The sequence below is a fragment of the Sphingosinicella ginsenosidimutans genome, from assembly GCF_007995055.1.
GTDB classification, from domain to species: Bacteria; Pseudomonadota; Alphaproteobacteria; order Sphingomonadales; family Sphingomonadaceae; genus Allosphingosinicella; species Allosphingosinicella ginsenosidimutans.
Genome location: NZ_VOQQ01000001.1, coordinates 1,216,963 through 1,270,071, shown reverse-complemented (window position 1 = coordinate 1,270,071; position 53,109 = coordinate 1,216,963). Strand labels below are relative to the sequence as shown.

The following is a 53,109-nucleotide window of genomic DNA, read 5'->3' as shown; positions in this document are numbered from 1 at the left end:
CGAGATCGGTCGAGCAGCTCTGGATGTTCTGGACGATGAACACCGTGCCGTTGAACGTGTTGAGCTGGAAGTCCCGGAAATTCTCGCGGAAGAGCGCGAGGTTGAACGTCAGGTTGCGGCGGGACAGCTTGAGGCCCACCTCGAACGCGTTCACGATCTCCGGCGCGAAGCGCAGATTGGCGGCGTCGGCATTGCTGCGCGGCAGATAGGCCGGCCCGAGATCGGACCGGTCGAGATTGTAGCCGCCCGCCTTGTAGCCGCGCGAATAGCTCGCATAGATCAGGCTGCGCGGATCGAGCTGCCAGGACAGCACGCCCGTCCCGGTCCATTCGCCCTCGCTGAAGCTGTCGCGCAGGTCGAGCCCGTTCAGCAGCGCGCTGGAATTGCCGACGCAGCTCAGGGTCAGGATGCCCGCGACGGTGGCGGCGAGCGCCGGATTGGCGAGCAGCGGCCCGATCGCCGCCTGCTGCGCCGGGCAGATCGTGTTGTTGTTGTTGAAATCGCCGACGAAGCTCTTGCGCTCATGCGTGTAGCGAAGGCCGACGGTGAGGCTGACCGTATCGGTGATGTGGAAGATGTCGTGCGTGAACAGCGCCCAGTTGGTGCTGCGCTGGTCGTAGAGGCTGCTGACATCGCCGACATTGTTGACCGTGCTGAGCCGGTCGAGGCTCGCCAGCAGCAGCGGCGCGGCGGCGCCGAACTGGCCGCCAAGCACGGCGCGCAGCGTCGGCGTCATGCAGCCCGGCGCGGTCGGATCGAGCAAGGCCGCTGGCGTCGGAGCGAGGCCCGAACCCTGGATGGCGCGGCAGGCGGCGAATTCGCCATATTGCGCGCCGAACTTGAGGTTGTCGCTGACCTCCAGGCTTTCGCGCGCGAAATAGCCGCCGACCAGCCAGTCGAGGAAACCGGCCCGGCCCTGCAGCCGCACCTCCTGCGTGAAGGTGCGAAAGCGGCGATAGGAATTGCCGTCATCGTCGCGCCGCAGCAGATCGACATTGGTATAGTCGACATCGCCGGCGCCGCCCGACTTGTACCCGCGATAGGCGGTGATCGAGGTCAGGTTGGCGTTGCCGAAATCATAGTCGATCTGGGCGGAGACGCCCCAATCGGTCGTGACGTTGCGGTAGGTGGTGCCGGGGGTGACCGCGATGTCGCGATTGTAGGGATCGCCGAGCGACGGGAAGATGCCGCCGAACCGCTGCAGCAGATCGACGATGCGGTTGCTTGCCGCATATTGCGCGTCGCCGGGGACGCCGGGCGTCGGATCGAAGGCTTCGCGCGCCTCGATCACGACCGCGCCGCAGCAGCTCTCGTTGCGCCGGGTATAATCGCCGATCAGGCGGATCGAGAGCCGGTCGTCGGGCTGATAGAGCAGCTGGCCGCGGGTGAAGAAGCGGTTTCGATCATTCACGTCGCCTTCGGTGCCGCCGGCGGCGTTGACGACATCGTAAAAGCCGTCGCGCCGGACGTAGACTCCATCGAGCCGGAAGGCGAGCGCCTCGCTGATCGGGCCGGTGACGCCCGCGGCGGCACGGACATAATTGTAATTGCCGTAGGTGAGCTCCGCCGAGCCGCCGAAATCGAAGTCCGGCCGGCGGGTGATGATGTTGATGAGGCCGGCGGATGCGTTGCGGCCGAACAGCGTGCCCTGCGGCCCGCGAAGCACCTCGACATGGTCGATCTCGCCAAGCTCGTTGAGGCCGATGCCCGAGCGCGAGCGATAGACGCCGTCGATGAACACGGCGACCGAGCTTTCAAGGCCCGGATTGTCGCCGACCGTGCCGATGCCGCGGATGCGGGCCGATCCGTTCGCCTCCGAGCCGGTCGAGGAAACGAGCAGCGACGGCGCGAGCTGGTTGAGCTGCCGGATGTCGTTGGCGCCCGAATTCTGGAGCTGTTCGGCGCCGACGGCGGAAACCGCGATCGGCACGTCCTGGAGGATCTGCCGCCGGCCCTGGGCGGTGACGATGATCGTCTGGCCATCATTCTCGCTCGCCTGTGCCGCTTCGGCATTGGTGCGCGATTGGGCCTGATCGCTGCCCTGGTCCTGGGCGTGGGCCGGGCTTGCGAGCGCCACAATGCCGGCAGAAAGCAGCCAAAAGCTCTTCATGATTCCCCTCTCCCAACTCTCTGTTTTGCCGTTAACGTAACCGCAATGCGGCTTTTCGGCCAAAGAGAAAACCGCAGTTTCCTGTGGGTTTCGGGCTGCTCATTGCAAATCCGCAACAGAATAGTTTTTCCTTGCAACTAATCCCCGGACCCTTCCCTTACGGAAAGCTTGGCTTCTTGAAGAACGGGCGAGAAAGGCTTTGCGAAAGACTTTTCGATCGCGTGCGTCGTCTGCGTCGACAACCGCCCGCGCAAGGCCCGCGGCTGGTCGTTTTGGGGCGGAAAACGGCGCGGTCCGGCCTCGCCTTCATCCGCGCCGGCCACGAAAAAGGGCGCCGGAGTCGGCCTCCGGCGCCCTTTGCATTCGCTTGCGATCGGCGGTCAGCCCTGGGGCAGCGCGCCCTTCGCCTGGGCGACGATCGCCTTGAAGGCATCGCCCTCGTGCATCGCGATATCCGCGAGGACCTTGCGGTCGAGTTCGATGCCGGCGAGCTTCAGCCCGTGCATGAACTGGCTGTAGGTCAGCCCCTCGGCGCGGACGCCGGCGTTGATGCGCTGGATCCACAGGCCGCGGAAGCTGCGCTTCTTCACCTTGCGGTCGCGATAGGCGTACTGGCCGGCCTTCTCGACCGCCTGGCGGGCGATGCGGATCGTGTTCTTGCGACGGCCGTAATAGCCCTTCGCCTGATCCAGGATGCGCTTGTGCTTGGCGCGCGTGGTCGTGCCGCGCTTGATGCGTGCCATGTCGAGTACTCCTTACTTCAGGCCGTAGGGCGCCCAGAGCTTCACCCGCGCCGTATCGGCGTCGGCGAGCACTTCGGTGCCGCGGTTCTGGCGGATGTACTTGGCATTGTGGCTGATCAGGCGGTGCCGCTTGCCGGCCACGCCGTGCTTGATCTTGCCGGTCGCGGTGAGCTTGAAGCGCTTCTTCACACCGCTCTTGGTCTTGAGCTTGGGCATTTCGTCTCCTTTTCGGCGCTTCGCCGACGTTCGTGAACAGCCACGGCAGCCCTTGATGGCCGGGCGGTTCGTTTTCCAACAATCTGGAAAGCGCGCGCCTTTAGCGGGGACGGCGCCGGAAGGCAAGTCAGTCGAACAGGCTCGACACCGAGGATTCGTCGGCGATCCGCTTGATCGCCTCGGCGACGAGCGGGGCGATGGTGAGCAGGCGGATGCGCTTGCTCGCCGCCGCCGCCTCATAGGCCGCGATCGAATCGGTGATGACGAGCTCGCGAAGCGCCGATCCCTCGACGCGCGACACCGCCGCGCCCGAAAGGACGCCATGGGTGCAATAGGCGACGACGTCGGTCGCCCCGCCTTCCTTCAGCGCCGCGGCGGCGTTGCACAGCGTGCCCGCCGAATCGACGATATCGTCGATGAGCACGCAGAAGCGGCCAGAAACGTCGCCGATGATGTTCATCACTTCCGATTCGCCCGGGCGCTCGCGCCGCTTGTCGACGATGGCGAGCGGTGCATTGTCGAGCCGCTTGGCGAGCGCGCGGGCGCGCACCACCCCGCCGACGTCGGGCGACACGACGGTGATCTGCGCCCCCTTGAAACGGGCGAGGATATCGGCCGACATGACCGGCGCGGCGAAGAGGTTGTCGGTCGGGATATCGAAGAAGCCCTGGATCTGCCCGGCATGGAGATCGACCGAAAGCACCCGGTTCGCGCCTGCCGTCGTCAGGAGGTTGGCGACCAGCTTGGCCGAGATCGGCGTTCGCGGGCCCGGCTTCCTGTCCTGCCGGGCATAGCCGAAATAGGGCATGACCGCCGTGATCCGCTTCGCCGACGCGCGCCGCAGCGCATCGATGCAGATCAGAAGCTCCATCAGATTGTCGTTGGCGGGATAGGAGGTCGATTGAACGACAAACACGTCCTCGCCGCGGACATTTTCGAGGATTTCGACGAAAATCTCCTCGTCCGCGAAGCGCCGCACATTGGCCCGCGTGATCGGGATTTCGAGATAGGCGGCGATCGCCTCGACAAGCGGCGTGTTGGAGTTTCCCGAGAGCAGCTTCATGGGCGAAGCTGTGGCGGGCGGAAGCCGGGAAGGCAAGAGCGTTGCCGGACCGCCGCGCGCGGAATAGAGCGCGGCCATGTCCGTCGTCACCCGTTTCGCCCCCGCGCCAAGCGGCCGGCTCCATGTCGGCAATATCCGCACCGCGCTCCACAACTGGCTGTGGGCACGGAAGAATGGCGGGCGATTCCTGCTCAGGATCGACGATACCGACGCCGAGCGAAGCCGTGAGGAATTCGTCGATGCGATTCGCGACGATCTCGCTTGGCTCGGCCTCGACGCGGACGGCGAGGAACGCCAGTCGGCGCGCTTCGATCGTTACGAGGCGGCGATCGAACGGCTGATCGCGGCGGGGCGGGTCTATCCCGCCTACGAGACCGCGCAGGAGCTCGACCTCAAGCGCAAGATCCAGCTCGGGCGGGGCAAGCCGCCGGTCTATGATCGCGCCGCGCTGGCGCTTGGCGAGGCCGATCGCGCCGCGCTCGAGGCCGAGGGGCGGCGCCCGCACTGGCGCTTCAAGCTGGACCACGACCGGCCGATCGAATGGACCGACCTCATCCGCGGGCCGCAGCATCTCGATCCGGCCCTGCTCAGCGATCCGGTCGTGCGGCGCGAGGATGGGAGCTGGCTCTACATGCTGCCCAGCGTCGTCGACGATATCGAGATGGGGGTGACGCACGTCGTTCGCGGCGAGGATCATGTCACCAATACCGGGCTCCAGCTGCAGATTTTCGAGGCGCTCGGCGCTCCGCCGCCGGCCTTCGCGCACGAGGCGCTGCTGGTCGGCGCGGAGGGCAAGCTCTCCAAACGGCTCGGCTCGCTTGGCCGCCCGGCGATGGAGGAGGCGGGGATCGAGCCCGAGGCGCTGGTCGCCAAGCTCGCGCGGATCGGCACCAGCCTTCCGGTCGAGCCGCTCGCCGATCCGGCGCCGCTGATCGCCGGCTTCGATTTCGCGACCTTCGGCCGCGCCCCCGCGCGCTTCGACCTCGACGAACTGGCGGCGCTCAACGCGCGCGTCGTCCACCAGCTCGGCTTCGATCGGGTGCGCGGCCGCCTCCCCGAGGGCATGGGAGAGGCCGACTGGATCGCGATCCGGCCGAACCTGCGAACGATCGCCGACGCGGCCGACTGGTGGGCGATCCTCCACGGCCATGTCGAGGCGTCCGCGTCCGAAGAGGATCGCGGCTTTCTCGCCGAGGCGGCGGGGACGGCGGCCGGGCTCGACTGGGCCGAGTCGCCCTGGCAGAGGCTCACCGCCGCGCTCAAGGCCTCAACCGGGCGCAGCGGCAAGGCGCTGTTCCATCCGCTGCGCCGCGCGCTGACCGGGCGCGACAGCGGCCCCGAAATGGCCGCCCTCCTGCCGCTGATCGGCAAGGACGAGGCGCTCGCCCGCCTGAAGGCCGCCGCCGGAGCCTAGCGCCGGGCTCGATCGGAGGCGCGCCGACGCTGGGGAAGATGCGTCAGGCGGACCTGGTCCGGCGGCCCATGATCCGGGGCAAGACAAAGAAGCCCGTCCATCCTCATCTGCTCGCCTCCTTATTGGTATAGTATAACGTCGCGATATGATGTATCATCTATCGAACCGGCGAAGACCGGTATCGAGGAGGAGACGAGCCATGACAGGAGCAGGATTTCTCGAACAGAAACGGTCAAGCCCGGCCACGCTCGGTGTGGTGGTGGCGCTTCATGCCGCGGTGATCGCGGCGATCCTGATGGTGAAAGGGCCGGTCTGGGTGCGGCCCGCTTACCGGCCGCTGGTGACAACCTTCGTGCCCGCGCCGCGCACGCCGCCGCCCGATCCTCGCCCGGCGACCCGCCACGAAACCCCGCGCAGCACGCCGATCTACACCCCGCCGCAACACAATCCGCCGATCGCGCCCAACGACAATCACGCGACGACGACTGCGACTGCCGATCCCGGCCCCATCCGGGTCGCCGAAGGCAGCGGCCATGACGCCGGCGATAGTCCGACGATACCGGTCCACCAGCCGGTCTTCGTCCAACCGCAGGTCGATCCGCGCTATCGCGATTCGCTGCAGCCGCCTTATCCGCCATCCGAGCAGCGGATGGAGCACGAAGGAACCGTGCGGGTTCGCATCACCATCGCGCCGGACGGTCGCGTCAGCGCCATCGAGCGATTGTCGGCGACCAGCGATGCCTTCTGGCGCGTCACCGAGCGCCAGGCGCTCAGCCGCTGGCGCTTCCGGCCGGCGACCGAGGATGGCCGCCCCGTCGCGGGCACGATGACGTTGACGCTGACCTTCCGTCTGACCGACGCCTGATCGCGCGGGACTGGCGGGCCGGGGGGCGGGCGACTATCTTGCCGCCATGCCTCTTCCCCGGCCCGCCTCGCCACGCGTCCTCTGGACCGATCTGCGCGCCTTCCTGAGCGAGCGTCCGCGCCACCAATGGGCGATCGCGGCGATTTCCGCGCTCATCCCGGCCCTCATCATCCTCGCCTTCTTCATCGACAGCGGCCAGAACATCCGCCCGCGCGAGGAGATCGTCTATTTCAAGAGCTGGCCGGCGACGCGCACCGATGCGGAGATCCGCGCCCAGCAGAAGGCCGATCTGGACCGGCTCAACGCCGCGCGCGAGCGGCGGCGGCAGGAATTCCAGCGGCTCGACGAGAGCATGAACCGGATCGGCCTTTGAGCGACGCGCGGTGGATGGCGGCGGCGGTCGCGCTCGGCTGGCGTGGCCGGGGGCGCACGGCCCCCAATCCCAATGTCGGCTGCCTGATCGTGAAGGAGGGACGCGTCGTCGGTCGCGGCTGGACGCAGCCCGGCGGCCGGCCCCACGCCGAAGCCATGGCGCTCGCCGAAGCGGGCGACGAGGCGCAGGGCGCCACCGTCTATGCATCGCTGGAGCCCTGCGCGCATGAAAGCGCGCGCGGGCCCGCCTGCGCCGACCTGCTCGTCGCCGCGCGGCCGGCGCGGGTGGTGATCGCGTGCGGCGATCCCGATCCGCGCATCGACGGCAGGGGCGTAGCGCGGATCGAGGCGGCCGGAATCGCGGTGACGCAGGGGATCTGCACCGAAGCCGCCGAAGCCTCGATGGCCGGCTTCCTCACCCGCATCCGGCTCGGCCGGCCGTTCGTCACCTTGAAACTGGCTTTGTCGATCGACGGGCGGATCGCGCTCGCCTCGGGTGAAAGCCGGTGGCTGACGGGGGCGGAGGCGCGCGCGGACGCCCATGCCGAGCGTGCGCGCGCCGACATGATCCTGGTCGGCCGCGGCACCTATGAAGCGGACTCGCCTTCGCTCGACGTTCGCCTTCCCGGCCTTGCCGATCGATCGCCCATGCGCGCGCTGCTGACCGGAGGCGATGCGCCCGAAGGCTGGGCGCGGATCGCCGAGCCGGGCGCGATCCATGCCCTCGATGGCATCAACGACCTCATGGTCGAGGGTGGCGCCAGGACCGCGGCTGCGTTCGTTGCGGCCGACCTCGTCGATCGGCTCCTCATCTATCGCGCGCCGATCCTGGTCGGCGGGGGCAAGGCCGGTCTCGCCGATATCGGCCTCGATTCGCTCGCCGCCGCGCACGGCCGCTGGCGCCGGATCGCGACGCGACCGCTTGGCAGCGACCTTCGCGAAGACTACGTGCGGTCCCGCTGATGTTTACCGGGATCGTCACCGATATCGGCCGGATCGAGGCCGTCGAGCAGCGCGGGGACCTGCGCGCGCGCATCGCCAGCGGCTATGACATGGCCGGCGTCGATCTCGGCGCATCGATCGCCTGTTCGGGCGTCTGCCTTACCGTGGTCGACAAGGGCGCCGGCTGGTTCGCGGTCGACGTCTCGGCCGAAACCCAGGCGCGCACCCGCCCCGGCCTGTGGACCGCCGGCGCGCGGCTCAATCTCGAGCGGGCGCTCAAGGTCGGCGACGAGCTTGGCGGCCATATCGTCACCGGCCATGTCGACGGCATCGGCACGATCGAGGCGGTCGAGCCGGTCGGCGATTCGACCCGGATCGCGGTCGCGGTGGGGCCGGAGCTCGCCCCCTATCTCGCCGCCAAGGGCTCGATCGCGCTCGACGGCGTGTCGCTCACCGTCAACGATGTCGCCGACCGGCCGGGCGGCGGGGCGCTCTTCTCGATCAATCTCATCCCGCACACCCGCGCGCAGACGACCTTCGACGATCTCGCCGTCGGCCGGGCGCTCAATGTCGAGATCGACATCCTCGCCCGCTATCTCGGCCGTATGCTTGCCGCACGCAACAGCGTGGTGTGATTTCCGCAATGGACGATCACATTTCGGTGTGATAATCCGGCCGGCATGAGCACCTTGCTGATCGATCGCGTCTGCGAACTCGTCGCCACCGGGGAAATGAGCCGGGCCGGCCTCGCCCGCGCCGCCGGTCTCCATCCCAACAGCCTGCGCAATGTCGGCGAGCCCGACTGGAATCCCACCGCCGATACCCTGCTGAAGCTCGAAAAGTTCCTGTCCGCCGGCAATCGCGACGTCATGGCGACGGCCGAGCAGATCATCGACGAGGCGCGCAACGGCCGCATGTTCATCCTGGTCGACGACGAGGATCGCGAGAATGAGGGCGATCTCATCATCCCGGCGCAGATGGCGACGCCCGACGCGATCAACTTCATGGCCAAGCATGGCCGGGGCCTCATCTGCCTCGCCCTCACCCGCGAACGCGTCGACCAGCTCGGTCTGCAACCGATGAGCCGCACCAACGGCACCAAGATGGAGACCGCCTTCACGACCTCGATCGAAGCGCGCGAGGGCGTCACCACCGGCATTTCGGCCGCCGACCGCGCCCGCACCATTTCGGTCGCGATCGACGCCGCCAACGGCCCCGAGCAGATCGTCTCGCCCGGCCATGTCTTCCCGCTCGCCGCGCGCGACGGCGGCGTGCTCGTCCGCGCCGGCCATACCGAGGCGGCGGTGGATGTCGCGCGGCTCGCGGGGCTCAATCCCTCCGGCGTGATCTGCGAGATCATGAGCGACGACGGGACGATGGCGCGGATGGACGAATTGATCGATTTCGCCCGCGCCCATGGCCTCAGGATCGGCACGATCCGCGATCTCATCGCCTATCGGCTGCGGATGGACCGCGTGATCGAGCAGACGGCCGAGGCGCGGTTCGAGAGCCGCTGGGGCGGCGCCTGGATCGCCAAGACCTTCCTCAACAAGGCCTCGGGGCTCGAACAGATCGCCCTGGTCAAGGGAACGATCGACGGCGAGAGGCCGACGCTGGTGCGGATGCACGCGCTCAACCTCCTGTCCGATGCCTTTGCCGAGGCCGGGCCGCGCGGCGGCCTGCTCGAAGGCGCGATGAAGGCGATCGAGGCGCATGGCTCGGGCGCGATCGTCGTCATCAACCGCCCCGCGCCGGGGACGCTGGCCAACGCGCTCCGGGTCCGCAGCGGCCAGGCGGCCGCCAGCGACAAGGAGCAATTGCGCGATTATGGCGTCGGCGCCCAGATCCTCGCGGCGCTCGGCGTGCACGACATGATCCTGCTGACCAACAGCCACCACACGCCGGTCGCGCTCGCCGGCTACGGCCTCGCCATCGTGGGCGAGCAGCCGATCCCCGGCGCGGAGGACTGACCATGGCCCACATCCTGATCGTCGAGGCGCGGTTCTACGCGCATCTCAATGACCTGCTGCTCGCCGGCGCGCGCGCCGCGATCGAGGCGGCCGGCCACACGCACGAGACGGTGACCGTTCCCGGCGCGCTCGAAGTGCCGGGCGCGGTCGCGGCGGCGTCCGAAAGCGCGCGATACGACGCCTATGTCGGGCTCGGCGTCGTGATCCGCGGCGAGACCTACCATTTCGAGATCGTCGCCGGCGAAAGCGCCCGCGGGCTGATGGCGCTCAGCCTCGACGGCCTCGCCATCGGCAACGGCATCCTGACGGTGGAAAACGAGGCGCAGGCCCTGGTCCGCGCCGATCCGGCGCAGAAGGACAAGGGCGGCGAGGCGGCCAGGGCCGCGCTCGCCATGCTCGCCCTGAAGCGGGGATTCGCCGTCTAGGCGACGGCATTCTCCAGCGTCGGATAGTCCGTATAGCCCTCCGGTCCCTGGCCGTACCAGGTCGCCATCATCTCCGGGTTGAGCCGCGCGCCCGTGCGGAAGCGCTCGACGAGGTCCGGATTGGCGAGAAAGGTCCGGCCGAAGCTGATGGCGTCCGCCTCGCCGGCATCGAGAGCGGCCTGGCCGCTCGCGAAGACATAGTCGGAATTGAGCACCAGCGGGCCGCTGAACGCCTTGCGGATATGCGGATGGACCGGGGGCACCTCGGCCTTGCCGAACGTGCCCTCGAAGCCGGGCTCGCGAAGCTCGAGAAAGGCGATGCCGATCTCGTCCAGAACCCGGGCGGCGGCGGTGAAGGTCGTCACCGGATCGCTGTCATTGACCCCTTGGGTGTCGCCATTGGGCGAAAGGCGGACCGCCGTCCGGTCCGCACCGACCGCGTCCGCGATCGCCTGCGTCACCTGGCGCAGCAGGCGCACCCGGTTTTCGATCGGGCCGCCATAATCGTCGTCGCGCAAATTGGTGCCGTCGCGCAGGAACTGGTCGATCAGATAGCCGTTGGCGGCGTGGAGCTGGACGCCGTCGAAGCCGGCGGCGATCGCATTGCGGGCGGCGCGGATATAATCGTCGACCAGCTCGGGAATCTCGTCGAGCCGGAGCGGACGCGCCTCCACATAGGGCTGCCGCCCGTCATAAGTGTGGGCCTTGCCGGGCGCCGTGGTCGCCGAGGCCGAGACCGGCTGCGCGCCGCTAAGGCTCGGGTGAACGACCCGTCCCATATGCCAGAGCTGGGCGAAAATCCGGCCGCCGGCGTCGTGGACCGCGTCGGTCACCGGCTTCCAGCCTTCGACCTGCGCCTCGGTCCACAGTCCCGGCGCATAGGGCCAGCCGAGGCCGGCGCGACTGATCCCCGTCGCCTCGCTGATGATGAGGCCCGCGCCGGCGCGCTGCGCATAATAGGTCTGCATGAGCGCGGTCGGCACATGATCGCGGGTCGCGCGACCGCGGGTGAGCGGCGCCATGAGGATTCGATTGGGCGCCACGATGGCGCCGAGCTTGATCGGGTCGAACAGAGACGGCATGGCCATCCTTTCAATGCTGCGTCGCGGCGGATATAAGGGTTGCAAATCGAAATGCACCAGCCCCGATCGCACCGTTTTGCATTTCCTGCCCTCATCCTTGCCAATCTCGTCCTCGCCGTCGGGCCGTGGATGGTCCGGCTGGCGCGGACGGAGGCGCATATCGGCCCGGTCGCGGCGGGATTCTGGCGAATGGGGCTGGCGGCGCCCTTCCTGATCCTGCTCGCATGGCGGCAGGACGCCGGCCGGCCGCTGCCGCGCTGGCCGTTGATCGCCGCGATCGCCGTCGGCGGACTCTTCTTCGCCGCCGATCTCGCTGCCTGGCATGCCGGCATCCTGCGCACCCGGCTCGCCAACGCCACGCTGTTCGGCAATTTCGCGAGCTTCCTCTTCGCGATCTACGGCCTCGTCCTGATCCGCAGCCTGCCGAGCCGCGTCCAGGCGGCGGCGCTGGCGCTCGCCGCCTTCGGAACGGCGCTGCTGCTCGGCCGATCGTTCGAGCTTTCGCGCGAGCATTTCGCCGGCGATCTGCTCGCGATGCTCGCCGGCGTCTTCTACACCTTCTACCTGATCGCGGTGGATCGTGCCCGCCAGTCGATGGCGCCGCTGCCGGTGCTTGCGATCGCGACCGCCGCCGGCGCGATCCCGCTTCTGATCCTCGCGCTGCAGATCGGCGAACAGGTGATGCCCGACGATTGGACGCCGGTGATCCTGCTTGCGCTGAGCAGCCAGCTGATCGGCCAGGGGCTTCTCGTCTACGCCATGGGCCATCAGCCGCCGCTGGTCGTCGGCCTGTGCTTCCTCACCCAGCCGGTGGCCGCCGCAGCGGTCGGGTGGGCCGCGTTCGGCGAACGGCTGACCGCGGTCGACATTGGCGGCGCGTTGCTCATCTGCGCGGCGCTCGTGCTCATCCGCCTTCCCGGCCGCGGGGTTGCCAGCAACCCGCTCGAAGCCCAATGAGGGGCGCGTGACCGACGCCCTCGACATGACCCTCGACGAGCTTGCCGCAGCGCTCGCGCCGCTGCTGCCGGCCCACGCCGCGTTCGACGGATGGTCGGGCAAGGCGCTGGCAGCGGCGGCGGAGCAGCTCGGGGTTCCGGCGGACCGCGCGGCGCTCGCCTTCCCCGGCGGCGCGCCGCAGATGATCGACGCCTGGTTCGACTCGATCGACCGGGCGATGGCCGCCGCCTTCCCGCCGGACCGGATCGCGGCGATGAAGATCCGCGCGCGAATCCGCGACCTCATCCTCTTCCGGCTCGAGTCGATGCGCCCGCACCGCGAGGCGTTGCGCCGTGCTCTCGCGACGCTCGCCATGCCGCGCCACGCGGCGACTGGCGCCCGGCTCGCCTGGCGCAGCGCCGATCGCATCTGGCGGGTCGCCGGCGACAACGCCGCCGATTTCAACCATTATACGAAGCGCGCCACGCTCATCGGCGTCTACGCCTCGACCAGCCTCGTCTTCCTCGACGACGAGAGCGAGGGTCTCGCCGCCACGACCGCCTTTCTCGACCGGCGGATCGACGACGTCATGCGGTTCGAAAAGGCCAAGGCGCGCTGGCGCCAGACCGCGAAGGCCCTGCCGTCGCCAACTCGTTTCCTGGCCCGCCTGCGCTACCCGGCCGTCTGAAGCCGCATCTCCCGCTATTGATAATCAATCGCAAGGGGGCTAGGCGGATCGCGCATCCGCATGAGGGACCCATGCCCGTCCGCCCCGCCCGTCTTCCCGCGTTCCTCCTCGCCTTCCTGTTCACCGTCTTCGCCCTGGCCGGCCCGGCGCGCGCGGACGAGGGCCCGGTGGAGACCGCCTGGCGGCTGCTCGACTATATGGCGGTGGATTATCCCGGGGCCGTGCAGAACGGGCGCGTCGTCAATCAGACGGAATATGACGAACAGGTCGAATTTTCCGCCTCGGTCGTCGCGCGGATCGCTGCCCTGCCCCCGCGCCCGCAGCGCGCCGCGCTGGTCGCCGAAGCGCGCCAGTTCCAGGCCGCCGTCGCGCGCAAGGCGGGCGCCGATGAGGTGCTGTCTCGGGCGCACGCGCTGGGCGATCACCTGCTCGCCGCCTATCCGGTCCCGCTGGCGCCGGCGACACCGCCAGACCTCAACCGTGGCGCCGCGCTCTACGCCCAGAATTGCGCCTCCTGCCACGGCGCCGACGGCCATGCCGACACGCCGGCGGCCCACGCGCTCGATCCCGCGCCGATCGCCTTCGCCGACCGGGACCGCGCCCGCGAGCGCAGCCTCTTCGCTTATTACCAGGTGATCAGCCAGGGCATCGAGGGCACGGCGATGCAGAGCTGGTCGAACCTGCCGTCGCAGGACCGCTGGGCGCTCGCCTTTTACGTCGCCCGCTTCTCCTATCCCGATTCGCTCGGCAAGCAGGGCGAGGCGCAATGGGCCGGCGATCCCCGGCTGCGTCGCCGAATCCCCGATCTCAAGACGCTGGTCGGCCTCACGCCCGCGCAGCTGGCGAGCGAGATCGGCGCGCAGCGGGGCGATGCCGTCTTTGCCTTCCTTCGCTCCGATCCCGACGTGTTCGATCAGAATCGCGGCGTCTCCTCCCTCGCCGTCTCGCGCGCATTGCTGCGCCAGGCGATCGAGGCCTACCGCGCCGGAGACCGGGGCCATGCCGGCGATCTCGCGCTCCGCGCCTATCTCGACGGGTTCGAGCCGGTCGAAGCCATCCTCAACGCCCGCGACGGCAGCCTCGTCGCCGCGGTCGAGCGCGAAATGGGCGGCCTTCGCGCCGCGATCGCCCGCGGCGCACCGATCGACGATGTCGAAACCCGCGCCGAACGGGTCCAGAGCCTCTTCACCCAGGCGGAAGCCGCAACGGCCCCGTCCACCGCCGACCGCGCCTCCACCTTCGTCGGCGCCTTCGCCATCCTCGTGCGCGAAGGCCTTGAAGCGCTGCTCATCGTCGTCGCGATGATCGGCTTCCTCATCAAGGCCGAGCGGCGCGAGCTGCTGCGCTGGGTCAATGCCGGATGGGTCATCGCGCTCGTCGCCGGCGCCGCGACCTGGTGGGTCGCCCAGCGCTTCATCACGATCAGCGGGGCGAGCCGCGAGATGACGGAGGGGTTCGGATCGGTCCTTGCCGCGCTCATCCTCCTGTTCGTCGGCGTATGGATGCACGGCAAGGCCCAGGCCGGCGCATGGCAGCGTTATGTGAAGGAAAAGCTCGATCATGCCCTGTCGAAGGGATCGGGCTGGTTCCTCTTCGCGCTGGCCTTCATCGCCGTCTATCGTGAAGTGTTCGAGACGATCATCTTCTATGCCGCGCTCGGCGGCGAGGGCCAGAACACGGCGCTTCTCGGCGGCTTCCTGTCGGCGGTGGCGCTGCTCGCGCTCATCGCCTGGGCGATGCTGAAGTTCAGCCGCAAGCTGCCGATCGCCAAGTTCTTCGCCTACAGCGCCATGCTCATCGCCATCCTCGCGGTCGTGCTGGCCGGCAAGGGCGTCGCCGCGCTCCAAGAGGCGGGGTTCGTCGGCGTCCACCCGCTCGACAGCGTCCCGCGCATCACCATGCTCGGCCTGTTCCCGACGGTGGAGACGCTCGGCGCGCAGATCGCGATGATCGTGCTCCTGATCGCCGGCTATCTCTTCGCCGATCGGCGCAATGCGCGGATCGAGGCGGCCCGTGCGAGCGCCTCGACCTGACTTGGCGGACGCGCCGGCTTCGCTTATGCCGATCCGTCACAGGAGAATGAAATGGCCGGCGTGAACAAGGTGATTCTGGTAGGCAATCTGGGCGACGACCCGGAGGTGCGCAGCCTCAACAATGGCGGCGAGGTGGTGAACCTGCGCGTCGCCACGTCGGAGACCTGGAAGGACCGCGACGGCAATCGCCAGGAGCGGACCGAATGGCACCGCGTCGTGATCTTCAACGAGAATCTCGGTCGCGTCGCCAAATCCTATCTGAAGAAAGGATCGAAGGTCTATCTCGAGGGGCAGATCCAGACCCGCAAGTGGCAGGATCAATCCGGCCAGGACCGTTATTCGACGGAGATCGTGCTCCAGCGCTTCCGCGGCGAACTCGTCCTGCTCGACAGCCGCGGCGGTGGCGGCGGCGGCGGATATGGCGATGACGCCGGCGGCTATGAGGGCTCCAGCGGCTTCGGCGGCGGCCAGCGCCAACCGTCGCGCCCGCAGCCCGCCTTCGACAGCGACCTCGACGACGACGTGCCCTTCTGAGCTTGACAGGTGCGTTAGCACAATAATACACGATCCCCGGATCGTCACGGGGGAGGGTATATGCGCGTGCTTTCGGTCGCCCTGAGCGCCGCGATCACTGCCAGCGCCCCCGCCCAAAGCGCGCCATCGTCCCGCGCCGTCGCCGAAAGCGCGGCAGACGTGATCGAGCAGAATTATTTCGATCGCTCGCGCGCCGGCCCGATCGCCGCGGCCCTGCGCGCCGAGGCGCGCGCCGGTCGTTATGACGGGCTTGCGCCCGACGCGCTCGCAACCGCCTTGACGTCGCGCCTCGCCCCGCTCGACCGCCATTTCCGGGTCGCCTGGTCTCCGCCCGGGCCGTCGCGGGCCGCCGAGCCGACCGAGCCCGCCTACGACCATGAAGCGCAGGACCGGCGCGACGGCTATGGCTTTCGCGAGGTGGCCCTGCTGCCCGGCAATATCGGCTATCTCAGGCTCACCCGCTTCGCGCCGATCGACTTCGAACAGCGCGACTGGCCGGCCTGGCGCGCGGCCGACGGCGCGCTAGCCCTCCTCTCACGCGCAGACGCGATCATTATCGATCTGCGCGACAATGGCGGCGGCGATCCATCAATGGTGGGGTATCTGGTCAGCGCGTTCGTCGCGCCCGACGCCAATGTCTACAATGACTTCCATTTCGGTGAGCGCCAGATGAGCGAGCGGCCGCAGACCGCCTCCGCCGCCCGGCTCGAAGCGCCCGTCTATATCCTGGTGAGCGCGCGCACCGGATCGGCGGCCGAATCCTTCGCCTATACGATGCAGGCGGCCCGGCGGGCGACGATCGTCGGCGAGGCCACCGCCGGCGCGGCCAATCCGGGCCGCGATTTCCCGCTTGCGCCCGGATTTTCGATCTTCGTGTCGGCGGCGACGCCGATCAACCCGGTCACCGGCGGCAATTGGGAGGGGACCGGGGTGCGGCCCGACCTCGCGACCCCGGCTGCCGACGCGCTCATGCAGGCGCGGACGGCGGCGCTCGAGACGGCGATCGCGCGCATAGCGGAGGCCGAGCGGATCGACGCACAATGGGCCCTGGACGCGCTTCGCGCCGACGCCGATCCGCAGGGCGGGCCGGCGATCGCGGGCTATGCCGGCGATTTCAGCGGCGCGACCGTCTCGATCGCAGGCGACAGGCTGAGCTACCGGGTGGGCCGTCGGCCCGCGATCCGGCTGGTCCGACTGACCGGCGACATCTTCATCGCGCCGGACGATCCGCGCGTCCGTTACACCTTCCGGCGCAATTCCGCCGGCCGGGTCGACGGGATCGAAATCGACACCGAAAGCGGCGAGCGCTCGTTCAGGTCCCGCGATCCGGCCCGCCGAGCCGGTCCTTGAGGCCGGCCAGCACCCCGAACGGACCGGCCTCCTCCTCGCTTTTCACGCCCGCTGTCCTGAGCGCGTCGTCGGCGCCGGGTGCGCGCGGATAGGGATCGAGGCTGAGCGCGAGCGTCTCGGCCGCCGCCTCGCCGATGTCGATCGCCCCGCCATCGAAGAAGACCACGTCCATTTCCGATTCGCCGAGCTCGATCTCCTCGTCGGGACGGCCAGGGTCCGCGCGGCGAAAGACCAGGTCGAACGGCGCATCGATGGCTGCGGGCACCGGCTCGCCCGTGGCGACGCAACGCTGAGTCGCCTCGGCCTCGATCCGCCCCTCGGCGCGCACATCGTCGCCGTCGCGCCACAGCCGTAGCGACGCGACAAGGCGGCCCAGCGCGATCAGGTCGAATCGCTTGGCCAGCGCCGCGCGCTCGCCCGCATCCGCCTCGATCGCCAGGTCGCGCGCACTCGGCCCGATCGTGTCCAGCGCGACTGGCCGGCTGAATTCCGGATCGCTCATGGCAGCCGGGCCGCCTTGAGATCATCGAGCGTCCGTTCGGCGAGCGCCGCGCGGAACGACGCGAGCCGGCCGGCGACGGCCGCGAGCGCGGCAGGCGCGGGCGGCGCTTCGTGAAAGATGTTCCGGGCCACCGCCGGCGCCAGATCGCCGTCCGGCGCGGCGGCGCGAAAGGCGGCGAGCCTGCCGCCGAGCGCGCTCATCATCCGACCGATATGCTTGCCCACGACATAATCGCCGATGCCGATCTCGCGCAGCGAGGAATCCATGTCGGCGACGAACAATTCGCCCAGGAACACGGCCGGCGCGCGTCCGGCCTCCCCTTCATCCTCGAGCCTCAGCAGCACCAGGGCGGTGAGCGCCGCGATCATGTCGAACCGGCCGTCGATGCTGTCGGGTACCCCGCCGTCGCGATACCAGAACGGATCGCGCCCGCGCGCCACGATCGCATCGTAAAGCGCGCGCCAGGCATCGCGTGGGTCGGCCGTGCCGAATATGCGGCGAAGGACGGAGGTCATTTTCCCTTGGTCTCGGCGGCTTGCGCCAGTCAGGCGATGTCCATATTGGTGAGGCTACGTCAAGTCCGTCCGGCGCTGTCCGGCCCGGGCGTTCAGGAGACTTTGAATGAGCTTGCCGCACGGCGCCCGCGCCTTTCTCGCCATCGCGATGATCGGGGGCGCGTTCCTGGCATCGGGCTGCGCCGAAATCCGCGCGCATAACGGCTATTTCCTCGATCCAGCGCTGTCGCAGGCGATCCAGCCGGGGGTCGACAATCGCCAGTCGGTCACCGGAACGCTGGGCCGGCCGACGTTTGTCGGTCAATTCGACCAGCGCGACTGGTATTACGTCTCTCGCGACACGCGGCAGCTGGCCTTCCGCACGCCGCGCCCGACCGATACGACCGTCCTCCATGTCCGCTTTGACGAAGCCGGCAACGTCCAGAGCGTCGACCGCAGCGGCATGGAGCTGGTGCAGAACATCACCCCCGATCGCGACAAGACGCCGACGCCCGGCACGCACCGCAACCTGCTCCAGGAGCTGTTCGGGAATATCGGCGCGGTCGGCCAGGGCGGCCAGGGCGGCCAGACGGCGGACAACCCGCAATAAGCCACGGAGCAGCGGGTCCGCCCTCAATCGGCGGGCGGCCCCAGGAGTCTCGCCGGCTCAGTGCACGATCTGGCCGGCGGCGAGCACGGCAAGGGTCACCAGATCCGATGCCGACGCGGTCATCGCGGCGATCTGGACGCGATGTTCCATGCCGACGAGCAACGGCCCGATCATCGCCTCGCCGCCAAGTTCCTTGAGCAGCTTGGCCGAGATGTTGGCGGTCTGGAGTCCGGGCATGACGAGCACATTGGCGGGACCGGTCAGGCGGCTGAACGGATAGACCCTGTGCATCGCCGGATTGAGCGCGACGTCCGGCGGCATCTCGCCTTCATATTCGAAATCGATGTCGTCGCGCGCATCGAGCGCCTTCACGCCGTCGCGAATCCGGTCGAGGAAGCTGCCTTCGGGATTCCCGAACGTCGAATAAGACAGGAAGGCGACGCGCGGCTCGTGGCCCATGCGGCGGGCGACGGCAGCGGTCTGGATTGCGATCTCGGCGAGCTGCGCGCCCGTGGGGCGCTCGGTCACGGTGGTATCGGCAATGAACACGGTGTGCGATTGGCCGACGAGGATGTGGATGCCGAAGGGCGTGACGCCCGGCTGCGGATCGAGCGCCCGCCGGATCTGCCGCAGGCTCTGCGAATAGGTGCGGGTCGTGCCGGTGATCATCACATCCGCCTCGCCGGCGGCGAGCAGGAGCGCGGCGAACATGTTGCGGTCCTGGTTCACCATCCGCTCGATCTCGCGGCGGAGATAGCCGCGCCGCTCGAGCCGCTGGTAGAGAAAGTCGACCAGCTCCGGCACCTTGGGATAGTGGCGGCTGTTGAAGACGGTGAAGCTTTCCGGATCCTCGACCCCGAGCGCGCGCAGCCGATCATGGACATCGTCCCGGCCGACCAGCATCGGAATGCCGTAGCCGCCGTCGCGGAACGCCACCGCCGCGCGAAGCACGACATCTTCCTCGCCCTCCGCGAACAGGACGCGGCTCGGATTGTTGCGCGCCGCCTCATAGGCGAGGCTCAGCACCGACGTGGTCGGGTTCAGCCGTGACCTGAGACGGGTGCGATAGTCCTCCATGTCCGCGATCGGCCGCTGGGCGACGCCCGAATCCATCGCCGCCTGCGCGACCGCCGCCGGCACGACCTCCATCAGCCGGGGATCGAAGGGTGCCGGTATGATATAGTCGGCGCCGAAACTGTGGGTCCGCCCGTAAGCAGCGGCGACCTCTTCCGGCACCGCCTCGCGCGCAAGCTCGGCAAGCGCGCGCGCGGCGGCGATCTTCATCTCCTCGTTGATCGCGGTCGCCCGCACGTCGAGCGCGCCGCGGAAGATGAATGGGAAGCCGAGGACATTGTTGACCTGGTTCGGATAATCAGACCGACCGGTGGCGACGATCGCATCGGGCCGCACCGCCTTGGCGTCCGGCGGAGTGATCTCCGGATCGGGATTGGCCATCGCGAAGATGATCGGCTTCTTCGCCATGTCCTTCACCATCTCAGGCTTCAGCGCGCCGGCGGCGGACAGGCCCAGGAAAACGTCCGCGCCTTTCAGCGCCTCGGCGAGCGTGCGTGCATCGGTCTTCACCGCATGGGCCGATTTCCACTGGTCCATGCCCTCTGTCCGGCCTTCGTAGATCACGCCGGTACGGTCGCACATGATGACATTGTCATGCGGCACGCCCATCGCCTTGATGAGCGCCGTGCAGGCGATGGCCGCCGCGCCCGCGCCGTTCACCACCACCTTCACGTCCTTGAACTCGCGCCCGGTGAGATAGCACGCGTTGATCAGCCCGGCCGCACTGATGATCGCGGTGCCGTGCTGGTCGTCGTGCATCACCGGAATCTTCATCCGCTCGCGCAGCGTCTGCTCGATGATGAAGCATTCAGGGGCCTTGATGTCCTCGAGATTGATGCCGCCGAAGCTCGGCTCAAGCAGCTCGACCGCGGCGATGAAGCGGTCGACGTCCTCGGTCGCCAGCTCGAGGTCGATCGAATCGACATCCGCAAACCGCTTGAAGAGGACCGCCTTGCCCTCCATCACCGGCTTGGAGGCGAGCGCGCCGAGATTGCCGAGGCCGAGAATGGCGGTGCCGTTCGAGATCACCGCGACCAGATTGCCCTTGGCCGTATAATCATAGGCCTTGGCCGGATCGTCGGCGATCGCGCGGACCGGCACCGCGACGCCAGGCGAATAAGCGAGGCTGAGGTCGCGCTGGGTCGCCATCGGCTTGGAGGCGACGATCTCGATCTTGCCCGGCCGTCCGCAGGCATGGAAATCGAGCGCTTCCTGCTCCGAAAATTTGACGCTGCTGCCCTCGCTCATCCCTCGCTCCCTCTTGCGCGACCGCTGTAGGCCCCGATCACGCCCAATCGCAAGCGCCGCCTTGCCGGTGGAGCGCGGCAAGGCTGCGTTCAGCCGCACCGCGCTTGTGCTTGAAGCGATGACTCGCGCCCTTTATCCCTGATCCGTGATGGCCAGCGCCGCCCCCCGTTCCCGCGTCCGGCGCTTCGTCGTCGGCGCGATCAAGACATTCGTCTATCTCGCCCTGCTCGGCGGGCTCGCGCTCGGCGTCGCGGTCGCGGTCGCGGTGAACCAGCTTCCGAGCTTCGCCGAGCTTCAGCGCCGCGCCAATCTTGGCCAGATGATCCGGGTTCGCGCGGACGACGGCACCGTCATCCAGACGATGGGCCCGGTTTTCGGCGAATGGCTCCGCTACGATCAAATCCCCCCGGTGATGCGCGATGCAATGGTCGCAACCGAGGATCGCCGCTTCCGTTATCATCCAGGCGTCGATCCGATCGGGATCGTCCGCGCGCTCGAGGTCCGCGCCACGCGGGGCCATTGGGCGCAGGGCGGATCCACGATCACCCAGCAGCTCGCACGCAACATCTTCCTCAACAACGACTTCAGCTTCGGCCGCAAGGTGCGCGAGGCGATCCTGGCGATGGCGCTCGAATGGCGTTTTTCGAAAGACCAGATCCTCGAACTCTATCTCAACCGCGTCTATTTCGGCGGCGGCGCCTATGGAATCGACGCGGCCTCGCGGCGCTTCTTCGGCCACAGCGCGACCGATCTGTCGATCCCGGAGGCGGCGATCGTCGCCGGGCTCGTGAAGGCGCCGTCCAATTATTCGCCGACCGCCGATGCGGAAGCCGCGCGCAGCCGCGCCGGCGTCGTCATGGACCTGATGGTCCAGAACGGCGCGATCACCGCCGCGCAGGCGGCCGCCGCAAATCCCGCCGACGTGCAGCTCGCCCGCCCGACAAGCCGGCAGGACAGCGCACGCTATTTCATCGACTGGGTTCTGCCCCAGCTCGACACGATGATCGACGAGACCAGCCAGCCGATCGACGTGTGGACCACGATCAACCTCAACATGCAGCGCGCCGCCGATCGTGCGATCAACGCCGATACGCCGGCGGGCGCCCAGGGCGCGCTGGTTTCGCTCGATCGCGACGGCGCGGTCCGCGCGATGGTTGGCGGGCGCAACTATGTGACGTCGATCTACAATCGCGCGACCCAGGCGACGCGCCAGTCCGGCTCCGCCTTCAAGCTGTTCGTCTATCTTGCCGCGCTCGAATCCGGCTTCCGGCCCGATACGATGCTGGAGGACGCGCCGGTCACGATCGACGGCTGGAGCCCCCGCAACGACAATGGCCGCTATGTGGGGCCGGTCTCGATGCAGGTCGCCTTCGCTTATTCGATCAACACCGTTGCGGCGCGCCTCGCGCAGCAGGTCGGCACGCGCACCGTCGCCGACATGGCGCAGCGGCTCGGCATCACGACGAGGATCAGCACCTATCCGTCGATGGCGCTCGGGACGGCCGACGTGCGCCTGATCGACATGACACGGGCCTATGCGACCGTCGGCAGCGGCGGTGTCGCGGTCGTCCCCTATGGCGTCCGGCGGGTCACCACCGCCGACGGCACCTTGCTCTACACGCATCAGGCCGATGCCAATCGCGTCCTCCTGCCGCCCTGGGTCGCCGCGGCGATGACGCAGCTGCTTGCGGCCGTCGTCGAGCATGGCACCGGGACCGCTGCCCAGCTCGGCCGGCCGACCGCCGGCAAGACCGGCACGACGACCTCGAATCGCGACGGCTGGTTCGTCGGATTTTCGAGCGGGATCACCACCGGCGTCTGGATGGGGCGCGATGATTCGCGGGTCGTGGGCGGTCTCTACGGCGGACGCGCGCCGGCGCGTGCCTTCCACGATTTCATGGTCACCGCGGTCGCCAATCGCGCGCCCGAACCCTTCGCGACCGAGGCAGCCGCGCCCGATTGGCAGGTCAATCCGGACCAGGAGATGTGGCTCGCCCCACCGGCCGACAATGCGACCCTGCCCCAAGTGGACGAGGACGGCTATCCGATCGCTCCGCAGGACGATGATGATCAGGGGCTCGGCGCCGGGCCGGGTCCGGGAGCCGGTGATGACGGGCCGCCGCCGCTCCGGGACAACGGCAAGCCCCAGGCCGATCAGCGGCTCGACGATGCCTGGCTCGATCGCACCCTGCGCACCCGGCCGCGCCGCCCGCCGGATGCCGCCGGCGACTTCTAGCCGGGGCGCCTTCGGCCGATGCGGTGGAGCGCCGCGCCTTCGCGCTTCAGCCAGGCGCGGGCCGGGGCCGGATCGGCGCCGAGCAGCGTCGCCACCAGGGCGTGGAAATCCGGCCCATGGTTCATGTGAACGAGATGCGCGACCTCATGGGCGACCGTCGCGCGGCGGACGAAATCCGGCGCCATCACCAGCCGCCACGAATAGCGCAGCGCGCCCGAGCTCGCGCAACTGCCCCAGCGGGACACCGGATCGCCGACACTGACGCGCGACGCCATGACGCCGGCCTTGGCCGCAAATTCTCCGGTTTCACTGGAGAGCAGCGTCAACGCCTCTGCCTTCATCCAGCGCAGGACGCGGCCCTCCAGGCTCTCTGCCGCGCCGCCGACGATCAGGCGATCGCCGTCGATCCTGGCCTGCCGCGGATTCGTCTTCGCCCAATCCACCACCAGGGTCCCTCCGCGCCAGGGGATGGTGCAGCCGGGAATGATCGCCGCCGGCTCGGGCATCGCCGCCAGCGTCGCCTCGAGCCAGGCGCGATGCTCGCCGGCCCAGGCGAGCGCCGCCTTTCGCGACGCGCGACGCGGCATGGTCAGCAGCACGGCCCTTGTGCGCGGATCGACCCGCAGCCGCAGCCGCCTGGCCCGCGCGGACACGCGCAGCGTCACCGGTATGTCGCCGATCAGCTCCTCAGAGGAGGCGGTCGACGATGTGATGTTCAAGATCGCCCACTTCATCTTCGCTGACCGTCCAGCCGCGCACCGACACGCCCGCTTCATGCACCGCATCGCGATCGCCGCAAATGAGATAGTGCCATTCGGGCAGCGGCCGGCCCTCGCCACGCAGCCGATAGGCGCAGGTTGAGGGGAGCCAGTCGATCGTCTTCAGGCTGCGCGCGTCGAGCCGGACGCAATCCGGCACATAGGCCTTGCGGTCGCGATAATTGGTGCAGCGGCAGCTGTGCCGATCGAGCAGGCGGCAGGCGACGTTGGTCGGGAACAGCTCGCCCGTCACCTCGTCCTCAAGCTTGTGGATGCAGCATTTCCCGCAGCCGTCGCACAGCGCCTCCCATTCCTTGCGATCGAGCGTGTCGATCGGCAATTCCCAGAAACGCTCCCTCATCGCACCCAGCGATCGAGCTCGTTCGCGATCCCCGCCGGGCCCTGGTCTTCCGGCAGGATCGCCATCGGGCGCCCCTGAGGATCATAAAGCGTGATCATCCGCGAATGATCGACGAGATAGGCATTGGGCGGCGCGCCGTCCGCCGGCGGCTGGGCCTGGTAATAGACAGCATATTCGCGCGCGACGCGGGCGATCTCCGCCGGCGTTCCGGTGAGGCCGATCAGCCGCGGATGGAAGGCGGCCACATAGCGCTTCAGCACCGGCGGCGTGTCGCGCGCCGGATCGACGCTGATGAAGATCGGCTGGACCTTGGCCGCGCGCGTCGGATCGCGCGCCTCGAACTGACGGAGCCCGGCGCCGATCAGCGCGAGATCGGTCGGGCAGACATCGGGGCAAAAGCTGTAGCCGAAATAGACCAGCCGATATTTGCCGGCGAAGGCGGTGTCGCTGACCCGTCGGCCGTCCTGATCGGTGAGGGTGAAGGGCCCGCCCATCGTCGCGCCGGCCAGCGGCGGCTGTTCGACATTTCGCTGGCAGGCGGCGAGAAAGGGGATCGCGGCGAGAAGGCCGAGGCCCGCGAGAGCGCGAAGCGCGCGTCTTTGGATCATGACAGGATCAGCCTTGCTTTGCTAAGGTCCATCAATCAAGTCGTTTAGGCGAAGGGAAAATCAAGCGCATGTCCCGCCGGAATCTCGGAACGCTCGCCGCCGTCCTCCTCGTGGTCGCTGCGGTGCCGGCCCTGGCCCAGATGGGCTTTTCCGAGGCCTATTCCTTCCTGAAGGCGGTGCGCGAGCGCGATTCCAGCACGGTGAACGGCATTCTCGCCAATCCGAGCACGACCGCGATCAACGCGCGCGGCGACGATGGCCAGGGGGCGCTCCACATCCTGGTGCGCGGACGCGACAGCACCTGGCTGAGCTTTCTCCTGTCGCGGGGGGCGCGGCCCGACATTCAGGACAATGAGGGGACGACGCCGCTGATGGTGGCGGCGCAGATCGGCTGGATCGAGGGCGCGGATCTGCTTTTGCGGAACGGGGCCAATCCCAACCTCTCCAATTCGCGCGGGGAAACGCCGCTGATGTTCGCGGTCCACAATGTCAGCCTGCCCATGGTCCGGCTGCTGATGAACCACCATGCCAATCCCAACCAGACCGACAATGTCCAGGGCTATTCGGCCCTCGATTACGCGCGGCAGGACCGGCGGGCCGGCGCGATCGTCCAGGCGCTGAGCGGCCGGGGGATCGGCACGCCGGCGCCCGCCACCGCCGGGCCGCAGCCCCGCTAATCCAGTCCGTCGAGCCCGGGGTCGAGGCTGCCGGCGAGCCGGCGGGCCGCACGGCGGGCGAAGCGCAACGTCTCGGCCTTGCGCCGCGCGGGCGCGAGCGGGCGACAGGCGGCGGCCCGGACGATCGCGGCATCATATCGATCCGCGACGATCAGCCCGGCATGATCCGGCCCGCGCGCCGCATCCTCGAACGGGTCGAGCGCGAATCCGGTCGGCACGGCCCAATAGAAATAATCGCAATAATCGAGATAGTCGGTCCACTTGCCGTCGCCGAGCAGGTCCGCGCGCGACACCTTGATCTCGACGATGGTGAGCACGCCCTTGGCATCGATGGAGACCAGGTCGGCGCGCCGTCCGTTGGGCAACGGCACTTCGCACAGCGCGCATGCATCCTGGCGATGGAACAGCCGCGTGACGCCGCGCGCCACGTCGACCGCCACCATCGGCGCATCGGCGAAGCAGTCGCGAAGCGAATCGGCAGGGGCGGAGGCCATGAGGCGAACCTGGAATGAAACGGGAACGAACGCAAGCCGGTCGCGTCCCTGCAAAAGAGGCCCGCCCCCGGGCACTGGGGGACGGGCCTGGTTCTAGCCGCTTTCGCGAGGCTCAGCGGTAGAAGACGTGGTTGCCGATCGCCGCGACCCGGGTCAGCCGCCAGCCCGGGCGGACCGAGCGGGCATGGAAGAAAAGCGCCCTCGGCGCGCCGCCGTCGGCGAGATCCTGCATCGCGATCTGCGCGATCGCCACGGCGATCCGCCAATCGCGCGAGCCGGCCGGCGGCGTCGGGATGACGCCGCGGCGGACGAACGAGAACTGGCCCGCCTGGCGGACCACGCCGCAGACGCTGGACGGAAAGCGGCCGCCGGAATGGGCGCGGTTGAGGATGACGTCGGCGACCGTCAGCTGGCCGGCGAGCGGCTCGCCCTTGGATTCGTAATAGACGGCGCGGGCGAGGCAATCGGTCTCCTCGTCCGGCGTGTCGGTGGCGCTGTAATCGCTCACAAGGTCGGCGAGCGAGCGCTCCGGCTGCGCCGCCTCGGCATCGTCATCGCCGTTGTCGGCGGGAATCTGCGCGACGGCATGGATCGCGACCGGCGCCGGCGCGTTGGTGCCAACGGAAGGAGTCGATCCGGGAAGGTCGTTGAGTCCAAGCGCCGGGGCGCTGAGCGAGGTCGCGCCGTGCTCGGTATAGGGAATGCTGGGCGTCGCATCGGATTCCGAAGCGATCGAAGGGCCGGCAAGCCCGGCCGCAGCGCAAATGGAAAGCGCCACCGCGGTCGCAGCCGCGGCGCGATAGGAAAATCGCATTGAAACTCTAGTCTGTGCGGTGCGGCGGTCTTACGCTGGATGGAAAGGCCATCCTGATCGCCCCCCGTCTCGCGTGAGCTGGATCCCTGAACTCTGGGATATGCCCGGCCCGCGCTACCTGCCCGAAGTGCTCGGTGGGGCTAGCCGGGCCGGTGTGCGGGCGTCAACAAAGCGCGTTCATTTCAGCGGCGAACCGTTCGCTCGACGCGATATCCAGTTCAATCAGCCACAGATCAGGATCGGCGCGCCGCCGCCGATCCACCCTCGCATTGAAATCCTGTTCATTATCAATGTGTTGGATAGATTCGGTCCAGACGTAGCGACCGTCCGGCGCGAGCTCGCGTTCGAAAAAGCGCGCATTTGCGCCCTTTTCGAGCAGAACGACCCCGATCGCCCCGGCCGTTGCGTCGCCCTTTTCGAGCACCGTGCCGAAGCCGCCCTGCTCCTCGGCCAGCCGGATCAGCGCCGATACCAGGACATGGCTCGCCAGGCGCGCGCTCATCCGCCGGGCCGATAGCCGTCCAGGCTGGTGAGCGGGATGTGGGACCGCATGAACGTGCCCGTCCCGCGCCCGGCCTCCTCGCCATCGTCCATGAGCAGGCGCGCTTCGCCCACAAAGACGCGGCGCTTGCCACTGACCCATCGCCCTTCCGCGGTGATCCTTCCCTCGCGGATCGGGCGGGTGAAGACCAGGTTGAAGGCGGTGGTGAGCAGGAAGCGATCGGAGACGAGGCTGTTGCACGCATAGAAAGCGGCATCGTCCATCATCTTGAAATAGAGCGTGCCATGCGCGGCTCTCGCGGCATGGAAGGTGTCCGGCGTCACCTCGAACGTGATCCGCGACCGGCCCGGCTCGAGGATCTCGAGGCTGGATGGGAACAAGGCGTTGATCGGCGCCGCCCGGTAGAGCGATTCAAGCGCTCGGAAATGAGCCGTCTCGCCGGCCGCCTCAGGCGGCATTCAGCGCCTCCTCGCCGGCCAGCAGGGCATAGATCGCGTCCTTCGAACGCGCGCCCCGAAGCTTTGCGAGCACCTGCTTGTCTCGGAACGTCCGGCTGACGCTGGCCAGCGCCTTCAGATGATCGGCGCCAGCGTCAGGCGGCGAGAGCAGGAGAAAGACGAGGTCCACCGGCATGTTGTCGACCGCCTGGAAATCGATCGGGCTCTGCAACCGGGCGAAATAGCCGAACACGCGATCCAGCCCGGGGACCTTGCCGTGCGGAATGGCGCTGCCATTGCCGAAGCCGGTCGATCCCAGCTTCTCGCGATCGCTCAGCGACGTCACGATCGCCTTGGGCGCGAGACCCGAGAGACGGCCGGCGGCGGCGCCGAGCTGCTGGAACAGCCCCTTCTTGTTGGCTGCGACGAGATCGTCGTCGATGGCCTCGATCGAAAGCAGCTCGGAAAGATCGTTCATAAGGCACCGAGGACCCGGCGGGGTCCGTTGAATGGAGGGATCGGGGTCGGGCTCAGGCGCTCATTGTCGCGGCTCGACCCAGCCGATCGTCCCGTCGCCTCGTCGGTACACCATGTTGAACGCGCCGGTCGCCCGGTTGCGGAACATGAGGGCGTTGGTGTTCCTGAGATCGAGCAGCATCACCGCGTCCGACACGCTGGCGCTCGGAATGTCGACGCTGGTTTCGGCGACGACCGGCGGATTGTCGACCGGCTCCTCCTCTTCGGGCGGCGGCGCGAAGACGGTATAGGCGGCGTCGATCGCCCGGGAATCCGCTTCCTCGGCGAGCGCGGCCTGGCCGGATCGCGCCTTCAACCGGCGCTTGTAACGGCGCAGCTGCTTCTCGATCCGATCCGCGGCCTGATCGAAGGCGGGATGGGCGGTCGCGCCGGCGCCGCGTCCCTTGAGAACCACGCCGGGCGGCACGTGCGCGACGATGTCGCAGGTGAAGCTGTGATCGTAAGGACCCTTGCCGAAGGTCACCTGCGCCGAAATCGCCCGCGCGAAATATTTGTCGGCGATCGCCTGCAACCGCGAATCGACCTCAGCCTGCAGCGATTCGCCGGTGTCGATCTGATGGCCGGAAACCCGGATATCCATGACCTGCTCCAGTCCTTCCCACCCGATCCATGTGGGACCGGGCCGGCGCGAGGTCAACCGCGCGACTCGACCCGGTGCCAGATCGGATCGGCCATCGCGGCCAGGAATGCGCTGTGTCGTTCAAGCTCCTCCGTGCTCGGCGCGTGAGGCCGGGGCGGGCGGATCGTGACCGCGGTCAGCACGGGCGTTTCCACCCTTGTCTCTTCGACGATCGTCTCGGCGACGAGGCCGAGGCCGAGCCCGATCTGGCGGCCGCCGGTAAGCTCGACATAAACCTGGGCAAGGAGCTGCGCGTCGATCAGCGCGCCATGCTTGACGCGAAGCGACCGATCGACGCCGAAACGCGAGCACAAGGCATCGAGGCTATGCTTGGCGCCGGGGAATTTCTGCCTCGCGATGGCGAGCGTATCGATCATCCGGCTGTGGCAGACGGTCGGCCGCCCGCAATTCCCCAGCTCGTGATTGATGAATCCGAAATCGAACGACGCATTGTGGGCGACGAGCGGCGACTCGCCGATGAAGTCGAGCAGGTCCTCGACCAGCTCGTCAAAGGCCGGCTTGTCGGCGAGGAATCGGTCCGACAGGCCGTGCACCGCTTCCGCCTCGCTCGGCATGGCGCGGCCGGGATTGAAATAAGCGTGGAAGGTCCGCCCCGTCTCCACCCGGTTCACAAGCTCGACGCAGCCGATCTCGACCAGTCGGTCGCCATTGGCCGGAGACAGGCCGGTTGTCTCGGTATCGAAGACGATCTCGCGCATCCGACTCCTATGAATCGCCGCCGCCGGAGAGGCAAGCGACGATCCGGCGGACCGCAAAGCGTGTCTCATCGATCGCGCAGTCGGTCGGAATGACATAATCGGCCCGCTTGCGCTTCTCCGCGTCCGGCAGCTGATGCATCATGATGCGGACGAACTTTTCCGGCGTCATGTCGGGCCGCGACAGGGTGCGCGCGCGCTGCACGTCGGGATCGGCGGAGACCACCGCGACCTTGTCGACATTCTTCTCGCCGCCCGTTTCGAAAAGCAGCGGCACGTCGAGCACCACGAGCGGCCGATCGCGATGCTCGGCGAGAAACGCTTCGCGGGCCTCCCCGACCGCCGGATGGACGATCTCCTCGAGTCGGCGCAGCACGGCGCGATCATGGAGCACCATGTCGGCAAGCACGGCGCGCCTGACGCCCTCCGGTCCGGTCGACCCGGGAAAGGCGGCCTCGATCGGCGCGACCAGCGCACCGCCCGGCCCCTGGAGCGCGCGCACCGTCTTGTCGGCATCGAAGACCGGCACGCCTTCGTCGGCGAACATGCGCGCGACCGTGGACTTGCCCATGCCGATGGAGCCTGTGAGGCCGAGGACGATCATGCGCCAAGCGCCCGCATCAGCGCGTCATCGCCCGCTTTTGGTGGCTCGGCTCCAAAGAACCAGCCGAAGGCGGCGCGCGCCTGCCCGACAAGCATCGTCAATCCCGTCACCGCCCCCAGCGACATCGATCCGGCCCTCCTGAGAAGCTCGGTTTCGACCGGTGCATAGACCATGTCGAAGACGCGCGCATCATCCTCTACCTTGGCCAGCGCGTCCAGCACCGTGCCGGGCATCCCCGCCATTCCCTTCATGCCCAGCGGCGAGGCGTTGATGATGAGGCGCGCGCCGATCGTTGCCTGGCCCGCTTCCGCGAAGGAATGGACCTCGCCTGCCAGCCGGAATCGTCCGAGCAGGTCCGATCCGGCCGTTCTGTCGCGGGCGATGATCGCGACCGGGCCGGCACCGAGGCGCCGCAGCGCCTCGAGCGCGGCCCGCGCCGCGCCGCCCGCGCCGATCAGCACCGCCTTGCCCCCGCTCCACCCCTCGAGCGCCGCCGCGACCCCTTCCACATCCGTGTTGGCGCCGATGAGGCGCGGGCCGTCGCGCCTGACGCAATTGACCGCGCCGGTGGCGGTGGCCGAGGGATCAAGGGCGTCGAGATGAGGAATGACCGCGAGCTTGTGAGGAATCGTGACCGAACATCCGCGCCAGTCCGGCCGGGCGCGGCGGCCCGCAAAGAACGATCCGAGCGCCGGCGGCTCGACCCGCGTCTTGAGGAAGTCGCCCTCGATCCCGAGCGCCTCCAGCCAATGACCATGAATCACCGGCGATTTGGATTGAGCGACCGGATCGCCGATCACTTCGGCCCAGGCGGCAGTCATCACTGCTCGAGGATCCCGCGCGCGCGCAGATAATCGAGCAAGGGAAGCAGGGGCAGGCCGAGAATCGCGAAATGGCTGCCCTCGATCGCCCCGAAAAGCTGGGCGCCCGGGCCCTCGATCCGATAACCGCCGGCATTCCAGCGGACGGATTCATATTCGGCATCGACATAAGCGGCGATGAACGCGTCGGAAAAGCGGCGCACCGTGAGGGCGACACTCTCGCAGGCGCGCCAGACCGGCGCACCGTCCTCTACGGCGACGACCGCCGAGTGAAGGCGATGCGTGTCGCCACGCATCGAGCGCAGCTGCGCCGCCAGCGCCTCGCGCGATTCCGGCTTGCCGAGGATCGAGCCGTCCGCCAGTTCCAGCGTCTGGTCGGCGCCCAGCGTCAGCGCTCCGGGCGCGATCACGCTCTCGGCCTTCATCGCGGCGAGCGCGTCCGCGGTCGCGCGCGCGTCAAGGCCGGCGAGCGCGCGCTTCGCCGCCTCCTCGTCGAACGGCGTGTCCACGCATTCGAAGGGAACGCCCGCCGCTGCAAGCATCCGGCGCCGCGTTTCGCTTCGGGAGGCGAGCAGCAGCCTCACGGCTCTTCGCGTTCCAGACGCTCGCGATAGAGCTTGACGATCGCCAGCGCGGATTCCTCGATCGAGCGGCGCGTGACGTCGATCACCGGCCAGCCATTGTCGGCGAACATCCGCCGCGCGAAGGCGAGCTCGGCCGCAACGGCATCATTGTCGACATAATCGGTTTCCGGCGCCTGGTTCAGCGACAGCAGCCGGTTGCGGCGGATCTGGATCAGCCGCTCGGGATTGGCGGTGAGCCCGACGACCAGGGGATGCTTCAGCGTATAGAGACTCGCCGGCGGCGGCGACGTCGGCACCAGCGGCACATTGGCGACCTTGTAGCCGCGGTTGGCGAGGTAGATGCTGGTCGGCGTCTTCGAGGTGCGCGACACGCCGGCGAGGACGATGTCCGCCTCCTCCCAGTTTTCCGGGCCGATTCCGTCATCATGAGCGATGGTGAACTGGATCGCATCGACCCGCGCGAAATAGGCGGCGTCGAGCGCGTGCTGGCGCCCGGCGCGGCCCTTGGCCTGCTCGCCGCTCACCGCCGCGAGCGCGTCGAGCACCGGATCGAGGACCGAAAGCGCATGGATCTCTCGCCGGCGGCATTCGCGCTCCAACGCCCGGCGGATCTGCGGATTGACCAAAGTGTAGAGCACCACGCCGGGCCGCGCCTCGATATCGTCGAGCACCCGCGCGAGATGCCCTTCCGAGCGCACCATCGGCCACAGGTGCCGAACCGCGTCGATATTGTCGAACTGGGCGAGCCCGGCGGTCGCGACCATATCGAGCGTCTCGCCGGTCGAGTCCGAAAGAAGGTGGAGATGGAGCTGCTTGCCGGGGGTCAAGACGTGGATTCCCGCCTGTGGAAAAACGTGGGGAAATCGCTAGCTGAACCCTGCGCGCGGGGGCAAGGACAGGATTCGCCCCGCGCGCCCATCCGATTCGCCCACAGACGCGCGAACATGGAGCGGTTTTCGCCCCCAGCCTGTGAATCCCGGGGAAGCTGGCCGCGACTCCGAGGGACTCCGCGGCGGGCGCGTCCGTCAAGCTGTTGGCAAAATCGGCCGATCCACATAAACCCCGCCATGCCGGGGACTACCATCATCAACCATCCATTGAATCTAATAATATAAGTGTAGAAAGCGGAGCCGCGCGGCCGACATGACTGATCCGTCCAAACCACTGATGACGGTGTTAAGTGGTGGAAAAACAGACGTTATTCCGGTCTGGCTGATGCGTCAGGCGGGGCGGTACCTGCCCGAATATCGCGCGCTGCGGGCCGAGAAGGGCGGTTTTCTCGAACTCGTTTACGACAGCGAGGCGGCCGCCGAGATCACGCTCCAGCCGATCCGCCGCTTCGGTTTTGACGGCGCCATCCTGTTTTCCGACATCCTGATCGTGCCTTATGCGCTCGGCCAGGATCTCGCTTTCGAGGCGGGCGAGGGTCCGCGCCTGTCGCCGCCGCTGATCGATTCCGCGCTGGCCGGGCTGACGCGCGTTCCGGAGCGGCTCGCGCCCATCTATCGCACTGTGGAGAAAGTGAAAGCGGCGCTCCCCGCGACCACGACCTTGCTCGGTTTCGCGGGCAGCCCCTGGACGGTCGCGACCTATATGGTCGCCGGGGCCGGCAGCCGCGAGCAGGCCGCCGCGCGCGGCATGGCCTATGCCGATCCCGCCAGCTTTTCGGCGATCATCGATGCGATCGTGGAGGTCACGATCGATTATCTCGTCGGCCAGGCCGATGCCGGCGCCGAGGCGGTGCAGCTCTTCGACAGCTGGGCCGGCAGCCTTGCCCCCGACCAGTTCGAACGCTGGGTCATCGCCCCCAATGCGCGGATCGTCGCCGGGCTTCGCGCGCGCCGCCCCGGGATCAGGATCATCGGCTTTCCCAAGGGCGCCGGTGGCAAGCTGCCGGCTTATGCCGACGAGACCGGGGTCGACGCGCTCGGGCTCGACGAGACGGTCGATCCCGCCTGGGCCGCGCGCGTCCTGCCCGCCGATCTTCCGCTCCAGGGCAATCTCGATCCGCTCGCGCTGCTCGCTGGTGGCGAGGCGCTTGAAAATGCGGTGGCCCGCATCCTATCTACGTTCGAGGGAAGACCGCACATCTTCAATCTCGGCCACGGCATCGTCAAGGAAACGCCGATCGCCAATGTCGAGCATCTCCTTTCGCTGGTCCGCCGCCACGGAGGCCGCGCTTGATCTATGATTTGGGAGCCGCGCTGACCGTGACCTATGCCTGGCTCAAGGCCGGCCACATCATCTTCGTGATCTTCTGGATCGCGGGGCTGTTCATGTTGCCGCGCTACTATGTCTATCATCAGGAATCGGCGCCTGGGTCCGAGGAAGAGAAGAGGTGGATCGAGCGCGAGCGCAAGCTGCGCAACATCATCATCACCCCGTCGATGATCCTGGTCTGGGTGCTTGGCCTCAGCCTGGTCTATGTGACCGGGGCCTGGCACGAGGGCTGGTTCCACGCCAAGCTGCTGCTCGTCCTGATCCTGTCCGCCTATCACGGCTGGCTCGTCGGCTATGGCAAGAAGCTGGCCCGCGGCGGCGAGCGCGTCAGCGGCCGGACGCTGCGGATGATGAACGAGGTCCCCGGAATCATCGTCGCGATCATCGTCGTGCTGGTGATCGTAAAGCCGTTTTGAGCCCGTCCCTCTCGCTTGACTTGAACAGGGCCGGCGCATAACGGCGATTCAGTCGTTGCCCGCCGCGTCCGCGCGGGCATTCAAGCCGCACATAAATCCGACATGTTCTGAGCTTTCCGCGCCCGGAATCCGCGACTTTCAACAGAAGAAAAATTATGCATCTCAACGATTTGAAACAGAAGACCCCTGCCGATCTGGTCGCCATGGCCGAGGAACTGGGAGTCGAGGGCGCATCGACCCTGCGCAAGCAGGAGCTCATGTTCTCGATCCTCAAGGTCCGCGCCGAAAATGGCGACGAGATCATGGGCCAGGGAACGATCGAGGTCCTGTCGGACGGCTTCGGCTTCCTTCGTTCCGCCGATTCCAACTATCTGGCCGGACCCGACGACATCTATGTCTCCCCGAACCAGGTCCGGCGCTTCGGCCTCAGGACCGGCGACACGGTTGAGGGCGAGATCCGTGGTCCCAAGGACGGTGAGCGCTATTTCAGCCTGGTGCGGGTCACGCAGATCAACTTCGACGATCCGGAGGCCGTGCGCCACCGCGTCAATTTCGACAATCTGACGCCGCTTTATCCCGACGAGAAGCTGAAGCTCGACACGCTCGATCCGACGCTGAAGGACAAGTCGGCGCGGGTCATCGACATCATCTCGCCCCAGGGCAAGGGCCAGCGCGCGCTGATCGTCGCGCCGCCGCGCACCGGCAAGACGGTGCTGCTCCAGAACATCGCCAAGGCGATCACCGACAATCATCCGGAAGTCTTCCTGATCGTGCTGCTCATCGACGAGCGGCCGGAGGAAGTGACCGACATGCAGCGCTCGGTGAACGGCGAGGTCATCTCCTCGACCTTCGACGAGCCGGCCAGCCGCCACGTCCAGGTCGCCGAAATGGTGATCGAGAAGGCCAAGCGGCTCGTCGAGCACAAGAAGGATGTCGTCATCCTGCTCGATTCGATCACCCGCCTGGGCCGCGCCTACAACACGGTGGTGCCAAGCTCCGGCAAGGTGCTGACCGGCGGCGTCGACGCGAATGCGCTGCAGCGGCCGAAGCGTTTCTTCGGCGCCGCGCGCAATATCGAGGAGGGCGGCTCGCTCTCGATCATCGCCACCGCGCTCATCGACACCGGCTCCAAGATGGACGAGGTTATCTTCGAGGAGTTCAAGGGCACCGGTAACTCGGAAATCGTCCTCGACCGCAAGGTCAGCGACAAGCGCATCTTCCCGAGCCTCGACGTCGGCAAGTCGGGCACCCGCAAGGAGGAGCTGCTGGTCGAGCAGGGCACGCTTTCGAAGATGTGGGTCCTGCGCCGCATCCTCATGCAGATGGGCACCGTCGATGCGATGCAGTTCCTGCTCGACAAGATGAAGGATTCCAAGACCAACGAGGATTTCTTCGCCTCGATGAACCAGTAGAGCCGTCATGGGCGTTGGCGGCTGATGTTCGATTTCGCCGACATCTTCACGGCCGCCGGGCTGGTCACCCTCGCCCAGGTGGTGTTGATCGATCTCACCATGGCCGGCGACAATGTCGTCATCATGGGGACGCTGACCGCCGGCCTTCCGGACAAGGAGCGCCGGCGCGTCATCCTGCTGGGCGTCGCGATCGCCCTTGTCTTCCTGATCGCCTTCGCGCTGGTCGCGACGCAGCTGCTGCAGGTGACCGGTCTGGTCCTCGCCGGCGGCCTGCTGCTGCTGTGGGTCGCCTGGAACATCTATACCGAGCTTCGCCATCGGCCGGAGCCGGTACTCGACGATCCCGAGACCGAGGAGATCGAAGGGCCGCTCCGGACCAAGTCCTTCATGCGCGCCGCGGTTCAGGTGACGCTCGCCGATCTGTCGATGAGTCTCGACAATGTGCTCGCGGTCGCCGCGACGGCGCGCGAGCATCCGGCGGTGCTGTTTCTCGGGCTCGCCTTTTCGGTGACGCTGATGGGGCTTGCGGCCAATTATGTCGCCCGGCTGGTCCAGCGTTACCGCTGGATCGCCTGGGCCGGCCTGCTCCTGATCCTCTATGTCGCGCTGCGGATGATCTATGACGGGCTGGTGAGCCACGAAACAGGCGTGCTCCCCCTCATCGCCAACCTTGGCTGACGGCCGCTATCCGATCGTCTCCGCGAAGAAGGCCTCCGTCCGGCTGTCCGCGAGCCGGGCCGCCTCTTCGCTGCGCCGCTTGCCCATTTCGGTCGCGAAGCCGTGATCCTCGCCCGGATAGTCGAAGATCGTCACCTTCGGATGGTCGTCGAGCCCTTCATGCAACGCACGCTGCTTTTCGGGCGATGAGAAATGATCGGCGCCGGCGACGTGGAGCAGCAGCGGCCGCGCGATCGCATGTTTCTCACCGATGAGCCCTTCCAGTCCGACGCCATAATAGCCGACGCTCGCATCCACGTCGGTGCGCGATGCCGTCATGTAGGCGAGCCGGCCGCCGAGGCAGTAACCGACCGCGCCGACCTTCCCGCCTTCCGGCAGCCGCGCGCGCGCGGCGCGGATCGTCGCTTCGATATCGCGCACGCCCTGGTCCTGGTTGAACTTCTGCATGTAGGCGAGCGCCTGCTGGAACTGGTCGGGGACGTCCGGGTCGAGCTCGATGCCCGGCTTTAGTTTCCAGAACAGGTCCGGCGCGACGGCGAGATAGCCGAGGCTCGCCCAATGGTCGCACTTGCGGCGGATGCCTTCATTGACCCCGAAAATCTCCTGGATGACCACGATCGCCCCGCGCGGATCGCCTGAAGGCTCCGACAGCCACGCCTTGAACCGGCCGTCGCCCGCCAACGTATCGATCTCGATCCACGCCATGATCATCCTCCTTGTCACGGTTCGACGCGCCTATAGACTTTGGCGTCCCGGCGGAACAGGGAGAGCGCCATGAAAGTCAGCGTCGATGTCGATTGCACGCCGGAGGAGGCGCGTCGCTTCCTCGGTCTGCCGGATCTCACGCCGGTTCATCAGGCCTATGTCGAAAAGATGCAGAAGGCGGTGAGCGAGGGCGTGAATCCCGAAATGTTCGGCGACATGATGAAGGCCTGGGGGCCGATGAACGAGGCGGGATTGAATCTGTGGCGCCAGATGATGGGCCAGACGGGCGGCAAGGGCGCCTGACCGACACGATCTTTGCCTTGTCGTCGGGCGCGCCGCCCGCTGCGATCGCGGTGGTGCGGATCAGCGGGCCGCGCGCCGATGCCGCGCTCATCGCGCTCGCGGGTCGGCTCCCGGAGCCGCGGCGCGCGACGCTGGCGGCGCTGCGGCGGGACGGCGAGCTTCTCGATCGCGCGCTGGTGCTTCGTTTCCCGGGCCCGGGCTCCGCGACCGGCGAGGACCTGATCGAGCTGCATCTTCATGGCGGCCGCGCGGTCGTCGCGGCGGTGCAGGCGGCGCTCGGCGCGCTCCCCGGCCTGCGCGCGGCCCAACCCGGCGAGTTCACGCGGCGGGCCTTCGAAAATGGGCGGATCGACCTCGCCGAGAGCGAGGGTCTCGCCGACCTCCTCCAGGCCGAGACCGAGTCGCAGCGACGCGCGGCCATGGCGCTTGCCGGCGGCGCGCTCAGCCGGCAGGTCGAAACCTGGCGCATCGCCCTCCTCGCGCTCGCGGCGCGCGTGGAGGCGTCGCTGGACTTTTCCGACGAGGCCGATGTCGCGCCAGACGACTTTCGCGCCGCCTTCGCCGGGATGGCGGACCGTATCGAAGCCTGGCTGGGGCGACCGTCGGCCGAACGGCTGCGCGACGGCGTCCGGGTCGCCGTCGCCGGGCCGCCGAATATCGGAAAATCGAGCCTGATCAACGCGTTAAGCAAACGAGATGTAGCAATCACCTCGGCCATTGCCGGGACGACGCGCGACCTGATCGAGGCGCCGGTCGCGATCGGCGGCACGCCCTTCGTGCTGATCGATACGGCGGGGCTGCGGACGAGCGAAGACGAGATCGAGGCGATCGGGGTTGCGCGGGCGCGCGACGCCGTGGCCCGCGCCGACATCGTGCTGTGGCTCGGCGCACCGGCGGAGTCGCCGGCGGACGCCATCCGAATTCACGCGAAGTGCGATCTCTCCCAGCCCCCGCCGGGGGTCGACCTCGCCATATCCTCGTTGACCGGCGAGGGACTCGATCGGCTGGCGGATCTTCTGGTCGAGCGCGCAGCGACGCTGCTGCCCGTCGAGGGCGAGGTGGCCCTCCATGCGCGCCACCGGGCGGCGTTGGCGGACGCCGCCGCCTGGCTGCGCGAGGGCGAGGTCGCCGCCGATCCCCTGATTTCCGCGGAATCGCTTCGGCAGGCGCTTCGCGCGCTGGACCGGGTCACGGGCCGCGCCGGGGTGGAGGACATGCTCGACGCGCTCTTCGGGCGGTTCTGCATCGGAAAGTGAATGTTCCACGTGGAACAAATGCGTTAGGGGCGGCGCCATGAGCGCATGCTACGACATCGTGGTGGTCGGCGGCGGCCATGCCGGGACGGAGGCTGCGGCGGCCGCGGCGCGCATGGGCGCGCGCGTCGCCCTGGTCAGCTTCTCCCGCGACCAGATCGGCGCGATGTCGTGCAACCCGGCCATGGGCGGGCTCGGCAAGGGCCACCTGATTCGCGAGGTCGACGCCTTTGATGGGCTCATCGCCCTGGCGTCCGATCATGCCGCGATCCATTATCGGATGCTCAATGCGAGCAAGGGCGCGGCGGTTCGGGGCCCGCGCATCCAGGCCGACCGGAAGCGCTACAAGGCGGCGATCCACGCGATGATCGCCGCGCAGGACGGGCTCGACGTGGTCGAGGGTGAGGCGGCGGTGTTGGGGCTCGCGGGGAATCGCGTCACCGGGCTTGACCTCGCCGACGGCCGCACGATCGAGGCGAGGGCGGTCATTCTCGCCACCGGCACCTTCCTTGGCGGCAGGCTTCATTTCGGGATGTCGAGCGTCGAAGGCGGCCGGGTCGGCGAGCGCGCGGCGACCGCGCTCGCGGCGCAGCTGCGCGATCTCGATCTCCCCCTCGCCCGGCTCAAGACCGGGACCCCGCCACGCCTCGACGGGCGGACGATCGACTGGTCGGCGCTCGAACGGCAGGACTCGGACGGCGAGACCTGGACGATGTCGTCAATGACGAGGCGTCGAGCCGCTCCGCAGCTCTTCTGTGCGATCGCACGGACCAACGCGAAGACCCATGACATCATCCGGGCGAATCTCCATCGCTCGCCCCTGTTTGCCGGGGAGATCAGCGGCATCGGCCCGCGCTACTGCCCTTCGATCGAGGACAAGGTGCATCGCTTCGGTGATCGCGACGGGCATCAGGTCTTTCTCGAGCCGGAGGGACTCGACGATCCGGCGATCTATCCCAACGGCATTTCGACCTCTCTCCCGCAGGACGCGCAGCTCGCGATGGTCCGCTCGATCGCCGGGCTTGAGGGAGCCGAGATTCTCCAGCCCGGCTATGCGGTCGAATATGATCATGTCGACCCCCGCAGCCTCGATCCGACGCTCGGCGTTCGCGATCTGGAGGGACTGTATCTCGCCGGCCAGATCAACGGGACGACGGGCTATGAAGAGGCGGCCGCGCAGGGGCTGGTAGCCGGGCTCAACGCCGCGGCCTTCGCCCTTGGGCGAGCGCCCGTCCTGTTCGACCGGGCCGAATCCTATATCGGCGTGATGGTCGACGACCTCGTGTTGCAGGGCGTGACCGAGCCCTATCGGATGCTGACCGCGCGCGCCGAATATCGCCTCCGCCTGCGTGCGGACAATGCCGAGGCCAGGCTCACCCCAAAGGCGATCGCCGCCGGCTGCGTTTCGGCGGCGCGGCAGCGTCATTTCGAGGCGGCCGCCGCCGATCGGGCGCGTGCCGAAGCGCTTCTCGCGCGAAGCGCGACCCCGGCGGAACTACGCGCAGCCGGGGCGCAGGTGCGCGATGACGGTGTTCGCAGGAGCCTCGCCGACTGGCTCCGTTTTCCAGATCTGGGGATTCCCGAGCTGCTGCGCATCGCGCCCGCGCTGGCCGGGGTCCCGCGGGAGCGCCTCGAGGAAGTCGTGCAGGACCAGATCTACGCGCCCTATGTCGCCCGCCAGCAGGGCGAGATCGAGCGACTGCGCGCCGACGAAGCGGTCCCCATCCCCGCGGCGCTCGATTATGCCCGGGTTCCCGGGCTGTCGATCGAAATGATCGAGCGGCTGTCGGCGGCACGGCCGACCACGATGGGTGCCGCGTCCCGGATCCGCGGCGTGACGCCTGCGGCCCTCGCGGCGATTCTTGTCCACAGCCGGCGCAAGGCCGCTTGATGACCGAGGAGGAAGCCCGCGCGTGGGTGGAGCGCAGCTTCGATGTTCCACGTGGAACAATGGACCGTCTCGACGCTTTTGCGGCGCTCATCAGGGCCGAGAGCCAGCGCCAGAACCTCGTGTCGAAGGCAAGCCTCGACTCGCTCTGGCTGCGTCATATCGCGGATTCCGCCCAGCTGGTTCGCTTGGCGCCCTCGCGGGCGGGGTCATGGGTGGACCTGGGCAGCGGTGCCGGCTTCCCGGGGCTGATCGTCGCGCTGCTCCACGCGGGCCCGGTGACCATGATCGAGGAGCGGCGCCTGCGCGTGGACTTCCTCCACCGTGCCGCCGCCGTCCTTGGCATCGAGGCGGAGATTTTGCCGGTCAAGGTCGAGCGGGCCCCTGCCCGGCGCTTCGATGTCATCAGCGCGCGCGCCTTCGCACCGCTGCCGCGCCTGCTCGATCTTGGCACAGCTTTGTCCACAGGAAAGAGTCGGTGGGTGCTTCCCAAGGGGCGAAATGCCGAAAGTGAACTGGCGGCGCTCGATCCTTCGTGGCAAGGTCGATTCGAGCTTCATGCAAGCGTGACCGACGCCGACGCGCGCATCATCGTCGCCGATGGCGTCCACAGGGCCAAAGGACGGCGCACATGATCCGGATCGCGGTCGCCAACCAGAAAGGCGGGGTGGGCAAGACGACCACCGCGATCAACCTCGCCACCGCTCTTGCCGCCACGGGCCTCCGGGTCCTGCTGATCGACCTCGATCCCCAAGGCAATGCATCGACGGGGCTCGGCATCGGCCAGGCGCTGCGCGAATGTTCGAGCTACGAGCTGCTTACCGGCCAGGCCACGCTTGAAGAGGTTGTCGTGCAGACCCGTGTGCCGCGGCTCGATATCGTCCCGGCGAAGGTCGATCTGTCCGGTGCGGAGATCGAACTCATTGATTTTGAACGGAGAACTCACCGACTCGATGCCGCGCTGGAGGCTGCCGAGACGCATCGGTGGGATGTCTGCCTCATCGATTGCCCGCCATCTCTCGGCCTCCTGACCGTCAACGCGCTGATCGCCGCCCATTCGATCCTGGTGCCGCTGCAGGCGGAGTTCTTCGCGCTGGAGGGGCTGAGCCAGCTTCTCCAGACGGTCGAACGGGTGCGGCAGCGCTTCAATCCGGAATTGTCGATTCTCGGCGTGGCGCTGACCATGTTCGATCGGCGCAACAACCTCTCGGGCCTCGTCCATGATGATGTGCGCGCGTGCCTCGGCGATGTCGTGTTCAAGACGGTGATCCCGCGCAACGTGCGGCTGTCCGAGGCGCCGAGCCACGGCATTCCGGCGCTGATCTACGATCATCGCTGTCCGGGGTCGGAGGCCTATATCGCGCTCGCGCGCGAACTCATGGCGCGCCTGCCGCGAAGCAAGGCTGAGGCGGCATGAGCGAGGAGCCGCGCGCGAAACGGCCGACCGGCCTGGGCCGGGGCCTGTCCTCGCTTCTTGGCGAGGTTTCACGTGAAACACCCGTCGGCGGCACCGGCGGATCGAGCGACATCCGTCTGATCCCGGTGGCGAGCATCGAGCCGCACCCGGGCCAGCCGCGGCGCATCTTTCAGGAGGAGGCGCTGGCGGAGCTCGCCGCATCGATCCAGGCGCGCGGGGTCATCCAGCCGATCGTGGTCCGCCCCCATGGCCACCGTTTCCAGATCGTCGCCGGCGAGCGGCGCTGGCGCGCGTCGCAAAAGGCGCGGCTGCATGAAATCCCGGCCATTGTCCGCGACTTCACCGACGCGGAGACGCTCGAAGTCGCGCTGATCGAGAATATCCAGCGTCAGGACCTCAACGCGATCGAGGAGGCGCAGGCCTACAAGCGGTTGGTCGAGGATTATGGCCATACCCAGGAGGCTCTCGGCAGGGTCGTCAACAAGTCGCGCAGCCATGTTGCTAACCTGTTGAGATTGCTTGATCTTCCGGCGCAGGTCCAGGTGATGGTCGGGGCCGGGCAGCTCACCATGGGTCATGCCCGCGCGCTCGTCACCGCCGCCGATCCGGAAGAGCTGGCGGACGAGGTGGTCCGCCGCGGGCTTTCCGTGCGTGAAACGGAAAAGCTCGTCCAGTCGGGTCGGCCGACCCGCCAGCGGCCGCTGCCGATCGGCTACAAGGACGCCAATGCGGATATCGCGGCGCTCGAACGGCAGCTGGCCGACATGACCGGGCTCAAGGTTTCGATCAAGCATGCGCCGAAGGGCGGCGCGGTGACGCTCAATTATTCGAGCCTCGATCAGCTCGACATGATCTGCCAGCGGCTGAGCGGCGGGAAGTTCTAGGGCCTGAGGCGCGCCGCCTGGCGGCAGATCGCAAGCAGCTCGGCGTCCGCGGCGATCGGCCCGGCCCCGATCATCACCTCGCGCTCGGCGTCGAGCAGGCGGCCGATCGATTTCGCGATGACATCGGCGCGCCATCGGCCGATCTGTCGCTGGATCGTGCCCCTGTCCTTCCAGAAGACAGCCTTGCCCGCCGATGCAATGACGGCGGCGGGGGGCTTGCCCGCCTCCACCTCCGCGCGCAGCCGTGCGAGCAGGCTCATCCGCCGCAGCATTGCGCGCAGCAGCGGGATTCCGCCGATGCCGACGCCGCGCAGCCGGGCAAGCTCGGCCTCCATGGTCGCTCCGTCGCCATCCGCAACGCTGTCGACCAGCCGGGCCAGGGCCCCCTCGCCGCCGCCCGAACCGCCAAGCGCATCGATCGAATCGTGATCGAGCGGGCGCACGGCCCCCGGCGCCGCGTCGAGATAGAGCGCATATTTCTCAAGCTCGCGTTCGATCATCGCCCGGTTGCCGCCGCAGTCGGTGGCGATCCGTCGCGCGGCGCCGGTGCTGACGTCAAGGCCGAGGGCACGGCCGCGCTCGACCACGAGCTTGTCGGCCGCAACACCGTCCGGCGCGAAGCTGGCGACGGACAGGACGCCCGGCGCGGCGAGCGCCAGCTTCAGCAGCAACGACCCGGCGCGCATCGTGCCGGCGACCACCGCGACCGGATTTCCCGCGACCGGCGCATCGAGCAGCGCCTCGACGGCGGGCGCGATCTCGTCGCCGGCTTGCTCGATCAGGATCCAGCGCCTGTCGCCGAACATCGAAATAGCGGCCGCCTCGTCGGCAAGCCGCGCCGGATCGTCCCTGAGCTCGGCCCCGGTCAGGTCGACGCGCTCTGCCGCCTCGCCCATCGCCTCGGCGAGTTTGCGCACCAGCGCGCGGCTGCCCGATTCATCGGGCCCGTGGAAGAGGAACAGCCGGACGTCGCCCGGGACGGCGAAGGCACGCTGGGCGTCGGCGGCGTTGGCTTTCACTGGCCCTGCGGCGTCGCCGCCGGCTCTCCGGTGGTGCGCGCGGTATAGAGCGCGACGCGCGAGACGATCTGGTCAGCCACTTCGGTCGCCAGATGTTCGAGCGCCGTCTGTTCGGCCGCGACGGTCGCATATTCCGATCCGACCACATCGACGCCCGCGTCCGACCCCGCCGTCGCGTCGAGCACCACCGTGCCGCGTCCGGCTTCGATGAGCCGGAAACGCGCGCGCAGCGTCCGCCGCTCGCGCGTCACGGCATCGTCGGATCGGATGCCGAACCCGGCGATATTGTCCTCAAGCTCGACTTCGAGCCGATAATGCGCCGGGGCGCCCTGCGGATGCTGCAGCCGGTCGGCGAGCGCGTTGCGGACCAGCCATCCGTCCCGCCCAGGGATCGGCGCGACCTCGACCGAGCGGAGCGACTGCGCGATCGGCCCGCCGGCGCCGCCCGTATAGAGTGGATGGAGCCCGCATCCGGCCAGCGCCAGCGCGGCGGCGAGGGCCGCTGTCCTCCTCATGCGACGACGTTGACCAGTCGGTCGGGGACGACGATCACCTTCTTCGGCGTAGCGCCGGCGAGAATTCGTTGCACATTGGCATTGGCGACGGCGATCGCCTCCAGTTCCTCGCGGGGCGTCCCCTTGGGCGCGCTGTGCGTGTCCCGGAGCTTGCCGTTGACCTGGATCGCGATCGTCACCTCGTCCTCGACCAGCAGGGCCGGATCGTAGCTCGGCCAGTCCGCGTCGGCGACCATTCCGGCCTCGCCCATCTTCGCCCAGGCCTCCTCCGCGAGATGCGGCGTCATCGGCGCGACCAGCCGCACGAGCGTGCGTGTCGCCCTGGTGCGCGATCCCGAGGGCGCGGCCTTCTCGATCGCGCTCACCAGCTCGTAAAGCTTGGCGACGGCCTTGTTGAAGGACAGCGCCTCGATGTCCTGCCCGACGCCCGCGATCGTCTGGGCGAGCTTGCGGTCGAGCGCCTTGTCCTCCCCGCTCGCGTCCGCATTGGCATCGACGAGCCGCCACAGCCGCTGGACGAAGCGCCAGGCGCCCTCGATTCCCGCCTCGCTCCATTCGAGATCGCGCTCGGGCGGGCTGTCCGAAAGCATGAACCAGCGCACGGCGTCCGCGCCGTATTGCTCGACGATCGGCTCGGGATCGACCGTGTTGCGCTTGGACTTGGACATCTTCTCGACGCGCCCGGATTTGACCGGCCGGCCGGCCGCCTGGGCGGCCTCCGCCTCTTCGGGAAGCAGCCAGTTGCCCTCGGCGTCCTGATAGGTGCGGTGGGTGACCATGCCCTGGGTGAAGAGGCCGCGGAACGGCTCGGCGACGTCGATCTTGCCGATCCGCTGGAGCGCCCGCGTCCAGAAACGGGCGTAGAGCAGGTGCAGGATCGCATGCTCGACGCCGCCGATATACTGGTCGACCGGAAGCCAGCTTTCGGCGACCGCGCGGTCGAACGGCCGGTCTGTCGGCTGGCTGGCGAAGCGGATGAAATACCAGGAGGAATCGACGAACGTGTCGAGCGTGTCGGTCTCGCGCGTCGCCGGCCCGCCGCAGGCGGGGCAATCGACATGCTTCCAGGTCGGGTGCCGCTCCAGCGGATTTCCGGGTATGTCGAATGTGACGTCGTTGGGAAGGACGACCGGAAGCTGCTCCTTCGGCACCGCCACCGGACCGCATGTCGCGCAATGGATGATCGGGATCGGCGTCCCCCAGTAACGCTGGCGCGACACGCCCCAGTCGCGCAGCCGCCAGGCGGTCGTCCCCTCGCCCCAGCCTTCCCCCTCGGCCCGGGCGATCACCGCGGCCTTGGCCTCGGCCACGCTCATGCCGTCGAGGAAGCGCGAATTGACGAGAATGCCGTCGCCGCTGTCCGCCTCGCCTTCCACCGGCCGATCGGCCTCGGCGGCGCTCGGGGCGACGACGCGCCGGATCGGCAGGCCATATTTGGTCGCGAATTCGAAATCGCGCTGGTCGTGCGCGGGCACGCCGAAAATCGCGCCGGTGCCATAGTCCATCAGCACGAAATTGGCGATGTAGACCGGCAATTCCCATTCCGGATCAAGGGGATGACGGACCTTCAGGCCCGTGTCGAACCCTTTCTTCTCGACCGTTTCGAGCTCGGCGGCGGTCGTCCCGCCCAGCTTGCACTCCGCGATGAAGCCGGCGATGTCGGGACGGCCGGCGGCGAGCGCGGCGGCGATCGGATGGTCCGGCGACAGCGCCGCGAAGCTCGATCCGAAGATCGTGTCGGGCCGCGTCGTGAACACCTCGAACCGGTCGATTCCACCGACCGGCGCGGTGAGATCGAAGCGGAAGCGCATGCCCCGGCTCTTGCCGATCCAGTTTTCCTGCATCAGCTTGACCTTGTCGGGCCAGTGATCGAGCCCGGCCAGCCCCTCGAGCAGGTCCTCGGCGAAGTCGGTGATCTTGAGGAACCACTGGTTCAGCTTGCGGCGTTCGACGAGCGCGCCGGAGCGCCAGCCGCGCCCGTCGATCACCTGCTCGTTGGCGAGCACGGTCATGTCGACCGGGTCCCAGTTGACCTCGCTCTCCTTGCGATAGACGAGCCCCGCCTCGAACAGGTCGACGAACAGCGCCTGCTCCTGGCCGTAATAGGCCGGGTCGCAGGTGGCGATCTCGCGGCTCCAGTCGAGCGCGAAGCCGAGCCGCTTCAGCTGCGCCTTCATCGTCGCGATGTTCGACCAGGTCCATTCACCGGGATGGACCTTGCGCTCCATCGCGGCATTTTCGGCCGGCATGCCGAAGGCGTCCCATCCCATCGGGTGGAGCACCTCCATGCCGTTCATCCGCCGGTAGCGGGCGAGCACGTCGCCCATCGTGTAGTTGCGGACATGGCCCATGTGGATGCGCCCCGAAGGATAGGGGAACATCTCCAGGATATAGGCTTTCGGCCGGTTCGAATCGTCCGACGCGCGGAATGTTTCCGCCTCGTCCCATGCCTGCTGCCAGCGGGCATCGGCGCTACGCGGATTGAATCGCGATGCCATCGCGCAAAAGGATCCTTGCAAGACTTAGCGGATGGAGGACTGCCGCCTGAGGTCGCGGGCGCGGGTGAGGATGATCTCCTCGAGCCGCTGGACGGTGGCGGCGGCGACCGGCGCCTCCACCCACTGGCCGTTGCTCATCGTCTGGCGCGCGGCGGTGACGCGAAGCGCGTCGGCGCGAAGGTCGCGATCGAGGATCGTCGCGGTCACCTTCACCCGCTCGTTCGGATTATTGGGATTGGAATACCAGTCGGTCGAAATGACCCCGCCGTTCGAATCGCTCTGGGCGATCGGCGCGAAGGACAGGGTGTCGAGCGCGGCGCGCCACAGATAGGCGTTGACGCCGATCGTGGTGACCTGGCGCGCGGCCTCGTCGGCCTGCGCGGTGGCATGGCGCGAATGGCGGCTGGGATGGAAGGTCCGGCCCAAGTCGTTGCTGATCGCCTGGCACCCGCCAAGCGAAGCGGCCGCCACGACAATCCCCAGAATGTGAACGCGCGCCATCAAATGATCCTTGGAAATTTCGCCCTTCGAAGGCGTCGTTATAGAGAGGCGGGCGCGTCCGGCAAGCGCTCTGTTGGCGCCTCCCGAAGGGCAGGCTTCGGCGGGCTGTGGGAAAGATGCAACAGGCTGAACCGATTCAGGATCGGCACGACCGCGGAGTCGCTAGGCAAGATACCGGACTCATACTACATGCCATGTCATCGGGAGTCGCATGTTGAAGAAGGCTCGGACCAATGCGTTGATCGGGGGCGGGACGCTGATTGCGGCCGCGCTTCTGCTCGCGCCCGCGCTGGCGGCGACCGGCGTCACCCGCGCCGCGCCTCGGGCCGCTGCGCTGAACGGCCTTGCGGTCTCCACCGATTTCACGCCCGCCGTCACCGATCCGCGTCTTGCGGCGGCGCTTGCCCGGCGCGGCATGAACGTCAACGACATCCGCTTCACGCCGTCGAGCTCGGTCAACCAGCGGCTGCGCGCCGGCAATCGCGTGTCGCTGCGGCTGCATGATGCCGCGCCGACCGATCCGATTCGCGCGCCGGTGGCGGCGACCGTCACGTCGTCGCCGACGATCACGCCCAGCAACTACAATCTCGGCCTCTCGGTCGGCTGGCGGCGCTTCGCGGTGTCGGGCGACATCGCCGAATCCGACAATACGGGCATCGTTCCTGGCCGGCGGGAAGCGGCGCAGGTCGGGGTCAGCTATCGCGCCAATCGCCGGCTGACCGGCCGGGTCGCCGTCGCCGCCGAGCGGAACGAAGGCACGCAGCGGCTGGTCGCGGTCGACGAATCCTATTCGCTCGATGCCGGCGCGGCCTTCTCGATCACGCGCCATGTCGATCTGACGGCTGGCGCGCGCTATCGCATCGCTCGCGACCGGATCGATCCGCTGTCCCGCGATGCCCGCCGCGACAGCCAGACCGTCTATATCGGAACCGCCTTCCACTTCTGATCGCCCGAGCGGTCGAGCCAGGCGTCGATCCCCGCCCAGCCATAAGCGCCGCGCGCCATCAATTCCGCGCCGCGCGCCTCGTTCATTCCGCCGAGCGCGACGACGGGGAGCGACGTGGCGGCGGCAAGCGTCGCGAAGCCGTCCACGCCGATCGGGCGGGCCCCGGCATGAGAGCGGGTCGCGAAGACCGGCGAGAGGAAGACCAGCGCCGCCGCCGCGGCCTCGGCCTGCCGCAGTTCGGCCAGATCATGCGCCGGCGCGGTCCGCAGCCCTTCGCCCGGCCCGCGGCCGTGGCTGCCGTCGGCGCCCCACAGGCGGGCGGTTTCGGCCGGCCCCGCAAGCAGCAGAAGCTGGCCGCGCCGGCAGGCCCGCGCCCGCACCGTCTCGAACAACGCCCGCCGCTCCGCCTCGCCGAGGCGGTAATGGCGAAAGACGATGCCGCTCCCGGCGGGAAGCCTGTCCAGCGCGGCCGGGAGGCCATCGCCCATCCGTTCGTCCGTCATCATCCACCGGCGGGGCAAGGGCTGGAAGGCGGGCATCGCCCTTCCTATAGCAGCCGCCATGATCGACGCATCAGCCAGCGAACGCATCGAAGCCGTCCGCGCCGCAATCGCCGGCGCCGCGAAGATCGCCGGGCGCCAGCCCGCGGCGGTGACGCTGGTCGCGGTCTCGAAAACCCAGCCGGTCGAGGCGATCGTCCCGCTCATCGCGGCCGGCCAGCGCGACTTCGGCGAAAACCGGGTGCAGGAAGCGCGGGATAAGTGGCCTGCGCTCAAGGCGGCCCATCCCGGCCTTCGCCTGCACCTCGTCGGCCAGCTTCAATCGAACAAGGCGGAGGAGGCCGTCCGCCTGTTCGATGCGATCCACTCGCTCGATCGCGAGTCGCTGGTCGCTGCGCTCGGCAGGGCGATGGCGAAGACCGGCCGGCGGCCCGATTGCTTCGTGCAGGTCAATATCGGCGAGGAGCCGCAGAAAGGCGGCTGCGCGATCGCGGAGCTTCCCGCCCTCCTCGATCGCTGCCGGGAGGCGGAAATCCCGGTCGCCGGGCTGATGTGCATTCCGCCGGCCGAAGTCGAAGCGGCACCCTATTTCGCGCTGCTTGCGAAGCTCGCGCGCCGCCATGACGTCACCGGGCTCAGCATGGGCATGTCCGCCGATTACGAGAGTGCGGTGATGCTCGGCGCCACCCATGTCCGCGTCGGCACCGCCCTGTTCGGGATCCGCCGATGAGGTTCGACGCGCTGATCTTCGATTTCGACGGCGTCCTTATCGAAAGCGAATATGCCGGCAACAAGCAGATCGCCGATTTCCTGACCGCGATCGGCCATCCCACGACCGTCGCCGAATCCATGCACAATTTCATGGGCCTGGCCGGGCGTGACTTCCACGATGCGATCGCCCGCTGGATCGGCGGGCCGATTCCCGAAAGTTTTCACGAGGCCCGGGCCAGGGAGGACGCCCGTGCGCTCGCCGAGGGGCTCGAGGAGGTGGCCGGCGCCATCGCCTTCGTTCGCGCCCTGCCGCCGACCCTGCCCAAGGCGATCGCCTCATCGAGTTCGGTCCGCTGGATCGCCACCCATCTCGCCCATCTCGGGCTCGACGATGCGTTCGGCGACATGATCTTCTCGGGCCGCGAGCATGTCGCCAACGGCAAGCCGGCGCCCGATCTCTATCTCCATGCCGCCGCGGCGCTTGGCGTGCCGATCGAGCGCTGCGCCATCATCGAGGATTCTCCGGTCGGAGTCACCGGCGCGCTCGCCAGCGGCGCCACCGTGATCGGCCTCGTCGCCGGCCGCCATTGCCTCGATGGCCATGAGGATCGGCTGCGCGCGCTCGGGGTCACCCAGGTCGCGCACGATTTCGACGAGGTCGCCGCCTTGCTCGCCTAGAGCTGGTGGCCGCTGCGATCGCGCTTCGTGTCGAGATAGCGCTGATTATAGGCGTTCGCGCCGACCTTCAGCGGCACGCGCTCCACCACCTCGATCCCCTGCGCCTCGAGCGCCGCGACCTTGCGCGGATTGTTGGTGAGGAGCCTGATCCTGGTGCGCGGCAGCTTCTCGAGCATCCGCGCCGCCACGGTGAAGTCGCGCTCGTCATCGGCGAAGCCGAGCCGGACATTGGCGTCGACCGTGTCGAACCCCTGGTCCTGCAGCGCATAGGCGCGCATCTTGTTGACCAGGCCGATGCCCCGCCCCTCCTGCCGAAGATAGAGCAGGATTCCCCAGCCCGATCCGGCAATCTGTGCCAGCGCCGCCGCGAGCTGCGGCCCGCAATCGCATTTCAGGCTGCCGAGCGCGTCGCCGGTCAGGCATTCGGAATGGATTCGCACCAGCGGTGCGCTGTCGTCGGGCGTGCCGAGGATCAGCGCGACATGCTCGTCCGTGTCTCCATCGGCGCGAAAGGCGACGATCTCGGCCTCCTCCGCAAAGCGCGTCGGCAGCCTGGCGCGCGAGACGATCCTGAGATCGGCGCCCGCGCCGAACGCCATGACGTCATCCGCGAAAATGCGGGCCTCCGCCGGCCCGTCGCGCCGCGCGAACAGCGCCGGCAGAAGGCCTGCGAGCCGGGCCAGCTTCAGCGCGGCTCTCGACGCCCCGCCCGGCGGCAGCGGCTCGGCCTGGAACGGGCCCTTCAATGGCGTCGAAAGATCGAGCGCCGGATCGGCGATCGCGGTCGCCATGTCGAAGTCGATCCACGGCGCGCGCCGGATCATCACCGGCTCGGCGGGCTGGGCATCGCGCTGGTTGGTGAGCTTCAGCGTCGCGGCGCGGTTGCCGGAGATCAGGAGATCGGCCGGCGCGCCTTCGTCGAACTCGGCGAGGCCGCCGGCATCGGCGGTCTCGATCGCGAGGAACGACCAGCCGTCGATCGCCACCGGCCAGCCGCGCCGCATGGCGTCGATCGCGCGGGCGACGTCCCGCGCCCCGCTCAAAACGCGAATTCCGTCACGATGGGGACATGGTCCGAAGGGCGCGTCCAGTTGCGGCACGGCTCGTGCACCTTGTGCGCGACGGCCTGCGCCGCGACGTCCTTCGTCGCCCACATATGGTCGAGCCGCCGCCCGCGGTCATTCTTCGTCCAGTCGGGCGAACGGTAGCTCCACCAGGTGTGCAGCCGCTTCGGCGCCGGATGGAAATGGCGGCCAAGATCGACCCACTCGTTGCTGTCCTGCAGCCGCGTCAGCGCCGCGACCTCGATCGGGGTATGGCTGACGACGTTGATCAGCTGCTTGTGGCTCCACACGTCGCATTCGAGCGGCGCGACGTTGAAGTCGCCAAGGATGATCGTCGGTTGGTCGAGGCCTTCCGACCAGCGCGTCATCCGCTCGATGAAGTCGAGCTTCTGGCCGAACTTCGGATTGACCTCACGGTCGGGAATGTCGCCGCCGGCCGGGACGTAGACATTTTCGAGCCGCACCCCGCAATCGAGCCGGACGCCGACATGGCGCGCCTCGCCGTTCGCCTGCCAGTCGAAGCGGTCGTCGTCGCGCATCGGCACCTTGCTGGCGATGGCGACGCCATGGTGCATCGGCTGGCCGCAGATCTTGAGGTGGTTGTAGCCGAGCCGGCGGAACAGGCCTTCGGGAAATTCGGTGTCGCGCACCTTCGTCTCCTGCAGGCACAGGATGTCCGGCGCTTCCTCGACGAGGAATTTCTCGACGATCTCGACGCGGGCGCGGATCGAATTGATGTTCCAGGAGGCGATCTTGAGGTTCGGCATGAACGGCGATGTAGCGACCCGGCGGCGGCTTCGCCACCCGAACGCGAAGGGCCCCCGCTCCGGGGGCGTGGAGCGAGGGCCCACCAAGCGTTGTTACGCGAGGTCAATTGCTTGGACGAGGCCGGGCAACAGGGGGAAAACCCGGGCGCGCCATCCGCGCAATTGCGAAGGCCAATTTAGGACCCGCGACCTGTCGCGCCGATGAACGGCCCGTTCAGCCCCGGTAAGGTCAGCCGCGCGGGCCCGCGCGCCGCGCCGGCTCGCGGAAGGCGAAGGCGCCGTCGGCGACCGGCACGTTGAAGCGCTGGCCGGACAGGCGCACCGTCGTCAGGTTGCTCTGCGCGTCGATCAGGTTCCAGCCCTGGAGGACGAGTCCGGCAGGCGCGCCCGCCACCTTCGCGAAGGCGAGCGTGATCGTGCCATATTCGCGTCGCCTCGGGTCGCGCGCCTCGATCATCAGCACCTGATCGTCGTCGCGCGTCACCCGGGCGAAGCGGGCGAGGTCCTGGTCCGGATTGAGCAGCACCGACAGCGGCGAATCGCCGATCGGCCAGCGCTGGTGCTGCCCGACGTCATAGTCGATGAAATGGAGCGCGCGCCCGTCGGCGACGACGAGCATGTTGGCGCTGCGGCCGTAATCGAAGCGGATCCGCCCGGGCCGCTTCAGCGTCAGCGTCCCCGACAGCGTGCGGCCGCCGCGCCCGGTCTGCGTGAAGCTCGCGGTCATCGTCTGGATCGCGCGCAGATGCGCCTGCACCTGGGCGAGGCCCGACGGCTGCGCGAGTGCGGGCGCCGGGACGGTGGCGATGCCCAGCGCAAGCGGCGCGAACGCAAGGGCAAGAGCGCTGAGGCGCTTCATCATCATCCTTTCGAAACTCGATCGCCGCGGCCATGCGGTCGCGGCCTTTAATGGCGGGTGAACCTGAAACCCGGCACGCCGGAGATTGATCCGAAAGCGATCGAATCAGATCGGCCGCCCGTCCGTGTCGACCAGCACTTCGCGGCGGCCGACATGGTCGGGGGCGCTGACGACGCCTTCCTTCTCCATCCGCTCGATCAGCCGCGCCGCGCTGTTGTATCCGACCCGAAGCTGCCGCTGGAGATAGGAGGTGGAGGCCTTCTGGCTCTCCGCGACGACCTGGACGGCCTTGCGGAACATCTGCGTCTCGGCGTCGTCCTCGCCGGTCGGCTGGCCCTCGAACGTATAGCCGCCGTCCTCGGGCTCCTCGGTCACGGCCATCACGTAATCGGGGGTTCCCTGGCTCTTCCAATGCTCGGCGACGGCGCGCACCTCT

60 protein-coding genes (2 of these 60 cut by a window edge) are annotated in these 53,109 nt (G+C 68.2%); 28 read left to right on the top strand and 32 right to left on the bottom strand.

Annotation, left to right across the window (positions count from 1 at the left end; all coding sequences use genetic code 11):
• The 4 genes from FRZ32_RS06350 to FRZ32_RS06335 form a co-directional block, all read right to left on the bottom strand.
• Positions 1-2,110 carry the 5' portion of a TonB-dependent receptor gene (locus tag FRZ32_RS06350; protein WP_147042725.1) on the bottom strand. 647 nt of this gene lie to the left of the window's left edge, so 2,110 of the gene's 2,757 nt are visible here — the first part of the coding sequence; it begins with the start codon at positions 2,108-2,110; the stop codon falls past the left edge of the window.
• A 380-nt stretch (positions 2,111-2,490) separates the two neighbouring features.
• Complete coding sequence (gene rplT / locus FRZ32_RS06345) at positions 2,491-2,853, bottom strand: 50S ribosomal protein L20 (protein ID WP_147042724.1); 363 nt, start codon at positions 2,851-2,853, stop codon at positions 2,491-2,493.
• A 12-nt stretch (positions 2,854-2,865) separates the two neighbouring features.
• Positions 2,866-3,069, bottom strand: coding sequence for a 50S ribosomal protein L35 (gene rpmI / locus FRZ32_RS06340; protein WP_126717626.1), 204 nt, complete (start codon positions 3,067-3,069; stop codon positions 2,866-2,868).
• Positions 3,070-3,196: 127 nt separating this feature from the next.
• Positions 3,197-4,132 (bottom strand): ribose-phosphate pyrophosphokinase, encoded by a 936-nt coding sequence (locus tag FRZ32_RS06335; protein ID WP_147042723.1) that lies wholly within the window; start codon positions 4,130-4,132, stop codon positions 3,197-3,199.
• A gap of 76 nt (positions 4,133-4,208) precedes the next feature.
• On the opposite strand from FRZ32_RS06335, the gene FRZ32_RS06330 reads away from it, so the two are divergent.
• From FRZ32_RS06330 to ribH, 7 genes are all read left to right on the top strand, one after another.
• Positions 4,209-5,546 (top strand): glutamate--tRNA ligase, encoded by a 1,338-nt coding sequence (locus FRZ32_RS06330; RefSeq protein WP_147042722.1) that lies wholly within the window; start codon positions 4,209-4,211, stop codon positions 5,544-5,546.
• Between the two features lie 199 nt (positions 5,547-5,745).
• Positions 5,746-6,411 carry an energy transducer TonB gene (locus tag FRZ32_RS06325; protein ID WP_158635846.1) on the top strand — a complete coding sequence of 222 codons (666 nt, stop codon included), beginning with the start codon at positions 5,746-5,748 and terminating at the stop codon, positions 6,409-6,411.
• Positions 6,412-6,457: 46 nt separating this feature from the next.
• Positions 6,458-6,784 carry a hypothetical protein gene (locus FRZ32_RS06320; RefSeq protein ID WP_147042720.1) on the top strand — a complete coding sequence of 109 codons (327 nt, stop codon included), beginning with the start codon at positions 6,458-6,460 and terminating at the stop codon, positions 6,782-6,784.
• A 14-nt stretch (positions 6,785-6,798) separates the two neighbouring features.
• Positions 6,799-7,746 (top strand): bifunctional diaminohydroxyphosphoribosylaminopyrimidine deaminase/5-amino-6-(5-phosphoribosylamino)uracil reductase RibD, encoded by a 948-nt coding sequence (ribD, locus tag FRZ32_RS06315; RefSeq protein ID WP_147044359.1) that lies wholly within the window; start codon positions 6,799-6,801, stop codon positions 7,744-7,746.
• On the top strand, positions 7,746-8,360 hold the full coding sequence (locus FRZ32_RS06310; protein WP_147042719.1) for a riboflavin synthase: 615 nt from the start codon (positions 7,746-7,748) through the stop codon (positions 8,358-8,360). The genes ribD and FRZ32_RS06310 overlap by 1 nt, the downstream gene beginning before the upstream one ends.
• Positions 8,361-8,405: 45 nt before the next feature.
• On the top strand, positions 8,406-9,695 hold the full coding sequence (gene ribB, locus FRZ32_RS06305) for a 3,4-dihydroxy-2-butanone-4-phosphate synthase (RefSeq protein ID WP_147042718.1): 1,290 nt from the start codon (positions 8,406-8,408) through the stop codon (positions 9,693-9,695).
• Positions 9,696-9,697: 2 nt separating this feature from the next.
• Positions 9,698-10,120 (top strand): 6,7-dimethyl-8-ribityllumazine synthase, encoded by a 423-nt coding sequence (gene ribH, locus FRZ32_RS06300; protein ID WP_147042717.1) that lies wholly within the window; start codon positions 9,698-9,700, stop codon positions 10,118-10,120.
• Here ribH and FRZ32_RS06295 read toward each other — a convergent pair.
• On the bottom strand, positions 10,117-11,202 hold the full coding sequence (locus FRZ32_RS06295; protein WP_147044358.1) for an alkene reductase: 1,086 nt from the start codon (positions 11,200-11,202) through the stop codon (positions 10,117-10,119). The two genes, ribH and FRZ32_RS06295, sit on opposite strands and share 4 nt — an antisense overlap.
• A gap of 51 nt (positions 11,203-11,253) precedes the next feature.
• On the opposite strand from FRZ32_RS06295, the gene FRZ32_RS06290 reads away from it, so the two are divergent.
• From FRZ32_RS06290 to FRZ32_RS06270, 5 genes are all read left to right on the top strand, one after another.
• Positions 11,254-12,159: a DMT family transporter gene (locus FRZ32_RS06290; protein WP_147042716.1), complete on the top strand. Its 906-nt coding sequence runs from the start codon at positions 11,254-11,256 to the stop codon at positions 12,157-12,159.
• A gap of 25 nt (positions 12,160-12,184) precedes the next feature.
• A complete protein-coding gene (locus tag FRZ32_RS06285; protein WP_147044357.1) occupies positions 12,185-12,826 on the top strand; it encodes a COQ9 family protein in 642 nt (213 codons plus the stop codon).
• A 71-nt stretch (positions 12,827-12,897) separates the two neighbouring features.
• Positions 12,898-14,859, top strand: a complete 1,962-nt coding sequence (locus tag FRZ32_RS06280) for a cytochrome c/FTR1 family iron permease (RefSeq protein ID WP_147042715.1) — start codon at positions 12,898-12,900, stop codon at positions 14,857-14,859.
• 51 nt (positions 14,860-14,910) lie between these two features.
• Positions 14,911-15,393: a single-stranded DNA-binding protein gene (gene ssb, locus FRZ32_RS06275; RefSeq protein ID WP_147042714.1), complete on the top strand. Its 483-nt coding sequence runs from the start codon at positions 14,911-14,913 to the stop codon at positions 15,391-15,393.
• Between the two features lie 60 nt (positions 15,394-15,453).
• Positions 15,454-16,743 carry a S41 family peptidase gene (locus tag FRZ32_RS06270; protein WP_147042713.1) on the top strand — a complete coding sequence of 430 codons (1,290 nt, stop codon included), beginning with the start codon at positions 15,454-15,456 and terminating at the stop codon, positions 16,741-16,743.
• Here the strand turns inward: FRZ32_RS06270 and FRZ32_RS06265 are convergent.
• Both FRZ32_RS06265 and FRZ32_RS06260 read right to left on the bottom strand, forming a co-directional pair.
• Positions 16,706-17,245: a YceD family protein gene (locus FRZ32_RS06265; RefSeq protein ID WP_147042712.1), complete on the bottom strand. Its 540-nt coding sequence runs from the start codon at positions 17,243-17,245 to the stop codon at positions 16,706-16,708. The two genes, FRZ32_RS06270 and FRZ32_RS06265, sit on opposite strands and share 38 nt — an antisense overlap.
• Positions 17,242-17,760 (bottom strand): ubiquinol-cytochrome C chaperone family protein, encoded by a 519-nt coding sequence (locus tag FRZ32_RS06260; RefSeq protein ID WP_147042711.1) that lies wholly within the window; start codon positions 17,758-17,760, stop codon positions 17,242-17,244. The genes FRZ32_RS06265 and FRZ32_RS06260 overlap by 4 nt, the downstream gene beginning before the upstream one ends.
• A 106-nt stretch (positions 17,761-17,866) precedes the next feature.
• On the opposite strand from FRZ32_RS06260, the gene FRZ32_RS06255 reads away from it, so the two are divergent.
• Positions 17,867-18,349: an outer membrane protein assembly factor BamE gene (locus tag FRZ32_RS06255; protein ID WP_147042710.1), complete on the top strand. Its 483-nt coding sequence runs from the start codon at positions 17,867-17,869 to the stop codon at positions 18,347-18,349.
• A 57-nt stretch (positions 18,350-18,406) separates the two neighbouring features.
• Here the strand turns inward: FRZ32_RS06255 and FRZ32_RS06250 are convergent, their stop codons facing one another.
• The gene (locus FRZ32_RS06250; RefSeq protein ID WP_147042709.1) at positions 18,407-20,671 is read right to left on the bottom strand and encodes an NADP-dependent malic enzyme; all 2,265 of its coding nucleotides are present in this window, start codon (positions 20,669-20,671) and stop codon (positions 18,407-18,409) included.
• Between the two features lie 148 nt (positions 20,672-20,819).
• Here FRZ32_RS06250 and FRZ32_RS06245 point away from each other — a divergent pair, with 148 nt between their 5' ends.
• A complete protein-coding gene (locus FRZ32_RS06245) occupies positions 20,820-22,907 on the top strand; it encodes a transglycosylase domain-containing protein (RefSeq protein WP_147042708.1) in 2,088 nt (695 codons plus the stop codon).
• Here FRZ32_RS06245 and FRZ32_RS06240 read toward each other — a convergent pair.
• Genes FRZ32_RS06240 through FRZ32_RS06230 form a run of 3 tightly spaced genes read right to left on the bottom strand, consistent with a single transcriptional unit; the run spans position 22,904 to position 24,634 of the window.
• The gene (locus tag FRZ32_RS06240) at positions 22,904-23,641 is read right to left on the bottom strand and encodes a M48 family metallopeptidase (protein ID WP_147042707.1); all 738 of its coding nucleotides are present in this window, start codon (positions 23,639-23,641) and stop codon (positions 22,904-22,906) included. The genes FRZ32_RS06245 and FRZ32_RS06240 overlap by 4 nt on opposite strands.
• Positions 23,595-24,026, bottom strand: coding sequence for a YcgN family cysteine cluster protein (locus FRZ32_RS06235; protein WP_147042706.1), 432 nt, complete (start codon positions 24,024-24,026; stop codon positions 23,595-23,597). The genes FRZ32_RS06240 and FRZ32_RS06235 overlap by 47 nt, the downstream gene beginning before the upstream one ends.
• Positions 24,023-24,634: an SCO family protein gene (locus FRZ32_RS06230; protein WP_147042705.1), complete on the bottom strand. Its 612-nt coding sequence runs from the start codon at positions 24,632-24,634 to the stop codon at positions 24,023-24,025. The genes FRZ32_RS06235 and FRZ32_RS06230 overlap by 4 nt, the downstream gene beginning before the upstream one ends.
• 68 nt (positions 24,635-24,702) lie before the next feature.
• Here FRZ32_RS06230 and FRZ32_RS06225 point away from each other — a divergent pair, with 68 nt between their 5' ends.
• Positions 24,703-25,311, top strand: coding sequence for an ankyrin repeat domain-containing protein (locus tag FRZ32_RS06225; RefSeq protein WP_147042704.1), 609 nt, complete (start codon positions 24,703-24,705; stop codon positions 25,309-25,311).
• Here FRZ32_RS06225 and FRZ32_RS06220 read toward each other — a convergent pair.
• From FRZ32_RS06220 to FRZ32_RS06170, 11 genes are all read right to left on the bottom strand, one after another.
• Entirely contained in the window at positions 25,308-25,805 is a 498-nt protein-coding gene (locus tag FRZ32_RS06220; protein WP_147042703.1) for an MmcB family DNA repair protein, read from the bottom strand. The two genes, FRZ32_RS06225 and FRZ32_RS06220, sit on opposite strands and share 4 nt — an antisense overlap.
• A gap of 112 nt (positions 25,806-25,917) precedes the next feature.
• Positions 25,918-26,619, bottom strand: coding sequence for a cell wall hydrolase (locus FRZ32_RS06215; protein ID WP_147042702.1), 702 nt, complete (start codon positions 26,617-26,619; stop codon positions 25,918-25,920).
• A 163-nt stretch (positions 26,620-26,782) separates the two neighbouring features.
• Positions 26,783-27,121, bottom strand: coding sequence for a DUF1491 family protein (locus FRZ32_RS06210; RefSeq protein ID WP_147042701.1), 339 nt, complete (start codon positions 27,119-27,121; stop codon positions 26,783-26,785).
• The gene (locus FRZ32_RS06205; protein ID WP_147042700.1) at positions 27,118-27,579 is read right to left on the bottom strand and encodes a PaaI family thioesterase; all 462 of its coding nucleotides are present in this window, start codon (positions 27,577-27,579) and stop codon (positions 27,118-27,120) included. The genes FRZ32_RS06210 and FRZ32_RS06205 overlap by 4 nt, the downstream gene beginning before the upstream one ends.
• Positions 27,569-28,036 (bottom strand): PTS sugar transporter subunit IIA, encoded by a 468-nt coding sequence (locus FRZ32_RS06200; protein ID WP_147042699.1) that lies wholly within the window; start codon positions 28,034-28,036, stop codon positions 27,569-27,571. The genes FRZ32_RS06205 and FRZ32_RS06200 overlap by 11 nt, the downstream gene beginning before the upstream one ends.
• Positions 28,037-28,096: 60 nt before the next feature.
• Positions 28,097-28,675, bottom strand: a complete 579-nt coding sequence (hpf, locus tag FRZ32_RS06195; protein WP_147042698.1) for a ribosome hibernation-promoting factor, HPF/YfiA family — start codon at positions 28,673-28,675, stop codon at positions 28,097-28,099.
• A gap of 53 nt (positions 28,676-28,728) precedes the next feature.
• Positions 28,729-29,433, bottom strand: a complete 705-nt coding sequence (dnaQ, locus tag FRZ32_RS06190; protein ID WP_147042697.1) for a DNA polymerase III subunit epsilon — start codon at positions 29,431-29,433, stop codon at positions 28,729-28,731.
• Positions 29,434-29,440: 7 nt separating this feature from the next.
• A complete protein-coding gene (coaE, locus tag FRZ32_RS06185; protein ID WP_147042696.1) occupies positions 29,441-30,034 on the bottom strand; it encodes a dephospho-CoA kinase in 594 nt (197 codons plus the stop codon).
• Positions 30,031-30,855 carry a shikimate dehydrogenase family protein gene (locus FRZ32_RS06180; RefSeq protein WP_147042695.1) on the bottom strand — a complete coding sequence of 275 codons (825 nt, stop codon included), beginning with the start codon at positions 30,853-30,855 and terminating at the stop codon, positions 30,031-30,033. Before FRZ32_RS06180 ends, coaE begins: the two co-directional genes overlap by 4 nt.
• Positions 30,855-31,439, bottom strand: a complete 585-nt coding sequence (locus tag FRZ32_RS06175; protein WP_147042694.1) for a Maf family protein — start codon at positions 31,437-31,439, stop codon at positions 30,855-30,857. The genes FRZ32_RS06180 and FRZ32_RS06175 overlap by 1 nt, the downstream gene beginning before the upstream one ends.
• Positions 31,436-32,266 (bottom strand): pyruvate, water dikinase regulatory protein, encoded by an 831-nt coding sequence (locus FRZ32_RS06170; RefSeq protein ID WP_147042693.1) that lies wholly within the window; start codon positions 32,264-32,266, stop codon positions 31,436-31,438. The genes FRZ32_RS06175 and FRZ32_RS06170 overlap by 4 nt, the downstream gene beginning before the upstream one ends.
• A gap of 316 nt (positions 32,267-32,582) precedes the next feature.
• On the opposite strand from FRZ32_RS06170, the gene hemE reads away from it, so the two are divergent.
• The 4 genes from hemE (at position 32,583) to FRZ32_RS06150 (ending at position 36,165) form a co-directional block, all read left to right on the top strand.
• Entirely contained in the window at positions 32,583-33,623 is a 1,041-nt protein-coding gene (gene hemE / locus FRZ32_RS06165) for a uroporphyrinogen decarboxylase (RefSeq protein WP_147042692.1), read from the top strand.
• Positions 33,623-34,075, top strand: coding sequence for a CopD family protein (locus FRZ32_RS06160; protein WP_147044356.1), 453 nt, complete (start codon positions 33,623-33,625; stop codon positions 34,073-34,075). Before hemE ends, FRZ32_RS06160 begins: the two co-directional genes overlap by 1 nt.
• Positions 34,076-34,230: 155 nt before the next feature.
• Entirely contained in the window at positions 34,231-35,487 is a 1,257-nt protein-coding gene (rho, locus tag FRZ32_RS06155; protein ID WP_147042691.1) for a transcription termination factor Rho, read from the top strand.
• Between the two features lie 24 nt (positions 35,488-35,511).
• Entirely contained in the window at positions 35,512-36,165 is a 654-nt protein-coding gene (locus FRZ32_RS06150; protein ID WP_147042690.1) for a YjbE family putative metal transport protein, read from the top strand.
• A gap of 6 nt (positions 36,166-36,171) precedes the next feature.
• Here the strand turns inward: FRZ32_RS06150 and FRZ32_RS06145 are convergent, their stop codons facing one another.
• The gene (locus FRZ32_RS06145) at positions 36,172-36,870 is read right to left on the bottom strand and encodes a dienelactone hydrolase family protein (protein ID WP_424141284.1); all 699 of its coding nucleotides are present in this window, start codon (positions 36,868-36,870) and stop codon (positions 36,172-36,174) included.
• A 69-nt stretch (positions 36,871-36,939) separates the two neighbouring features.
• Between FRZ32_RS06145 and FRZ32_RS06140 the strand changes: the two genes are divergently transcribed.
• Genes FRZ32_RS06140 through FRZ32_RS06115 form a run of 6 tightly spaced genes read left to right on the top strand, consistent with a single transcriptional unit; the run spans position 36,940 to position 42,615 of the window.
• A complete protein-coding gene (locus FRZ32_RS06140; protein WP_147042689.1) occupies positions 36,940-37,173 on the top strand; it encodes a DUF6489 family protein in 234 nt (77 codons plus the stop codon).
• Positions 37,170-38,429, top strand: a complete 1,260-nt coding sequence (gene mnmE / locus FRZ32_RS06135; protein ID WP_147044354.1) for a tRNA uridine-5-carboxymethylaminomethyl(34) synthesis GTPase MnmE — start codon at positions 37,170-37,172, stop codon at positions 38,427-38,429. Before FRZ32_RS06140 ends, mnmE begins: the two co-directional genes overlap by 4 nt.
• 37 nt (positions 38,430-38,466) lie before the next feature.
• Positions 38,467-40,317, top strand: coding sequence for a tRNA uridine-5-carboxymethylaminomethyl(34) synthesis enzyme MnmG (gene mnmG / locus FRZ32_RS06130; protein ID WP_147042688.1), 1,851 nt, complete (start codon positions 38,467-38,469; stop codon positions 40,315-40,317).
• Positions 40,317-40,949 carry a 16S rRNA (guanine(527)-N(7))-methyltransferase RsmG gene (gene rsmG / locus FRZ32_RS06125; protein ID WP_147042687.1) on the top strand — a complete coding sequence of 211 codons (633 nt, stop codon included), beginning with the start codon at positions 40,317-40,319 and terminating at the stop codon, positions 40,947-40,949. The genes mnmG and rsmG overlap by 1 nt, the downstream gene beginning before the upstream one ends.
• Positions 40,946-41,731, top strand: coding sequence for a ParA family protein (locus FRZ32_RS06120; protein ID WP_147042686.1), 786 nt, complete (start codon positions 40,946-40,948; stop codon positions 41,729-41,731). The genes rsmG and FRZ32_RS06120 overlap by 4 nt, the downstream gene beginning before the upstream one ends.
• Complete coding sequence (locus FRZ32_RS06115; RefSeq protein WP_147042685.1) at positions 41,728-42,615, top strand: ParB/RepB/Spo0J family partition protein; 888 nt, start codon at positions 41,728-41,730, stop codon at positions 42,613-42,615. Before FRZ32_RS06120 ends, FRZ32_RS06115 begins: the two co-directional genes overlap by 4 nt.
• Here the strand turns inward: FRZ32_RS06115 and holA are convergent.
• Genes holA through FRZ32_RS06095 form a run of 4 tightly spaced genes read right to left on the bottom strand, consistent with a single transcriptional unit; the run spans position 42,612 to position 47,148 of the window.
• Entirely contained in the window at positions 42,612-43,634 is a 1,023-nt protein-coding gene (gene holA / locus FRZ32_RS06110; protein ID WP_147042684.1) for a DNA polymerase III subunit delta, read from the bottom strand. The genes FRZ32_RS06115 and holA overlap by 4 nt on opposite strands.
• On the bottom strand, positions 43,631-44,149 hold the full coding sequence (gene lptE / locus FRZ32_RS06105; protein WP_147042683.1) for an LPS assembly lipoprotein LptE: 519 nt from the start codon (positions 44,147-44,149) through the stop codon (positions 43,631-43,633). The genes holA and lptE overlap by 4 nt, the downstream gene beginning before the upstream one ends.
• Positions 44,146-46,647 (bottom strand): leucine--tRNA ligase, encoded by a 2,502-nt coding sequence (gene leuS, locus FRZ32_RS06100; protein ID WP_147042682.1) that lies wholly within the window; start codon positions 46,645-46,647, stop codon positions 44,146-44,148. The genes lptE and leuS overlap by 4 nt, the downstream gene beginning before the upstream one ends.
• 24 nt (positions 46,648-46,671) lie before the next feature.
• Positions 46,672-47,148, bottom strand: a complete 477-nt coding sequence (locus tag FRZ32_RS06095) for a DUF3576 domain-containing protein (protein WP_147042681.1) — start codon at positions 47,146-47,148, stop codon at positions 46,672-46,674.
• A gap of 211 nt (positions 47,149-47,359) precedes the next feature.
• On the opposite strand from FRZ32_RS06095, the gene FRZ32_RS06090 reads away from it, so the two are divergent.
• Positions 47,360-48,094: a hypothetical protein gene (locus FRZ32_RS06090; protein ID WP_147042680.1), complete on the top strand. Its 735-nt coding sequence runs from the start codon at positions 47,360-47,362 to the stop codon at positions 48,092-48,094.
• Here FRZ32_RS06090 and FRZ32_RS06085 read toward each other — a convergent pair.
• Positions 48,067-48,633 carry a thiamine phosphate synthase gene (locus FRZ32_RS06085; protein WP_243445206.1) on the bottom strand — a complete coding sequence of 189 codons (567 nt, stop codon included), beginning with the start codon at positions 48,631-48,633 and terminating at the stop codon, positions 48,067-48,069. The two genes, FRZ32_RS06090 and FRZ32_RS06085, sit on opposite strands and share 28 nt — an antisense overlap.
• Before the next feature lie 22 nt (positions 48,634-48,655).
• Here FRZ32_RS06085 and FRZ32_RS06080 point away from each other — a divergent pair, with 22 nt between their 5' ends.
• A complete protein-coding gene (locus FRZ32_RS06080) occupies positions 48,656-49,324 on the top strand; it encodes a YggS family pyridoxal phosphate-dependent enzyme (protein ID WP_147042679.1) in 669 nt (222 codons plus the stop codon).
• Positions 49,321-49,983 (top strand): HAD family hydrolase, encoded by a 663-nt coding sequence (locus tag FRZ32_RS06075; RefSeq protein ID WP_147042678.1) that lies wholly within the window; start codon positions 49,321-49,323, stop codon positions 49,981-49,983. The genes FRZ32_RS06080 and FRZ32_RS06075 overlap by 4 nt, the downstream gene beginning before the upstream one ends.
• On the opposite strand, the gene ribA is transcribed toward FRZ32_RS06075, so the two are convergent.
• The 4 genes from ribA to FRZ32_RS06055 all read right to left on the bottom strand — a co-directional run.
• Positions 49,980-50,987 (bottom strand): GTP cyclohydrolase II, encoded by a 1,008-nt coding sequence (gene ribA, locus FRZ32_RS06070; protein WP_147044352.1) that lies wholly within the window; start codon positions 50,985-50,987, stop codon positions 49,980-49,982. The genes FRZ32_RS06075 and ribA overlap by 4 nt on opposite strands.
• Before the next feature lie 35 nt (positions 50,988-51,022).
• The gene (locus FRZ32_RS06065) at positions 51,023-51,814 is read right to left on the bottom strand and encodes an exodeoxyribonuclease III (RefSeq protein ID WP_147042677.1); all 792 of its coding nucleotides are present in this window, start codon (positions 51,812-51,814) and stop codon (positions 51,023-51,025) included.
• A gap of 229 nt (positions 51,815-52,043) precedes the next feature.
• On the bottom strand, positions 52,044-52,673 hold the full coding sequence (locus tag FRZ32_RS06060) for a LolA family protein (protein ID WP_147042676.1): 630 nt from the start codon (positions 52,671-52,673) through the stop codon (positions 52,044-52,046).
• A gap of 105 nt (positions 52,674-52,778) precedes the next feature.
• On the bottom strand, positions 52,779-53,109 hold the 3' end of the coding sequence (locus FRZ32_RS06055) for a DNA translocase FtsK (RefSeq protein ID WP_147042675.1). Its footprint extends 1,991 nt past the window's final position; 331 of the gene's 2,322 nt are visible here — the last part of the coding sequence; its start codon lies beyond the right edge, outside the window; it ends in the stop codon at positions 52,779-52,781.

Bases quoted from the DNA above. Each gene is read 5' to 3' on its own strand.
- rplT (WP_147042724.1), bottom strand. From the start codon at position 2,853: ATGGCACGCATCAAGCGCGGCACGACCACGCGCGCCAAGCACAAGCGC.
- rpmI (WP_126717626.1), bottom strand. From the start codon at position 3,069: ATGCCCAAGCTCAAGACCAAGAGCGGTGTGAAGAAGCGCTTCAAGCTC.
- FRZ32_RS06335 (WP_147042723.1), bottom strand. From the start codon at position 4,132: ATGAAGCTGCTCTCGGGAAACTCCAACACGCCGCTTGTCGAGGCGATC.
- FRZ32_RS06330 (WP_147042722.1), top strand. From the start codon at position 4,209: ATGTCCGTCGTCACCCGTTTCGCCCCCGCGCCAAGCGGCCGGCTCCAT.
- FRZ32_RS06325 (WP_158635846.1), top strand. From the start codon at position 5,746: ATGACAGGAGCAGGATTTCTCGAACAGAAACGGTCAAGCCCGGCCACG.
- FRZ32_RS06320 (WP_147042720.1), top strand. From the start codon at position 6,458: ATGCCTCTTCCCCGGCCCGCCTCGCCACGCGTCCTCTGGACCGATCTG.
- ribD (WP_147044359.1), top strand. From the start codon at position 6,799: ATGGCGGCGGCGGTCGCGCTCGGCTGGCGTGGCCGGGGGCGCACGGCC.
- FRZ32_RS06310 (WP_147042719.1), top strand. From the start codon at position 7,746: ATGTTTACCGGGATCGTCACCGATATCGGCCGGATCGAGGCCGTCGAG.
- ribB (WP_147042718.1), top strand. From the start codon at position 8,406: ATGAGCACCTTGCTGATCGATCGCGTCTGCGAACTCGTCGCCACCGGG.
- ribH (WP_147042717.1), top strand. From the start codon at position 9,698: ATGGCCCACATCCTGATCGTCGAGGCGCGGTTCTACGCGCATCTCAAT.
- FRZ32_RS06295 (WP_147044358.1), bottom strand. From the start codon at position 11,202: ATGCCGTCTCTGTTCGACCCGATCAAGCTCGGCGCCATCGTGGCGCCC.
- FRZ32_RS06290 (WP_147042716.1), top strand. From the start codon at position 11,254: ATGCACCAGCCCCGATCGCACCGTTTTGCATTTCCTGCCCTCATCCTT.
- FRZ32_RS06285 (WP_147044357.1), top strand. From the start codon at position 12,185: ATGACCCTCGACGAGCTTGCCGCAGCGCTCGCGCCGCTGCTGCCGGCC.
- FRZ32_RS06280 (WP_147042715.1), top strand. From the start codon at position 12,898: ATGCCCGTCCGCCCCGCCCGTCTTCCCGCGTTCCTCCTCGCCTTCCTG.
- ssb (WP_147042714.1), top strand. From the start codon at position 14,911: ATGGCCGGCGTGAACAAGGTGATTCTGGTAGGCAATCTGGGCGACGAC.
- FRZ32_RS06270 (WP_147042713.1), top strand. From the start codon at position 15,454: ATGCGCGTGCTTTCGGTCGCCCTGAGCGCCGCGATCACTGCCAGCGCC.
- FRZ32_RS06265 (WP_147042712.1), bottom strand. From the start codon at position 17,245: ATGAGCGATCCGGAATTCAGCCGGCCAGTCGCGCTGGACACGATCGGG.
- FRZ32_RS06260 (WP_147042711.1), bottom strand. From the start codon at position 17,760: ATGACCTCCGTCCTTCGCCGCATATTCGGCACGGCCGACCCACGCGAT.
- FRZ32_RS06255 (WP_147042710.1), top strand. From the start codon at position 17,867: ATGAGCTTGCCGCACGGCGCCCGCGCCTTTCTCGCCATCGCGATGATC.
- FRZ32_RS06250 (WP_147042709.1), bottom strand. From the start codon at position 20,671: ATGAGCGAGGGCAGCAGCGTCAAATTTTCGGAGCAGGAAGCGCTCGAT.
- FRZ32_RS06245 (WP_147042708.1), top strand. From the start codon at position 20,820: ATGGCCAGCGCCGCCCCCCGTTCCCGCGTCCGGCGCTTCGTCGTCGGC.
- FRZ32_RS06240 (WP_147042707.1), bottom strand. From the start codon at position 23,641: ATGAAGTGGGCGATCTTGAACATCACATCGTCGACCGCCTCCTCTGAG.
- FRZ32_RS06235 (WP_147042706.1), bottom strand. From the start codon at position 24,026: ATGAGGGAGCGTTTCTGGGAATTGCCGATCGACACGCTCGATCGCAAG.
- FRZ32_RS06230 (WP_147042705.1), bottom strand. From the start codon at position 24,634: ATGATCCAAAGACGCGCGCTTCGCGCTCTCGCGGGCCTCGGCCTTCTC.
- FRZ32_RS06225 (WP_147042704.1), top strand. From the start codon at position 24,703: ATGTCCCGCCGGAATCTCGGAACGCTCGCCGCCGTCCTCCTCGTGGTC.
- FRZ32_RS06220 (WP_147042703.1), bottom strand. From the start codon at position 25,805: ATGGCCTCCGCCCCTGCCGATTCGCTTCGCGACTGCTTCGCCGATGCG.
- FRZ32_RS06215 (WP_147042702.1), bottom strand. From the start codon at position 26,619: ATGCGATTTTCCTATCGCGCCGCGGCTGCGACCGCGGTGGCGCTTTCC.
- FRZ32_RS06210 (WP_147042701.1), bottom strand. From the start codon at position 27,121: ATGAGCGCGCGCCTGGCGAGCCATGTCCTGGTATCGGCGCTGATCCGG.
- FRZ32_RS06205 (WP_147042700.1), bottom strand. From the start codon at position 27,579: ATGCCGCCTGAGGCGGCCGGCGAGACGGCTCATTTCCGAGCGCTTGAA.
- FRZ32_RS06200 (WP_147042699.1), bottom strand. From the start codon at position 28,036: ATGAACGATCTTTCCGAGCTGCTTTCGATCGAGGCCATCGACGACGAT.
- hpf (WP_147042698.1), bottom strand. From the start codon at position 28,675: ATGGATATCCGGGTTTCCGGCCATCAGATCGACACCGGCGAATCGCTG.
- dnaQ (WP_147042697.1), bottom strand. From the start codon at position 29,433: ATGCGCGAGATCGTCTTCGATACCGAGACAACCGGCCTGTCTCCGGCC.
- coaE (WP_147042696.1), bottom strand. From the start codon at position 30,034: ATGATCGTCCTCGGCCTCACAGGCTCCATCGGCATGGGCAAGTCCACG.
- FRZ32_RS06180 (WP_147042695.1), bottom strand. From the start codon at position 30,855: ATGACTGCCGCCTGGGCCGAAGTGATCGGCGATCCGGTCGCTCAATCC.
- hemE (WP_147042692.1), top strand. From the start codon at position 32,583: ATGACTGATCCGTCCAAACCACTGATGACGGTGTTAAGTGGTGGAAAA.
- rho (WP_147042691.1), top strand. From the start codon at position 34,231: ATGCATCTCAACGATTTGAAACAGAAGACCCCTGCCGATCTGGTCGCC.
- FRZ32_RS06150 (WP_147042690.1), top strand. From the start codon at position 35,512: ATGTTCGATTTCGCCGACATCTTCACGGCCGCCGGGCTGGTCACCCTC.
- FRZ32_RS06145 (WP_424141284.1), bottom strand. From the start codon at position 36,870: ATGGCGTGGATCGAGATCGATACGTTGGCGGGCGACGGCCGGTTCAAG.
- FRZ32_RS06140 (WP_147042689.1), top strand. From the start codon at position 36,940: ATGAAAGTCAGCGTCGATGTCGATTGCACGCCGGAGGAGGCGCGTCGC.
- mnmG (WP_147042688.1), top strand. From the start codon at position 38,467: ATGAGCGCATGCTACGACATCGTGGTGGTCGGCGGCGGCCATGCCGGG.
- rsmG (WP_147042687.1), top strand. From the start codon at position 40,317: ATGACCGAGGAGGAAGCCCGCGCGTGGGTGGAGCGCAGCTTCGATGTT.
- FRZ32_RS06120 (WP_147042686.1), top strand. From the start codon at position 40,946: ATGATCCGGATCGCGGTCGCCAACCAGAAAGGCGGGGTGGGCAAGACG.
- FRZ32_RS06115 (WP_147042685.1), top strand. From the start codon at position 41,728: ATGAGCGAGGAGCCGCGCGCGAAACGGCCGACCGGCCTGGGCCGGGGC.
- lptE (WP_147042683.1), bottom strand. From the start codon at position 44,149: ATGAGGAGGACAGCGGCCCTCGCCGCCGCGCTGGCGCTGGCCGGATGC.
- leuS (WP_147042682.1), bottom strand. From the start codon at position 46,647: ATGGCATCGCGATTCAATCCGCGTAGCGCCGATGCCCGCTGGCAGCAG.
- FRZ32_RS06095 (WP_147042681.1), bottom strand. From the start codon at position 47,148: ATGGCGCGCGTTCACATTCTGGGGATTGTCGTGGCGGCCGCTTCGCTT.
- FRZ32_RS06090 (WP_147042680.1), top strand. From the start codon at position 47,360: ATGTTGAAGAAGGCTCGGACCAATGCGTTGATCGGGGGCGGGACGCTG.
- FRZ32_RS06085 (WP_243445206.1), bottom strand. From the start codon at position 48,633: ATGCCCGCCTTCCAGCCCTTGCCCCGCCGGTGGATGATGACGGACGAA.
- FRZ32_RS06080 (WP_147042679.1), top strand. From the start codon at position 48,656: ATGATCGACGCATCAGCCAGCGAACGCATCGAAGCCGTCCGCGCCGCA.
- FRZ32_RS06075 (WP_147042678.1), top strand. From the start codon at position 49,321: ATGAGGTTCGACGCGCTGATCTTCGATTTCGACGGCGTCCTTATCGAA.
- ribA (WP_147044352.1), bottom strand. From the start codon at position 50,987: ATGCGGCGCGGCTGGCCGGTGGCGATCGACGGCTGGTCGTTCCTCGCG.
- FRZ32_RS06065 (WP_147042677.1), bottom strand. From the start codon at position 51,814: ATGCCGAACCTCAAGATCGCCTCCTGGAACATCAATTCGATCCGCGCC.
- FRZ32_RS06060 (WP_147042676.1), bottom strand. From the start codon at position 52,673: ATGAAGCGCCTCAGCGCTCTTGCCCTTGCGTTCGCGCCGCTTGCGCTG.